The sequence below is a fragment of the Porphyrobacter sp. GA68 genome (assembly GCF_022605525.1).
Classification (GTDB): Bacteria; Pseudomonadota; Alphaproteobacteria; order Sphingomonadales; family Sphingomonadaceae; genus Qipengyuania_B.
The window spans coordinates 506717-563271 of the sequence record NZ_JAKQYJ010000001.1 but is presented as its reverse complement, the minus strand read 5'-3'; the positions used below and the strand labels follow the sequence as shown (position 1 = coordinate 563271).

53 protein-coding genes (2 of these 53 running past the window's edge) are annotated in these 56555 nt (G+C 65.7%); 24 read left to right on the top strand and 29 right to left on the bottom strand.

Annotated features, from left to right (window positions below; translation table 11 throughout):
- Positions 1-732, bottom strand: the 5' portion of a protein-coding gene (gene fumC / locus LHJ54_RS02745) for a class II fumarate hydratase (RefSeq protein WP_228242413.1). 675 nt of this gene lie to the left of the window's left edge; the window shows 732 of its 1407 coding nt (coding positions 1-732); the start codon lies at positions 730-732; the stop codon falls past the left edge of the window.
- A 137-nt stretch (positions 733-869) separates the two neighbouring features.
- Between fumC and LHJ54_RS02740 the strand changes: the two genes are divergently transcribed.
- Both LHJ54_RS02740 and LHJ54_RS02735 read left to right on the top strand, forming a co-directional pair.
- Positions 870-1889 carry a sensor histidine kinase gene (locus tag LHJ54_RS02740; protein ID WP_228242412.1) on the top strand — a complete coding sequence of 340 codons (1020 nt, stop codon included), beginning with the start codon at positions 870-872 and terminating at the stop codon, positions 1887-1889.
- Positions 1889-2272 carry a response regulator gene (locus LHJ54_RS02735; RefSeq protein ID WP_228242411.1) on the top strand — a complete coding sequence of 128 codons (384 nt, stop codon included), beginning with the start codon at positions 1889-1891 and terminating at the stop codon, positions 2270-2272. Before LHJ54_RS02740 ends, LHJ54_RS02735 begins: the two co-directional genes overlap by 1 nt.
- Before the next feature lie 181 nt (positions 2273-2453).
- On the opposite strand, the gene phbB is transcribed toward LHJ54_RS02735, so the two are convergent.
- Both phbB and LHJ54_RS02725 read right to left on the bottom strand, forming a co-directional pair.
- Positions 2454-3176 (bottom strand): acetoacetyl-CoA reductase, encoded by a 723-nt coding sequence (phbB, locus tag LHJ54_RS02730; protein ID WP_228242410.1) that lies wholly within the window; start codon positions 3174-3176, stop codon positions 2454-2456.
- Between the two features lie 98 nt (positions 3177-3274).
- Positions 3275-4069 (bottom strand): hypothetical protein, encoded by a 795-nt coding sequence (locus tag LHJ54_RS02725; protein WP_228242409.1) that lies wholly within the window; start codon positions 4067-4069, stop codon positions 3275-3277.
- A 345-nt stretch (positions 4070-4414) separates the two neighbouring features.
- Between LHJ54_RS02725 and LHJ54_RS02720 the strand changes: the two genes are divergently transcribed.
- From LHJ54_RS02720 to holA, 4 genes are read left to right on the top strand one after another with little or no spacing between them, the layout of a single operon-like run.
- A complete protein-coding gene (locus LHJ54_RS02720) occupies positions 4415-4864 on the top strand; it encodes a DUF3576 domain-containing protein (protein WP_228242408.1) in 450 nt (149 codons plus the stop codon).
- Between the two features lie 26 nt (positions 4865-4890).
- Entirely contained in the window at positions 4891-7398 is a 2508-nt protein-coding gene (gene leuS, locus LHJ54_RS02715) for a leucine--tRNA ligase (protein ID WP_228242407.1), read from the top strand.
- Positions 7395-7889, top strand: coding sequence for an LPS assembly lipoprotein LptE (lptE, locus tag LHJ54_RS02710; protein WP_228242406.1), 495 nt, complete (start codon positions 7395-7397; stop codon positions 7887-7889). The genes leuS and lptE overlap by 4 nt, the downstream gene beginning before the upstream one ends.
- Positions 7886-8944, top strand: a complete 1059-nt coding sequence (gene holA / locus LHJ54_RS02705) for a DNA polymerase III subunit delta (protein ID WP_228242405.1) — start codon at positions 7886-7888, stop codon at positions 8942-8944. The genes lptE and holA overlap by 4 nt, the downstream gene beginning before the upstream one ends.
- Before the next feature lie 20 nt (positions 8945-8964).
- Here holA and LHJ54_RS02700 read toward each other — a convergent pair whose 3' ends face one another.
- From LHJ54_RS02700 to LHJ54_RS02690, 3 genes are read right to left on the bottom strand one after another with little or no spacing between them, the layout of a single operon-like run.
- Entirely contained in the window at positions 8965-9531 is a 567-nt protein-coding gene (locus LHJ54_RS02700; RefSeq protein WP_228242404.1) for an LptA/OstA family protein, read from the bottom strand.
- A complete protein-coding gene (locus LHJ54_RS02695; RefSeq protein ID WP_228242403.1) occupies positions 9528-10190 on the bottom strand; it encodes an LPS export ABC transporter periplasmic protein LptC in 663 nt (220 codons plus the stop codon). The genes LHJ54_RS02700 and LHJ54_RS02695 overlap by 4 nt, the downstream gene beginning before the upstream one ends.
- A gap of 28 nt (positions 10191-10218) precedes the next feature.
- The gene (locus LHJ54_RS02690) at positions 10219-10836 is read right to left on the bottom strand and encodes a ribonuclease D (RefSeq protein ID WP_228242402.1); all 618 of its coding nucleotides are present in this window, start codon (positions 10834-10836) and stop codon (positions 10219-10221) included.
- Between the two features lie 58 nt (positions 10837-10894).
- Between LHJ54_RS02690 and LHJ54_RS02685 the strand changes: the two genes are divergently transcribed.
- The 7 genes from LHJ54_RS02685 to LHJ54_RS02655 all read left to right on the top strand — a co-directional run bounded on the left by LHJ54_RS02685 (position 10895) and on the right by LHJ54_RS02655 (position 17782).
- Positions 10895-11581 (top strand): uracil-DNA glycosylase, encoded by a 687-nt coding sequence (locus LHJ54_RS02685; protein WP_228242401.1) that lies wholly within the window; start codon positions 10895-10897, stop codon positions 11579-11581.
- A gap of 321 nt (positions 11582-11902) precedes the next feature.
- A complete protein-coding gene (locus LHJ54_RS02680) occupies positions 11903-12562 on the top strand; it encodes a PEPxxWA-CTERM sorting domain-containing protein (protein ID WP_228242400.1) in 660 nt (219 codons plus the stop codon).
- A 164-nt stretch (positions 12563-12726) separates the two neighbouring features.
- On the top strand, positions 12727-14079 hold the full coding sequence (locus LHJ54_RS02675) for an HD-GYP domain-containing protein (protein ID WP_228242399.1): 1353 nt from the start codon (positions 12727-12729) through the stop codon (positions 14077-14079).
- A 162-nt stretch (positions 14080-14241) separates the two neighbouring features.
- Positions 14242-14691 (top strand): MaoC family dehydratase, encoded by a 450-nt coding sequence (locus tag LHJ54_RS02670; protein ID WP_228242398.1) that lies wholly within the window; start codon positions 14242-14244, stop codon positions 14689-14691.
- Between the two features lie 15 nt (positions 14692-14706).
- Positions 14707-15888: an acetyl-CoA C-acyltransferase gene (locus LHJ54_RS02665; protein WP_228242397.1), complete on the top strand. Its 1182-nt coding sequence runs from the start codon at positions 14707-14709 to the stop codon at positions 15886-15888.
- Positions 15888-16829 carry a DUF5996 family protein gene (locus LHJ54_RS02660; protein ID WP_228242396.1) on the top strand — a complete coding sequence of 314 codons (942 nt, stop codon included), beginning with the start codon at positions 15888-15890 and terminating at the stop codon, positions 16827-16829. Before LHJ54_RS02665 ends, LHJ54_RS02660 begins: the two co-directional genes overlap by 1 nt.
- 11 nt (positions 16830-16840) lie before the next feature.
- On the top strand, positions 16841-17782 hold the full coding sequence (locus LHJ54_RS02655; RefSeq protein ID WP_228242395.1) for a hypothetical protein: 942 nt from the start codon (positions 16841-16843) through the stop codon (positions 17780-17782).
- Here the strand turns inward: LHJ54_RS02655 and LHJ54_RS02650 are convergent.
- Positions 17779-19146 carry an NAD-dependent succinate-semialdehyde dehydrogenase gene (locus LHJ54_RS02650; protein ID WP_228242394.1) on the bottom strand — a complete coding sequence of 456 codons (1368 nt, stop codon included), beginning with the start codon at positions 19144-19146 and terminating at the stop codon, positions 17779-17781. The genes LHJ54_RS02655 and LHJ54_RS02650 overlap by 4 nt on opposite strands.
- Before the next feature lie 124 nt (positions 19147-19270).
- Positions 19271-20503, bottom strand: a complete 1233-nt coding sequence (locus tag LHJ54_RS02645) for a polyhydroxyalkanoate depolymerase (protein WP_228242393.1) — start codon at positions 20501-20503, stop codon at positions 19271-19273.
- Positions 20504-20789: 286 nt separating this feature from the next.
- Here LHJ54_RS02645 and LHJ54_RS02640 point away from each other — a divergent pair, with 286 nt between their 5' ends.
- The 4 genes from LHJ54_RS02640 (at position 20790) to LHJ54_RS02625 (ending at position 24105) form a co-directional block, all read left to right on the top strand.
- Positions 20790-22517, top strand: a complete 1728-nt coding sequence (locus LHJ54_RS02640) for an ABC transporter transmembrane domain-containing protein (RefSeq protein ID WP_228244272.1) — start codon at positions 20790-20792, stop codon at positions 22515-22517.
- 43 nt (positions 22518-22560) lie between these two features.
- On the top strand, positions 22561-23370 hold the full coding sequence (locus tag LHJ54_RS02635) for an undecaprenyl-diphosphate phosphatase (protein ID WP_228242392.1): 810 nt from the start codon (positions 22561-22563) through the stop codon (positions 23368-23370).
- Between the two features lie 123 nt (positions 23371-23493).
- Complete coding sequence (locus tag LHJ54_RS02630) at positions 23494-23742, top strand: hypothetical protein (RefSeq protein ID WP_228242391.1); 249 nt, start codon at positions 23494-23496, stop codon at positions 23740-23742.
- Between the two features lie 99 nt (positions 23743-23841).
- Positions 23842-24105, top strand: coding sequence for a hypothetical protein (locus tag LHJ54_RS02625; RefSeq protein WP_228242390.1), 264 nt, complete (start codon positions 23842-23844; stop codon positions 24103-24105).
- 65 nt (positions 24106-24170) lie between these two features.
- Here the strand turns inward: LHJ54_RS02625 and phhA are convergent, their stop codons facing one another.
- The 3 genes from phhA to LHJ54_RS02610 form a co-directional block, all read right to left on the bottom strand.
- Positions 24171-25109: a phenylalanine 4-monooxygenase gene (gene phhA, locus LHJ54_RS02620; RefSeq protein ID WP_228242389.1), complete on the bottom strand. Its 939-nt coding sequence runs from the start codon at positions 25107-25109 to the stop codon at positions 24171-24173.
- A 120-nt stretch (positions 25110-25229) separates the two neighbouring features.
- The gene (locus LHJ54_RS02615; protein ID WP_241721417.1) at positions 25230-25976 is read right to left on the bottom strand and encodes a MaoC family dehydratase N-terminal domain-containing protein; all 747 of its coding nucleotides are present in this window, start codon (positions 25974-25976) and stop codon (positions 25230-25232) included.
- A 181-nt stretch (positions 25977-26157) separates the two neighbouring features.
- Positions 26158-26487: a hypothetical protein gene (locus LHJ54_RS02610; RefSeq protein ID WP_228242388.1), complete on the bottom strand. Its 330-nt coding sequence runs from the start codon at positions 26485-26487 to the stop codon at positions 26158-26160.
- A 289-nt stretch (positions 26488-26776) separates the two neighbouring features.
- Here LHJ54_RS02610 and asd point away from each other — a divergent pair, with 289 nt between their 5' ends.
- Positions 26777-27631: an archaetidylserine decarboxylase gene (gene asd / locus LHJ54_RS02605; RefSeq protein ID WP_228242387.1), complete on the top strand. Its 855-nt coding sequence runs from the start codon at positions 26777-26779 to the stop codon at positions 27629-27631.
- Here the strand turns inward: asd and ribA are convergent.
- The 7 genes from ribA to pabB form a co-directional block, all read right to left on the bottom strand.
- On the bottom strand, positions 27628-28653 hold the full coding sequence (gene ribA, locus LHJ54_RS02600) for a GTP cyclohydrolase II (RefSeq protein WP_228244270.1): 1026 nt from the start codon (positions 28651-28653) through the stop codon (positions 27628-27630). The genes asd and ribA overlap by 4 nt on opposite strands.
- Positions 28654-28694: 41 nt before the next feature.
- Entirely contained in the window at positions 28695-29483 is a 789-nt protein-coding gene (locus LHJ54_RS02595; protein WP_228242386.1) for an exodeoxyribonuclease III, read from the bottom strand.
- Between the two features lie 271 nt (positions 29484-29754).
- The gene (locus LHJ54_RS02590) at positions 29755-30408 is read right to left on the bottom strand and encodes an outer membrane lipoprotein carrier protein LolA (protein ID WP_228242385.1); all 654 of its coding nucleotides are present in this window, start codon (positions 30406-30408) and stop codon (positions 29755-29757) included.
- Between the two features lie 69 nt (positions 30409-30477).
- Entirely contained in the window at positions 30478-30645 is a 168-nt protein-coding gene (rpmG, locus tag LHJ54_RS02585; RefSeq protein WP_034961594.1) for a 50S ribosomal protein L33, read from the bottom strand.
- A 118-nt stretch (positions 30646-30763) separates the two neighbouring features.
- Positions 30764-31171 (bottom strand): alternative ribosome rescue aminoacyl-tRNA hydrolase ArfB, encoded by a 408-nt coding sequence (gene arfB / locus LHJ54_RS02580; protein WP_228242384.1) that lies wholly within the window; start codon positions 31169-31171, stop codon positions 30764-30766.
- On the bottom strand, positions 31156-31833 hold the full coding sequence (locus LHJ54_RS02575) for an RluA family pseudouridine synthase (protein ID WP_228242383.1): 678 nt from the start codon (positions 31831-31833) through the stop codon (positions 31156-31158). The genes arfB and LHJ54_RS02575 overlap by 16 nt, the downstream gene beginning before the upstream one ends.
- The gene (gene pabB / locus LHJ54_RS02570) at positions 31830-33668 is read right to left on the bottom strand and encodes an aminodeoxychorismate synthase component I (protein ID WP_228242382.1); all 1839 of its coding nucleotides are present in this window, start codon (positions 33666-33668) and stop codon (positions 31830-31832) included. The genes LHJ54_RS02575 and pabB overlap by 4 nt, the downstream gene beginning before the upstream one ends.
- Before the next feature lie 102 nt (positions 33669-33770).
- Between pabB and LHJ54_RS02565 the strand changes: the two genes are divergently transcribed.
- A complete protein-coding gene (locus LHJ54_RS02565) occupies positions 33771-35345 on the top strand; it encodes a helicase HerA-like domain-containing protein (protein WP_228242381.1) in 1575 nt (524 codons plus the stop codon).
- 84 nt (positions 35346-35429) lie between these two features.
- On the opposite strand, the gene LHJ54_RS02560 is transcribed toward LHJ54_RS02565, so the two are convergent.
- Both LHJ54_RS02560 and LHJ54_RS02555 read right to left on the bottom strand, forming a co-directional pair.
- Positions 35430-35921 (bottom strand): EF-hand domain-containing protein, encoded by a 492-nt coding sequence (locus LHJ54_RS02560; protein ID WP_228242380.1) that lies wholly within the window; start codon positions 35919-35921, stop codon positions 35430-35432.
- A 151-nt stretch (positions 35922-36072) separates the two neighbouring features.
- Positions 36073-37932 (bottom strand): aminopeptidase P family protein, encoded by a 1860-nt coding sequence (locus tag LHJ54_RS02555; RefSeq protein ID WP_228242379.1) that lies wholly within the window; start codon positions 37930-37932, stop codon positions 36073-36075.
- 127 nt (positions 37933-38059) lie between these two features.
- Here LHJ54_RS02555 and LHJ54_RS02550 point away from each other — a divergent pair, with 127 nt between their 5' ends.
- Both LHJ54_RS02550 and LHJ54_RS02545 read left to right on the top strand, forming a co-directional pair.
- Positions 38060-40231: a S9 family peptidase gene (locus LHJ54_RS02550; protein ID WP_228242378.1), complete on the top strand. Its 2172-nt coding sequence runs from the start codon at positions 38060-38062 to the stop codon at positions 40229-40231.
- Between the two features lie 225 nt (positions 40232-40456).
- A complete protein-coding gene (locus LHJ54_RS02545) occupies positions 40457-40855 on the top strand; it encodes a thioesterase family protein (RefSeq protein WP_228242377.1) in 399 nt (132 codons plus the stop codon).
- Positions 40856-40868: 13 nt separating this feature from the next.
- Here LHJ54_RS02545 and LHJ54_RS02540 read toward each other — a convergent pair whose 3' ends face one another.
- From LHJ54_RS02540 to LHJ54_RS02530, 3 genes are all read right to left on the bottom strand, one after another.
- Positions 40869-42617 (bottom strand): diguanylate cyclase, encoded by a 1749-nt coding sequence (locus LHJ54_RS02540; protein WP_228242376.1) that lies wholly within the window; start codon positions 42615-42617, stop codon positions 40869-40871.
- Between the two features lie 141 nt (positions 42618-42758).
- A complete protein-coding gene (gene ald, locus LHJ54_RS02535; RefSeq protein ID WP_228242375.1) occupies positions 42759-43874 on the bottom strand; it encodes an alanine dehydrogenase in 1116 nt (371 codons plus the stop codon).
- 253 nt (positions 43875-44127) lie between these two features.
- Positions 44128-45003, bottom strand: a complete 876-nt coding sequence (locus tag LHJ54_RS02530; protein ID WP_228242374.1) for a LysR family transcriptional regulator — start codon at positions 45001-45003, stop codon at positions 44128-44130.
- An 86-nt stretch (positions 45004-45089) separates the two neighbouring features.
- Between LHJ54_RS02530 and LHJ54_RS02525 the strand changes: the two genes are divergently transcribed.
- Entirely contained in the window at positions 45090-46571 is a 1482-nt protein-coding gene (locus LHJ54_RS02525; RefSeq protein WP_228242373.1) for an NADP-dependent isocitrate dehydrogenase, read from the top strand.
- Positions 46572-46583: 12 nt separating this feature from the next.
- Here the strand turns inward: LHJ54_RS02525 and LHJ54_RS02520 are convergent, their stop codons facing one another.
- The 3 genes from LHJ54_RS02520 to LHJ54_RS02510 all read right to left on the bottom strand — a co-directional run bounded on the left by LHJ54_RS02520 (position 46584) and on the right by LHJ54_RS02510 (position 51199).
- The gene (locus tag LHJ54_RS02520) at positions 46584-48152 is read right to left on the bottom strand and encodes a DUF389 domain-containing protein (RefSeq protein ID WP_228242372.1); all 1569 of its coding nucleotides are present in this window, start codon (positions 48150-48152) and stop codon (positions 46584-46586) included.
- Positions 48153-48265: 113 nt separating this feature from the next.
- Positions 48266-50611, bottom strand: coding sequence for a DNA translocase FtsK 4TM domain-containing protein (locus LHJ54_RS02515; RefSeq protein ID WP_228242371.1), 2346 nt, complete (start codon positions 50609-50611; stop codon positions 48266-48268).
- Between the two features lie 54 nt (positions 50612-50665).
- Entirely contained in the window at positions 50666-51199 is a 534-nt protein-coding gene (locus LHJ54_RS02510; RefSeq protein WP_228242370.1) for a thiamine phosphate synthase, read from the bottom strand.
- Between the two features lie 23 nt (positions 51200-51222).
- Between LHJ54_RS02510 and LHJ54_RS02505 the strand changes: the two genes are divergently transcribed.
- Entirely contained in the window at positions 51223-51885 is a 663-nt protein-coding gene (locus LHJ54_RS02505) for a YggS family pyridoxal phosphate-dependent enzyme (RefSeq protein WP_228242369.1), read from the top strand.
- Positions 51882-52553 carry an HAD family phosphatase gene (locus tag LHJ54_RS02500; protein WP_228242368.1) on the top strand — a complete coding sequence of 224 codons (672 nt, stop codon included), beginning with the start codon at positions 51882-51884 and terminating at the stop codon, positions 52551-52553. The genes LHJ54_RS02505 and LHJ54_RS02500 overlap by 4 nt, the downstream gene beginning before the upstream one ends.
- Positions 52554-52603: 50 nt before the next feature.
- Here LHJ54_RS02500 and LHJ54_RS02495 read toward each other — a convergent pair whose 3' ends face one another.
- The 3 genes from LHJ54_RS02495 to LHJ54_RS02485 form a co-directional block, all read right to left on the bottom strand.
- Complete coding sequence (locus LHJ54_RS02495; protein WP_228242367.1) at positions 52604-52975, bottom strand: PilZ domain-containing protein; 372 nt, start codon at positions 52973-52975, stop codon at positions 52604-52606.
- A gap of 223 nt (positions 52976-53198) precedes the next feature.
- Positions 53199-55961: a TonB-dependent receptor gene (locus LHJ54_RS02490; protein WP_228242366.1), complete on the bottom strand. Its 2763-nt coding sequence runs from the start codon at positions 55959-55961 to the stop codon at positions 53199-53201.
- 106 nt (positions 55962-56067) lie between these two features.
- Positions 56068-56555: the end of a [protein-PII] uridylyltransferase gene (locus tag LHJ54_RS02485; protein ID WP_228242365.1), read on the bottom strand. The gene runs 2272 nt beyond the window's last position; 488 of the gene's 2760 nt are visible here — the last part of the coding sequence; its start codon lies off the right edge, out of view; its stop codon occupies positions 56068-56070.

Sequence of the window (56555 nt, the reverse complement as noted above, 5' to 3'; positions counted from 1 at the left end):
TCCTTCCGGTGCGTTCAATCCGGTGCCGACCGCCGTACCGCCTTGCGCCAGTTCGTACAGCCCCGGCAGCGTCATCTCGACCCGCTCGATCCCGGCCGCCACCTGACGGGCATAACCGCCGAATTCCTGACCCAGCGTGAGCGGCGTGGCGTCTTGCGTGTGCGTCCGTCCGATCTTGACGATATGGCTCCACTGCCGCGCCTTGCCGGCAAGGTCCGCTTGCAAAGCCTTGAGGGCGGGAAGAAGTCTCTGATTGATGAGCAGGGCGCAGGCGATGTGGATGGCAGTTGGGAAGGTGTCGTTGGACGACTGGCTCATGTTCACATGATCGTTGGGGTGAACCGGCTTTTTCTCGCCGCGCTTCCCGCCCAGCGCTTCAGACGCGGCGGCTGCGATCACCTCGTTGGCGTTCATGTTCGACTGGGTGCCGGAACCGGTCTGCCAGACCACCAGCGGGAACTCGTCGTCAAGCGCGCCGTCGGCGACTCGCTTCGCAGCGTCGGCGATCGCGTTCGCAAGCGTGTCATCAAGCAGGCCAAGAGTGTGGTTGGCCCGTGCTGCCGCGCCTTTGATCTGTCCCAGCGCGTGAACGATCTCGAGCGGGATGCGTTCGCCGCCGATGCGGAAGTTCTCGAGGCTTCGCTGGGTTTGCGCTCCCCACAGCCGTTCCGAGGGGACGGCGATGGCACCAATGGTGTCTGTTTCGGTACGGGTGTCGTGCTTGTCGGTCATCCCCAAGCCGTTAGCGGGAGTTGTGCGGCGAGGGAATGGCGGTCGGCGCAATTTGTGAATGGGATCACAGATGTACATGGCGCCCGCACGCGCAAGTGGCGCTTGCGCGTGCGGGCAGCCCCGGTTAGGCCGGCCGCATGAAGGATGAAAACGGAGAAGCTTTGCCCGAAGCGCCGCAGAAATCCGAGGCCGAGTTTCGCGAGCTGGCAGATTACGCGCCGGTGATGATCTGGCGCTCGAACACGGACAAGCTGTGCGACTGGTTCAACCAGCCGTGGCTTGAGTTCACCGGCCGGTCAATGGATCAGGAGCTGGGGTACGGCTGGGCCGAAGGTGTTCATCCGGACGATTTCGACCGCTGCGTTGCCCATTACAACGAAGCCTTCGACGCGCGGCGGCCATTCACGATGGAATACCGGCTGCGCCGGCACGACGGGGAGTACCGCTGGCTGCTGGACAACGGCGCCCCGTTTGAACGGGACGGCGAATTCGCGGGCTACTTCGGCAGCTGCATCGACATCGAAGCGCAAAAGCAGCTTGAGAGCCGCCAGCGGCTGATGATCGATGAACTCAATCACCGGGTAAAGAATACCCTAGCCATCGTGCAGAGCGTGGCGGCCCAAACCTTCAAGAATCACGGCGATCGGAACGAGTCGCTCCTGGCGTTTGAAGGCCGGCTCAGGGCGCTGGCTGCGGCTCATGGCCTGCTTACTGAGAACAGCTGGTCGGCGGTCAGCCTCAAGCAGTTGCTGGCTGACGCTTTCGCGGTCTGCCAGGACGCGCAGGGGCGGATCGTGGCCGATGGACCGGAATTGCTCCTAAGCCCGCAGACTGCCGTGTCCCTCGCCATGGGAATGCACGAACTGTGCACCAATGCACTGAAGTACGGGGCTCTTTCCACCGCCGAGGGAAGAGTCACTGTCGATTGGACGCTTCGGCCGGAGGCACCCACAGGAGGCTCGATCCTGCACCTGGTCTGGCAAGAACGCGACGGACCGTCCGTCGAGCTACCGAAAACCCGGGGCTTTGGGACAGTCATGCTGCAACGCGCTCTTGTAGCCGAACTGGACGGAACCGTGGAACTGCAATTCCTTGAGGACGGCCTGCGCTGCACGATTTCAGCCCCCTTCCCCCAAGGTGAGGGGGAGCGTGCGTAGTGGAGGAGGCCGCGCACTCTGGAAGCCGGCGCCCGGCGAACCTGCGGGTGCTGGTGGTGGAAGACGAGGGGCTGGTTGCCCTGCTGCTGGAGGACATGTTGCATGACCTCGGGATGTTGGTTGCAGGTATTGCCAACCGGGTCGATCAGGCGCTTGGACTGATCGAGAAAGGCGGAATCGATGCCGCCATACTGGACGTGAACCTCAGCGGGGAACGAAGCTATCCCGTGGCAGACGCGCTTCGGGTAAAGGGCGTGCCGTATGTCTTTGCCACCGGATACGGAGCCGCGGCTCTCGAGGAAAACTATGCATCCGACCGAGTCATTCCGAAACCCTATAGCTCCAGCGACATCGCGGCAGCATTGGCTGACATGACGACCTGAACGGACCGGGTGGGCAGAAGCCTTTCTCTGAGCGGGCGGTAAAACTCGCGCGCGGCCGCTCAACTGGCCGCACGGTCAGCCCTCGGCTGCAGCGATACGAGGCGGCATCACCGCCATGTCTTTGACCCACAGCCAGTTGGCCGTTCCAGTCCAGCCCGTCGCCCGCCGCCCGCACACTTCCTCAATACATGTGCTGTCCGCCATTAATGCTCAGCGTGGATCCGGTGATGAACCCGGCATCTTCGCTGACCAGAAACGACACCCCCCGCGCAATTTCGTGGGCCTGACCCAATCGGCCGACCGGAATGCCGGCGACGATCTTTTCCAGTACGGTTTCCGGCACGGCTGCAACCATGTCGGTATCGATGTATCCCGGAGCGATTGCATTCACCGTGACGCCGACCCGCGCCCCTTCCTGCGCCAGCGCCTTGGTGAAGCCGTGGATGCCGGATTTGGCGGCGGCGTAATTCACTTGCCCGTACTGTCCGGCCTGTCCGTTGATCGAGCCAATGTTGACGATTCGGCCCCAGCGTCGCTCCCGCATGCCGGGAAAGCACGCCTTGGCCATGTTGAAGCAACCGCCAAGGTTGATCCGCATGACTTCGTTCCAGTCGTCGAAGGTCATCTTGTGCAGGGTTGCGTCCCGGGTGATGCCGGCATTGTTGACGACGATCTCGACCGGGCCGATCTCGCGTGTGACCCGTTCGCACCCGTCAAGGCAAGCCTCGTGATCGCCTACGTCCCATTTGTACGCGCGGCAGCCGGTTTCTTCCGAAAAAAGCCGCGCCGCTTCCTCGTTGCCGGCAAAATTGGCAACAACGGTCAGGCCGTCGGCGGTCAACGCTTCGCAGATGGCGCGGCCGATGCCGCGCGTGCCACCGGTAACAATCGCTACCCGAGCCATGGTTCTCTCCCCTGTTCGGCCGCCCGATGACGTGCCACCGTCATACTAGCGGGAGGAGAACGGGGAACAAGCGGGTAGTTGACTGGCCGACGGGAGGATCAGAACTTGAACTGCGTGCCCACATAGACCGCCTTGTCGTCTTCCACCCCGTCGGTCAGCGGAGCCAGCCGGTCACGGTCCTGCGACAGGCGGACACCGGCGGTGACGTTCAGGTTCTTGAGTACGCGATAGGAACCGGACACGTCCACGCTCTGCTCGCCCAGCGCTTCCAGCGTACGGGGCGGCCGGCCAGGGGCGCCCTCCTCCGTTTCAAAGACGACTCGCGACGAGAAGCGCGACGGCTTGCCCCCGCGATCGGCCACGGGGCGGCCATACGACGCTAGGTCAGCCATCGGGACGTTTTCGAGCACGGGCGTTCGCGTGCCCAGCCCCAATTGCGCAGGAACGCTGGGAGCCGACTGGGCGAAGCTCTGGTAACCGCGGGCGATGCCAAGATCGAAACGGGACGGCGTTATGGCCAGCGGCATGCGGGCGGTTGACGACGAACCCGCAGCGGCAAGGGCTGCGGACCGGCGAATGGTCACGGCGCGGGCGACTTCGTCATCGATGCGAACGGCTACGGTGATGGGCCTGCTTCTCAGGCCAACGTTGCCCGCCGGCGTAAAGGTCAGGCCACGTTCCTCGGCGATGGCTTCGGCCCGCCGCGCCAGTTCGGTGTCCATGCCAGCCGGCGTGAATCTGGCGAATGACGGCAGCAGGCGATCCGTTGCGGCCTCTGCCCGGTTGTTACCCAGCGCCACCACGGCCGCAGGCATCGCCAGCGTCAGGCAGACGCCGCCGACCGCCAGCGCAATGCGCCTGCCAACTCCAGAAAAGACAGAACGGTGTGCCATAGGTAACCGCTTGTGTAAGCGTATCCTCCTTGCCGTCGGTTCTTAAGGCGCCGGAACGGTTAATGGTTCCTGAAACGCGCCCCTGTCTGACGAAGCTAGGGCTCAGCGCGCCGATGTGCGAGTCAATCCTCGTCCATTATGGCCCGATTGCCCGCAGGGTGTGACCTGCTGCCCACACTTTGTTAAGACGCGGGATTAAGCAGGGGTTCACGGCCTGATCGCGTAACTTCGTCCTGCCTGCCGAAGCCTTCATGCCATAGCTTGCCCGCAAGGGTGCGACGGGTATAGAGCGGCTGCCAAGAGTGGGCATGTGTTCACCGATTTCAGCCGCAGGAACCTTTTTTCGTGATCCAGCCAGTTTTTCAGCTCCTCCCCGTCCGCTCCGCCGCTGCGCTGGCCATTGTGGCCACACTGGCTGCCTGCGGAGGACCCTCGCGCCCGCGGGCCGATGCGGCCGCCGCCCAGGTGACGACGATCGGCGTAAATTCCTTCCTGTGGCGCGCGACGCTTGAGGCGGTCAGCTTCGCGCCGCTGCTGCAGGCCGACGCGAACAGCGGGGTAGTGATCACCGACTGGTACACCGACCCGCAGAACCCGGCCGAGCGGGTCAAGATCACCGTCTCCATCCTCGACCAGGACCTGCGGGCAGATGCGCTGCGGGTCGCAGCGAGTCGCCAGATTGCGCAGAACGGCAACTGGGTCGATGCGCCGGTGCAGGCGGCGACCGTGCAGAAGCTGGAAGACATCATCCTGACCCGCGCCCGCGATCTGCGGCGCGAGGCACTCGCCTCCTGACCGCCTGAACGTTCGGCGGGGGCGACATGAGCGAACGGCGGTTCAATCCGGGGGCTGTTGATGGCCGCTGGCAGGCCAGGTGGGAGGCGGAGAACACCTTCACCGCCGACAGCGGGTCGCCCAAGCCCAAATCCTATGTGCTGGAGATGTTCCCCTATCCATCGGGGCGCATCCACATGGGCCATGTGCGCAATTACACCATGGGTGACGTGCTGGCCCGCTACAAGCGGATGCGGGGGCACGAGGTGCTGCACCCGATGGGCTGGGACGCGTTCGGCATGCCCGCTGAAAATGCCGCGATGGAAAAGGGCGTGCATCCCGGCGGCTGGACGCGCGACAACATCGCCCACATGAAAGCTCAGCTCAAGCGCATCGGCTTTGCGCTCGACTGGACCCGCGAGTTCGCGACCTGCGACCCCGAATACTATGGCCATGAACAGGCGCTGTTTCTCGACCTGCACAATGCGGGGCTGGTTTACCGGCGGGAAGCGGAGGTCAATTGGGATCCGGTGGACCAGACCGTGCTTGCCAATGAACAGGTGATCGACGGCAAAGGCTGGCGCAGCGGCGCGCCAGTGGAAAAGCGCAAGCTGAACCAGTGGTTCCTGAAGATCACCGACTTCGCCGATGACCTGCTGGAAGGGCTGGAAAGTCTGGACAGATGGCCGGACAAGGTCCGCCTGATGCAGGAAAACTGGATTGGTCGGTCGCGGGGGCTGGAATTCAGCTTTTCTCTTTCCGACGGCACGAGGCTGCCGGTTTACTCGACCCGCCCGGATACGATCTTCGGCGCCAGCTTCGTCGCGGTTGCCGCCGATCACCCGGTCGCGCAGGCGGTCGCGCAACGCAACGCGGCGGCGCAAGGCTTCATTGCCGAATGCAAGCGCGGCGGTACCACCGCGGCCGAAGTCGAAACAGCCGAAAAGCTGGGCTTCGACACAGGGCTGACCGCGCGGCACCCGTTCACCGACACGCAGTTGCCGGTCTTCATCGCCAATTTCGTACTGATGGATTACGGCACCGGCGCCGTCATGGGCGTGCCGGGGCATGACAGCCGGGATTTCGAATTCGCGACCAAGTACGGCCTGCCGATCCCGCGCGTCGTCGGGCGTAGCACGGCCGACGCGGATGCGCCGCTGGCCGAGGCTGACACCGATGACGGCCTGATCGTCAACTCCGGCTTCCTTGACGGCATGAGCGTGGATGAAGCCAAGGCCGAGGTCATCCGCCGCGCCGAGGCAGGCGGCTGGGGGCAGGGCAGGACCGTCTGGCGCCTGCGCGACTGGGGTGTGTCGCGTCAGCGTTATTGGGGGACGCCGATCCCCTTCATCCATTGTGCCGCATGCGGCGTGGTCGCCGTACCCAGGGATCAGCTGCCGGTTGTCCTGCCCGAAGATGTCAGCTTCGACGCACCGGGCAATCCGCTGGAACGCCACCCGACCTGGGCGCAGGTCGGCTGTCCGCAGTGCAGCGGTCCGGCACGGCGGGAAACCGACACTCTCGACACATTTGTCGATTCCTCGTGGTATTTCCTGCGCTTCGCCAGCCAGCCGGCGGACAAGCCGTTCGATGCCGCGGAAGTCGCGCAGTGGCTGCCGGTGGAGCAGTATATCGGCGGCGTCGAGCACGCGATTCTCCACCTTCTCTACGCCCGCTTCTGGACGCGGGCGCTGCAGCGGGCGGGAAGGCTGGAGGTCGCGGAACCGTTTGCCTCCCTGTTCACGCAGGGGATGGTGACCCACGAAACCTATCAACTGGGCGACGGCAGCTGGCTGTCGCCCGATCAGGTGCGCCGCGACGGGGCCGATTGGGTCAGGATCAGTGACGGTCTGCCAGTGACGGCCGGCCGCGTGGTCAAGATGTCCAAATCGAAGAAGAACGTCGTCGATCCGGATGCGATCGTCGATCGTTACGGCGCGGACGCGGTGCGCTGGTTCATGCTGTCCGATTCGCCGCCCGAACGTGACCTGCCCTGGTCGGATGCGGGCATCGAGGGGTGCTGGCGCTTTGTGCAGCGTGCTTGGCGGCTGTTCGGCCAGTACGACGCCGTCGCCACGGGCGAGGACAAGGCACTGCTGCGCAAGGCGCATCAGGCGACTGCCGCTGTCGCGCAGGATATCGAGGCGCTCGGCTTCAACAAGGCGGTGGCCCGGCTCTATGATCTGGCGAACGCGATCGAAAAGGCTGCTCCATCCGCCAGCCGCAGCGAGGCGATCAGAACGCTGCTGCTGCTGCTAAGCCCCATGATGCCCCATCTGGCGGAAGAGGCGTGGGCGGAACTGGGCGAGAACGGCCTGATCGCCGATGCGCCTTGGCCCAGCGTAGATCCTGCCTTGCTGGCGGAAGACGAGGTGACTGTCGCGGTGCAAGTCAAGGGCAAGCTGCGCGACACGCTCACCGTGGCCAAGGGCGCGGATACGGCGCACCTTCAGGAACTGGCGCTGGCGAGTGAAAAGGTGCAGCGGTCCATCGACGGCGCCGCTATTCGCAAGATCATCGTTGTGCCGGACCGACTGGTGAACATCGTGGTATGAGGAAGACGGCGCTCCTGGTCGCCGCAGCGCTCGTCCTTCCGGGCTGCGGGCTACAGCCGCTTTATGGCGGCGGCGGGAGCGGCTATGTCGCGTCCAGCCTGGCGCAGGTCGATGTTGCGCCAATCCCGGGCCGGGCCGGGTGGCTGATGCGGGCAGCGCTGAGGGATCGGTTGAACGCGGCTGGGACGGGCGCAGCTGCTCGCTACCGCCTGGATGTCCGGCTGGACGATCAGCTGGAATCGCTCGGTATCCTCAGCGACGACACAATCAGCCGGGAAAGGCGGATCCTGCGCGCCCGTTACCAGCTGGTCGATATCGCGACAGGAGAGATCCTGCTGGATGCGACCACCGGATCGGACGCGGGGATCGATGTCGTGTCCAGCGACTATGCCACGATCGTGGCCGAGCAGCGGGCGCTGGAAAACCTGGCGGAAGAGGTTGCCGAGCGTATGGTGACGCAGCTTGCCCTGACGCTTCGCCAGCAGCCATGAAGCTGACCCAGCGGGAGTTTCCGGCCCGCGCGGCTCAGCTGGCGCGGGAAGCCGCCGTGTTCTTCTTCTGCGGTCCGGACGAAGCGGGCGCTCTCGCCGCGGCGGGCTCGCTGGTGGGTCATCTGCCCGATGCGGGTGAACGAATCGACCTGTCGGGCGCGGACCTCAGGAACGATCCGGCCCGGCTTGGGGACGAAGCGCGGTCCCGATCGCTGTTCGGCGGCGCGCGGCACATTCTGGCGCGGGTGCAGGGCGATGATGCGCTGGAAGCGATCAAGATCCTGATTGAAACCGGCGATGCGGGCGCGGGCGCCGCCTGTCCCGTTCTCGTCCATGCCAGCGGAGCGACCGACAAGGCGCGCACTGCCAAGCTGCTGGAGGGGCGGCCGGACGCGGCGGTGGTCATGTTCTGGCCGCCCGATCTGCGCACGATGACGCAGACGGTGCGCCAGCTTGGCGATGCCGCCGGGGTTCGCCTGGGGAGTGAGTTGGCGGAGCAGATCGCGCGTGCCTGTTCGCTTGACGTGCGGCTGGCGCAATCCGAGGTCGAGAAGCTGGCGCTGTATCTCGATGCATCCGCGCAAAGTCCTCGCACGGCCAGCGCCGACGACCTGCGCAGCATCGGCGCCGCTGTAGAGGAGGAAGGGTTTCTACCTCTGGTCAACGCCGTGCTGTCGGGCGATCTGGCGAAGCTGCCGGGGGAGATGGACCGCCTGCGAGCACTGCAACTGAACCCTGTCGGTGTGTGTCTCGCGTTCGAGCGGCGAGTCGCGCAATTGTTCCAGCTGGCTGGCCGCATCGGACCGCATGGCAATGTGGCGCAGATGCTGGAGGCCGAGCAGAAGGCCCGGCGCATCTTCTGGCGCGACCGGCCCGATCTCGAAATCCAGCTCCGACGCTGGCAGGGCACGGACCTCCTTCGCCTGATTGAACGGATCGCGCTTCTTCACCGCGCCCTGATGCGCGACAACCGGGCAGCCGACGTGCTGCTGGCGCAGGAGTTGACGATGATTGCCAAGGCTGCCTGTCGCCGGCGTCAGCCTGTGCCAGGCTGACAAGGCAGCTGGGGGAGAGGTCAGTTCTGCGGGACGGTGAACGACCCGGTGACCCGACCCGGTCCCGCCGAAGTCCCCGGGCCTCCCGCGCTTCCGTCAACTGTCGCCACTCCGCTGCGCAGATCGATGACCAGCCGCCCGCCACGCAGGTTGTCCGTCCCGCGCGCGACCCGCACATCGCCGGACATGGTGATCAGTCGCCGGTCGAAATCGTAAACCGCTACCTGGCCGCGCACGGTTTCATTGTTGCGGGTCACGGTCACGCCCCCGGTGGCGGTGAGGCGGTCGATCTGCAGTCCGCCCGTATCCGTGTAGTTGATAAGGGCCCGTTCCGCCCTGAGGGTAAGTGCTGCCTGACGAATCACGACGCCTCCGGTCAGAACGACGCGGTTCTCCCGATCCTGCAACTGGATGCGGTCGGCAGCGAAGTCGACTGGGGCGTTGGTGTCCTGCCCCGCAAATGCCTGCGCATTCACCCCGTAAGCCGCAGCCACAGCAAGCGTGCCGGCAAAGCCGAGGGCGAACGAGCGAAACGACAGCGCCGACAGCGACCGGGTAGCTAGTGACAGGGCAGATAAACTCATCATGGCATCCTCAATTCGCCGGGCACCAGGCGTCCGCGCGCATTGCCTTCAAGAGTGATCGTGCGCGCCGACAGGCTGGCTTCCAGCCGGTCGGCGCGAAACGTTCCGGCGGGCACAACCGCACTGACGCCGCCGGAGCCGGTCAGTTCCTTCTGCCGCAGATCGACGCCGACGCCGCGCACCAGCATCCGGTAGCCGTCGGCGGCGGTGAACAGCACCGGGCTGGTCGCCTGCACTTGCTGGCGCGCCGGATCGTAGATGCCGCCCTGTGCGGTCAGCCGTGCCGGCCCTTCCGTCAGGAGGATCTGCGCGGACAGGTTGTTCAGATACACCAGCCCCTCCGCTGCGGAACGCTGGACCGCCTGACCCGCAGTGAGAGAGAACGGTTTGCCTTCCACATCCTGCCCACGATACAACGCGCTCTGGACGGCGACACGGTTGTTCACCGTCTCCACCTCGTTGCGGTCGAGCAGAAAGCTGACCTCGCCGCGTGGGCCAAGCGGAACAACGACGATCAGCGCGGCGACGATGCCGATCCCCATCGGCAGGATAACCGCGAGCAGGCGCACCAGGCGGTCGTGCGAACCCCCGGGGGCGGCGAACCGCTGTCGCCGGCTGCGCAGCGCCTTGGCTTCGGCTGTCTCGATGCGTTTTGCTGCCATGCTGTGGTGCCGGTTACGTCGCTCCCGCTTACTCGTGACTGAAGATGTCGTGGTCTGGCCAGCCAAGCACATCGAGCCGCGCGCGCGTGGGCAGGAAGTCGAAGCACGCCTGCGCGATTTCGCGCCGCCCTTCGCGCTCCAGTCGTTGCTCGAACACGTCGCGAAGGCGGTGGAGGTAGCGCACGTCGCTCGCGGCATAATCGCGCTGCGCCTCAGACAATTCGGCACCGCCCCAGTCGCTGCTTTGCTGCGCCTTGGAAATGTCGCCGCCGAGCAGTTCGGTGACGAGGTTCTTGAGGCCATGCCGGTCGGTATAGGTGCGCGTCAGCTTGCTGGCGATCTTGGTGCAGAACACCGGCGCCGCGGTGACGCCGAGGTAGTATTCGATGGCAGCCAGATCGAAGCGGGCGAAATGGAACAGCTTCAGCCGCGCCGGATCACCCAGCACAGCCTTGAGATTGGGGGCGGCATAGTCGCTGCCGGGGGCAAACCGGACCAGATGTTCGTCGCCCCCGCCATCGCTCAGCTGGACGACGCACAGCCGGTCGCGCCGGGTGACGAGACCCATTGTTTCGGTGTCAACCGCAATGGGACCATCCGCCAGGACGCCAGCGGGAAGGTCTTCTTCGTGGAAATGCACTGCCATATCCCACGTCCCTAGGCGGGTTGCGGGATGAGGGGAAGGGGCGCTAGCGCCTGACGCCATGATCGACGAGACGGTGCCGGAAAGCTGGCGGAACGTGCTGGAGCCGGTGCTGACCTCCACCGATGGGCGACGTCTTGCGCAATGGCTGCACGAGGAAGAGGCGAAGGGCGAAGTCATCTATCCGCCACCAGGCACGCGGCTGCGCGCGCTGGAACTGACCGCGCTGGAGCAGGTCAAGGTGGTGATCCTTGGTCAGGACCCTTATCATGGAGCCGGACAGGCGACGGGGCTTGCGTTTTCGGTCCCGCCGGGCGTGCGCCTGCCCCCTTCGCTGCGCAACATCTTCAAGGAACTGCACACCGACCTGGGTTTGCCCATGCCAGCATCAGGGGACCTGACGCCGTGGGCACAGCAGGGTGTCCTGCTGCTTAACACAGTTCTGACGGTGGCGGAGGCAAGGGCGGGTAGCCACGCAGGCATAGGCTGGGAGGCGGTGACGCACGCTTGTCTCCAGGCGGTGGCAGCGCGCCAGCTGCCCAGCGTTTTTGTCCTTTGGGGCGCGCATGCGCAGGCCAGGGCCAGCGGATTACCCGCCCTCACCACCGGCCGCCACCTGGTCATCCGCAGCGCCCATCCCAGCCCCTTGTCCGCCAGCCGCGGCTTCTTCGGCAGCCGCCCGTTCAGCCGCGCCAATCTGTTCCTGAAGTCGAACGGCCGCGCCGAGGTCGACTGGCGCCTGACCTGAACAGTTGCGCGCCCGAGGACGTTGGAGGGCGCGCAGTAGACCCCGGCTGTTAACCATAAATTCCGGGACATTTTCACCGCGTAAGCAGTAACCGCAAGTAATCTGGGCCAAATTGTGCCGCTTCGGTACAACCTTTCGAAAGATGGCTTTTCCGATGCTGCGGCCTATTGGTTTACGACCCGTTTACGATTAGAGACTGCATCAGGAAGAGACATCAGGCGAACGCGTGATTCGCCATCCTCTCTTCAGTCCGGGGTCGCAAAGCTCGGCGCATTCATCAGGGCGTGCGCTTGTCAAGTAATGTGCATGGGAGTTCAACATATGCGACGTTCTTTACTGGCTGCGGCAGCGGCCCTCGCGTTCACCGGATTGGCAGGAACGGCGAATGCCGCCATCGTTCTGGTCAATACCCAGCCAGGCTCCGTTCCCTACAACGGTCCGGCACCTACTTTCGACTTTGACGTGAACACGCCGCCGGTCACCGGAGGCCTGATCAAGACCGGCTCGAGCAGCAATGGGGCGCAGCCGCCCGCCAGCACCGGCTTCTACTACACGGTCGGCCCGAGCACTGGTACGGTTGGGACAGTCGACATTTCCAGCTTCACCGCGCCAATCGGTCAGATCTCGCTGATCTGGGGGTCGGTTGACACCTACAACACGCTCGAGTTTCTAGACTCGGTTGGCAACGTCCTGGCCCAGTTCACCGGCTCGCAGATCATTGCCAGCAATTTCGGCAACCAGGTACTGCCCGGCAGCAACCCGATCGTCTATTTCAGCGTTGACGGATCGGACAGCTTCAACCTTGCCGGACTGCGGCTGACCTCGACCTCCGAAGCGTTCGAAATCGACAACATCGCCCTTCAGGCCGCCGTGCCCGAACCGGCTACCTGGGCGCTGATGCTCCTGGGCTTCGGCTTCGTCGGGGCGTCCCTACGGTCGCGCAAGAACCGCGACACTGTGCGGGTTCGTTACTCCATCTGAGGCAACGAACTCCGTTTGTAAGGAAAATTGGGGCCGGTCGGCGTTCTGCCGACCGGCCTTTCTTTTGTTTTCGAACACCTGTGCTGATCCCGCAGGTTCAGCAAAGCCAATCTTAAGCAAGCTTCCACACGCTTCCGTCATGCGCGATAGCTATACGCCATGCGGTGTTCCACCAGAGCCTCACGCGCGATGCAGCAACCGTCTCCTTCAGCGACATAGCCGGGGCGTTCAGCTACGCGCTTGACCTTACCGAAGGGCAGCCGCCCGGTCACTCCATTCGCTGTTGCTACATCGCTGGCCGCGTCGCTGAACGGATGGGGGTGACGGGCGCTCGACTGGGTCACGTCCACTATACCGCTCTGCTGAAGGATCTGGGCTGTTCTTCCAATGCCGCGCGTATCGCGGAACTGTACCTGGCGGACGATCGCGCTTTCAAACAGCGCTGGAAAACGGTGCCTGCGCGCCTGCCTTCCACCCTGCGCTTCGTCTTTCGGGAGACGGGCCGCGCCGCAACGCTGGGGCGGCGGATCGGCGCGGTGGCCCATATCCTGCGCCACGGCGACGCCGTTGCCCAGGAAATGATCGTGGCGCGCTGCACCCGCGGCTCAGCCATTGCCCGCACCCTGCGCCGGGACGAGGAGGTCGCCCACGGTATCTACCATCTCGATGAACACTGGAACGGTTCCGGGCGGCCTGACGGTCTGACGGGCGAGGCTGTTCCGCTGGAAAGCAGGCTGGCTCTGCTCGCGCAGGTTGCTGACGTCTTCCATCAGGCCGGAGGGCGCGACGCGGCGGCCGCCGAGGTGGAGAGACGGGCAGGCCAATGGCTCGACCCCGCGGCGGCTGCGGTGTTCGCAACCCTTGCGCGGGAGGTTGGGTTCTGGCGCGATCTCGAATCGCCCCTCATCGATGCACTCGTCGCGGCCCGCGCCCCAGCCGAAGAGCAGGTGGTGGACGAGGATTGCCTCGACGCGATTACCGCCGCGTTCGGACAGGTTATCGACGCGAAAAGCCCATACACCGCCGGCCACTCCGTTCGCGTCGCCGACTACGCTGAGGGCATCGGCCAGCGGCTCGACCTCACCGCCGCTCGCCTGCGGCAGCTGCGGCGCGCGGCGGCGTTGCACGATATCGGCAAGCTGGGCGTCTCCAGCGCGGTGCTGGAAAAGCCCGGCAGTCTGGATGAGGCCGAATGGGTGCAGATGCGCGAGCACGCCGCCCATACGGCGCGCATTCTGGGACGGGTAGGCGTGCTGGGCGATCTGGCCGACCTGGCCGCAGCGCATCACGAGAAGCTGGACGGAACCGGGTACCCCCTGGGCCTCGATGATCGGACCATCCGGCGGGAGACGCGGATCATCACCGTGTGCGATTTCTACGACGCGCTGACCGCCGATCGGCCCTATCGCGCGGCTCTGCCGGTCGAACAGGCGCTAGCGATCATGGCGGGCGAGATCGGCCGCGCGGTCGATGCCGACTGCTTCGCCGCGCTGCGCGCGCATGTCCAGACTGCTTGACCGCAAACCGCACAGCAACCGGGCAGATCGCTCCTCGACACACGTCAGGCAGGCTGTTCGCAAGCGGGGTCGGTGCAGCGCGATCGCGGCCGTTCTAGCATTTGCCTCCGCCGCCCCCATAAGGCATGGGGGTCGGCACAAGAGAGGCAAGCAGAGGACGCCATGACACCGCAGGAAATCAGCGAAAAGACAGGCCAGCACATCGGCACCAGTGAATGGGCCGAGATGAGTCAGGAGCGGATCAACCAGTTCGCTGAGGCGACGGGCGATCATCAGTTCATCCATGTGAACGAGGAAGCGGCCAAGATGACGCCGTTCGGCGGCACCATTGCCCACGGCTTCCTCACCCTGTCGATGATCCCTTACCTGTCGGACAATTCGGACCTGCCAAGGCCGACCGGCGTCAAGATGGGCATCAATTATGGCGGCAACAAAACCCGCTTCATCTCTCCCGTGCGTTCGGGCAAGCGCATCCGCGGTCACTGGAAGCTACTGGAGATGGTGGAAAAGCGTCCCGGCCAGTGGCAGCAGACCTGCGAAATCACCATCGAGATCGAGGGCGAGGAAAAGCCCGCCCTGATCTGCGAATGGATCACCATGTTGTTTGTTTGACGGAGACAAGAAACCATGACCCGCGACGCAGTTATCGTATCCACCGCCCGCACCGCCATTGGCCGCGCCTATAAGGGCGCCTTCAATGCCACTCCCGGCGCCACGCTGGGCGCCCATTCGCTGAGGCCCGCCATTGAACGCGCCGGCATTGAACCGGGTGAGTTGCAGGATGTCCTCTGGGGCGCTGCTCTCCAGCAAGGAGCGCAGGCGGGCAATCTGGGGCGGCAGGTCGCACTCAGGGCCGGGGCACCCGTCACCGTCAGCGGCATGACGATCGACCGGCAGTGTTCCAGCGGGCTGATGACCATTGCTACGGCCGCCAAGCAGATCATCGTCGACCGCATGGACGTGGTCGCGGCAGGTGGCCAGGAATCCATCAGCCTGGTGCAGACCAAGGACATGCGGGTTATGCCCGACCCTGAGTTGCTGGCGATGCATAGCGCCATCTATATGCCCATGCTCCAGACCGCGGAGACAGTGGCGCAGCGGTACGGCATCACGCGTGAGCAGCAGGACGAATATGCCCTGCAATCGCAGCAACGCGTCGCGCAGGCGCAGGCCGATGGCCGCTTCGACCAGGAAATCGTGCCCGTCACCACCACCATGAAGGTGCAGAACAAGGAGACAGGCGAGATTTCCGACCGAGAAGTGACGATCGCCAAGGATGAAGGCAATCGTCCTGAAACGACACTGGAAGGCTTGTCGAGCCTCAAGCCCGTCATGGGAGAAGGCACCACGATCACGGCTGGCAATGCGTCGCAACTGTCCGACGGATCGAGCGCCTGTATCCTCATGGAAGCAACTGTGGCGGAGAAGCGCGGCCTTGAGCCGCTCGGCCGCTATGTCGGGATGGCGGTCGCGGGAACGGAGCCGGACGAGATGGGGATCGGCCCGGTTTTCGCGATCCCGGTGCTCCTGGACCGCTTTGGCCTGAAGGTCGATGATATCGGCCTGTGGGAGTTGAACGAGGCGTTTGCGGTGCAGGTCATCTATTGCCGCGACAAGCTGGGCATCGACAATGACCGGCTCAACGTGTCCGGCGGATCGATCTCCATCGGCCACCCGTATGGGATGACCGGCGCACGCTGCACCGGCCACGCCCTCATCGAAGGCAAGCGCCGGGGCGCCAAATATGTCGTCGTCACCATGTGTGTGGGTGGCGGCATGGGTGCGGCAGGGCTGTTCGAGGTGTTCTGATGCGCTGGCCGCGTCTCGACTACGCCGCCGACCGGCGGGTAGTCGAGACGCTCCATGCGTACCTGCAGGTGGTTGGCAAGCTGCCGACAAGAACGCTGCCGTGGCTTAACCACGGGTGGCATGTGGCGCTGCAGGTCGTTCCACGAGGGTTCCGCACCTATCCGGTCCCCGTTGGCGAGCATCAGGCGGAACTGCTGGTGGATTGCATGGGCAGCCGCGTCGTGCTGGAAAGCAGCAGCGGCTTTGCGGATGAGCTCACGCTATCAGGTCAGACCGTGGCCGATTTCCACCGGGCTCTTGGCGAATTGCTGCAGCGCGGCGGGGTCGAAGTCTCACTGGCGGGCGGGCCGAACGAGGTGGACCCCGCAGTGCCGTTCGCACAGGACCGGCGGGAACGGATTTGGGATGCCGGGACTGTTCGCCGTCTCCATGCGGCATTTTCGACAGCCAACAGGGTATTCGAACGGTTCCGCACGGGCTTCGTCGGCAAGTCCAGTCCGTCGCATCTGTTTTGGGGCAGTCTGGATCTTGCCGTGACCCGATTTTCCGGAAGGAAGGCGCCGCTTCATCCGGGCGGCATTCCCAACCTGCCCGATGCCGTAACGCGCGAGGCGTACAGCCACGAGGTCGCCAGCTTCGGCTTCTGGCTTGGCGGCGGCGGGATGGAGGAGGCTGCGTTCTATGCCTATGGCTATCCGGTGCCGACCGGTTTGCCGCACGCGCGCCTTCAGCCCGAGGCCGCCCGCTGGCACGACGGGTTGCGTGAATTCGTGCTCCCCTATGCTCGCGTGCGAGACGCTGTTGACCCCGACGCGACCTTGTTGCAATTCCTGGAGTCAAGCTATGCGGCCATAGCAGAGCTGGCTGGCTGGGACCGCCGAGCGCTGGAGGTGCCAACCGGTCGCGTGGGCGCACCGCGAGAATTGCCGTCAGAGCTGTGAGGACAAAGATCATGCAACGTTGGATGAGCGCGGCAACAGCGGCGCTGGTGGTCGCGTCCTGCGCTTCGGTGCCTTCTGCTCCTCAACCGCAAACGTCCCTGCAATACACTGACCTGACAGATGAATTCGCGGCCGCTTACGACCGGGGGGCCGGTCTTTCGGATACCGATCGGGCCGCTGCCATCCGTCACGAGATGGAGCCCATGCTTCCCGGCTTTTACGATCCTGCCCGGTTCGGTCAGGGTGCGGCGGAATACGAAGGACGCATGGCGAACTACATGGCTGAATACCCCGCGCGGCGCGATGCTACCGCCGCGGTGGCGCGACGCTTCGCCGCAATGTTCGACCCCGCCGTGGCCGACTTTGAGCGCCGTATCGGCCCGCTGCCGACCTATACGCCGGTACTCCTGGTGGTTTCGATGGGTGAATTCGACGGAGCCACCCGCGATCTGGGCGGGCGCAGTCATCTGCTGTTCGGCGCGGACATGATCGCGCAATATCACGGCGGCGAAGCCCGCGCGTTCGTGCAACATGAATTGTTCCACATCTATCATGGCGGGCGCTTCGCCGGATGCGCGGAAGTGTGGTGCGCGCTGTGGAGCGAAGGGCTGGCAACTTATGCCGCGCAGCAACTCAATCCCGGCGCGAGCGATGCCGAACTGCTGCTGACTATCCCAAACCCCATCCGGCCCGCCCTGGAAACCCACCGCGCAGAAGCGGTATGCGCGGTGCTGGCCCGGCTCAATTTTCGCGACCTGGCAGCCCGCAACGCGCTATTTTCCGGTGCTCGGCTGTCGTCCAACCTGCCGCCGCGCTTCGGCTATCTCGTCGGCCTTTGGGTCGCTGCCGATCTTGGCAGCACACGCAGCCTCAACGCTTTGGCTGAATGGAACGGGCCGGAACTACGCGCCGCCATCGAACGATCGCTCGGCAACATGGCGGACTGCACCTAGGCAGGCAGCATCACCGTTTTCAGGTTCATGAACTCGTGCAGACCATGCCGCGACAATTCGCGACCATGCCCCGACCGCTTGATCCCGCCGAACGGCGCGCGAACGTCGGAGGCGAGCACCTGGTTCACCGCCGTCATCCCAGCCTCGATTTCGCAGATGAAGCGGTCCTGCTCTCCGTTGTCCTGGGTCCACACCGACGAGCCGAGGCCGAAGGGAATAGCGTTAGCCAGTCGTATCGCGTCCGCGATGTCCGCTGCGCGGTACACTTGCGCGACCGGGCCGAAGATTTCTTCCCGCGCGGTTTCACTGTCCGGCGGCACGTCGGTCAGCACGCCCGCGGTGAGAAAGGCGCCTGGGCCTTCCGGCTGCTGCGGGACAAGCGCCACGCGCGCACCTTCCTGCTGCGCCCTGGCGACCTGTTCCAGCACGGTTTCGCGCTGCTCGAACGAGGAGAGCGGCCCCATATCGGTCGCCTCGTCGAATGGATCGCCCGCCCGCACCTGTGCCATCGCTTCCACGAAGCGCGCAAGGAAGTCGTCGTAGATCTCGGCATGAACGATCATCCGCTTGCCGCAGATGCACGATTGCCCGGTGTTCTGGATGCGCGCCTTGACCGCCGACTGCACTGCTTCATCAAGGTTGGCGGAGGGCATGACGATGAACGGGTCCGACCCGCCGAGTTCAAGCACGACCTTCTTGAGGTGCCTGCCCGCAGTCTCCGCCACCGCCGCGCCCGCCTCCTCGCTCCCGGTCAGAGTTACGGCGACCACGCGGCTGTCGGCGATGATCCGCGCCACCGGGCCTGATCGGATAGGCAGGTTCTGGAACAGGCCGTCAGGCGCGCCCGCCTCTTGCATCATATCCTCGATCAGCGCCGCGACGCCCGCAACGCTGCTGGCGTGTTTCAGAAGCCCCGTGTTGCCTGCCAGAACGGTCGGCGCGAGAAAGCGGACGACCTGCCAATACGGGAAGTTCCACGGCATGACGGCCAGCACCGGGCCAAGCGGCAGCCAGCGTCCTTCCGCCACCCGCCCGCCCTCCAGATCCCAGCGTTCGGGAACGAGAAGGGCCGGACCTTCTTCAGCGAGGTAGCGGAAGAGTGCGGTGCATTTTGCCACCTCAGCCTTGGCCGACGCGAACGTCTTGCCCATTTCGAGGGTAGCCTGCCGGGCAAGCCGATCGCTGTTCGCCTCGTACACTTCGGCCAGACGCGCCAGCAGCGCGGTACGTTCTTTCAGCGGCGACGAGCGCCACGAGGCGAAAGTATCCTGCGCGGCTGCCAGCGCGCCCTCGATCCCTGCCTCGCTCAGTTCCTCGTAGTCGGCGAGCTTCTCGCCAGTGGCGGGGTTGGTGGTGGTGATCATACCGGACTGCCCTCACGATGCTGTTGCAGCTTTCCCCAGCGGTGCCGGGCAACCCCGGCACTGTCAATCGGGGGTCTCGCCGGTCGCCAGCGAGTGGCCGCGTGCCGGCGCTGGGGCGACAAAATCAGCTGTGCGCCGCGATGAATTCTTCCACCACCGGCGCGATCTTGCCGCGCCATTTGCTGCCGTTGAATATGCCGTAATGGCCCGCGCCCTCGGCCATGTAGTAACGCTTGCTGGCATCGGGGAGGTTGGGCGTAAGCTTCAGCGCCGCCCTGGTCTGCCCCAGGCCCGATATGTCATCCCGCTCTCCCTCAATGGCAAGCAGTGCGGTTCGGGTGATATCGCCCAGGTCGATGCGCTTGCCGCGATGCACGAACGTTCCGTTGGGCAGCGAATGCTTCTGAAACACCTCCTCGACCGTCTGGAGGTAGAATTCCGCCGTCATGTCGCAGACGCTGCGGTATTCCTCGTAGAAGTCCTTGGTCGCCTGCGCGCTTTCATGATCGCCGACGGTCAGATGCTTGAACATCTCGTAATGGCTCATGAGGTGGTTGCCCAGATTCATGGTCATGAAGCCCGCCAGCTGCATGAAGCCGGGATAGACCCGCCGGCCGGCACCTTCATAACGCAACGGTACTGCGGCGATGACGTTGTTGCGGAACCAGCTGATCGGGCGGTTCATGGCGAGGTCGTTGACCGATGTGGGGGACTCGCGCGTGTCGATCGGGCCGCCCATCATGGTCAGCGTCAGAGGTGTCGCGGGATGCTGCTGCGCGTTCATCAGCGCGGTGGCGGCCAGGGCGGGCACCGACGGCTGGCACACCGCCATCATGTGCGCGCGCGCCTCTCCCTGGGAGCCGAGGTGATCGAGAAAATCGACCAGGTAGTCGATGTAGTCGTCCAGATCGAACCTTCCGGCTGCCAGCGGCACTTCGCGGGCATCGGCCCAGTCGGTGATGAAGACATGTGCGCCTTCCACCATGCGCTCCACCGTGCCGCGCAGCAGGGTCGCGTAATGCCCGCTCATCGGCGCGACGATCAGCAGGCGCGGCGCGTCGGCGGGCAGGCCATCACGGCGGAAGGAGAGGAGGTCGCCGAAAGGTTTTCTGAGGACAACGGACTGGGTGATCGGCCAGCTTGTCCCGCCCACCTCGACCGCTTCGATCCCGAACTCCGGCTTGCCTCGCGGGGCGGTAGCATGGGCAAACACCTCAAGCGCAGAAGCGGCGATCGGGCCCAGGCCGCCATAGGCAAGGGGATTTGCGGGATTGCTCAGCATTTCCGCCCCGACCCCGGCCCAGGCACTCGCCCCGTCCAGCCAGGAACGCTGCAATTCGTGGGCATGGTAAAGCATTGGCAATCCCTGTTTTGCTGTGACCCGGAAGCCGGGAACAGCTGAAGTGGCGCTTTTGCCGCCAAGTTGCAATGCAGCATCTGTTCTGCAGCACCGCGTCGCCGGTGGTTGCTCCGTGTGGCTTTTGCCCGCGTGCTGCTCTAAACAGCCGTCCATGGCGACCGACCCGACGCAGCGCGATCCTGCCGATACCCACACGGTGCGCAATGACGCGGATGATGGGCTGGGGGGTGTCACGGAGCTGTTGGCGCAGCCGCAGCGTGCGCGCTCGCTCGGCCCGCTGCGGATGATCTGGGAGGCTGCCCGGAACTATCCGGACAAGGTGGCGCTGGCGCTGGTGGCATTGACCATCACCGCCTTGGCAACCCTCGCCATACCGGCTGGCTTCAAGCTCATCATCGACCGGGGCTTTTCCGCCGGCGGCGATCCGGCCGATATCGGGCGCTGGTTCCGTTATCTGCTGGGCATCGTCGTCGTCCTGGGGATCGGGACGGCCATGCGCTTCTACTTCGTGAGCTGGCTGGGCGAACGCGTGGTGGCCGATATCCGCCTTCGGGTGCAGGAGAACCTCTTGCGGCTCGCCCCTTCCTTTTACGAGGAGAACAGCCCGCGCGAGATTTCCAGCCGCATGACGTCCGATACCGCGATCATCGAACAGGTGGTGGGCACCACGGTGTCGGTGGCGCTGCGCAACACGTTGATGGGCGTGGGTGGGACGATCTACCTGTTCTACCTGATGCCGCGCCTCACGCTGGGGCTGCTGCTGGGCTTGTCGCTGCTCCTGCCCGTGGTGGTGTTCGCCGGACGCCGGCTGCGCAACGTGTCCCGCTCCAGCCAGGACAAGGTGGCAACCATCGGCGCGCTGGTGGCGGAGACACTCGGCGCGATGAAGGTGGTGCAGGCATTCAACCAGGAGGTGCGGGAGACCGGCCGCTTCCGCGACGCGGTCGAGGCGACGTTTGCCACGGCCAAGCGGCGCATCCTGATCCGCGCCGCGCTGACCTCGCTGATCATCATTGCCGTATTCGGCGCGATCACGCTCATCATGTGGCGCGGCGCGCTGGCCGTCGCCAGCGGAGAGGTCACGGGCGGCACCATTGCGGCATTCGTCATAACCGGCGGGCTGGTCGCCGGCTCGTTCAGTGCGCTGACCGAAGTGTTCGGCGACCTGCTGCGCGGCGCAGGCGCGGCCAGCCGCCTGTCCGAACTGCTCGCCGAACAACCGGCCATCGCGCCGCCCCGACGCCCGCAGGCGCTGCCCGAACCGCCGCGCGGCAGCCTGTCCTTCCGCCAGGTGACGTTCCGTTACCCCACTCGTCCCGACGTGGCGGCGCTCAAGGATTTCACCCTGGAGGTGCAGCCGGGCGAGACGGTGGCCATCGTTGGCCCGTCTGGAGCAGGCAAATCCACCATTTTCCAGCTGGCCGAGCGGTTCTACGATCCCCAGGCGGGCTCGGTGCGGCTGGACGGGGTTCCGCTAACCGAAGCCGACCCCGCGCAGATTCGCCGCCGCATCGCGCTGGTGCCTCAGGACGGCGTGCTGTTTTCCGCCAATGCCCGCGACAATCTGCGTTACGGCAACTGGGAAGCTGATGACGCGCAGATATGGGAAGCGGCGCGGGCGGCCAATGCGGACGCATTCCTGCGCGCGCTGCCCGATGGGCTGGACACCTATCTGGGGGAGGATGGCACGCGGCTTTCGGGTGGTCAGCAGCAGCGGATCGCCATCGCCCGCGCGATCCTGCGCGACGCGCCCATTCTGTTGCTGGACGAGGCGACCAGCGCGCTTGACGCTGAGTCCGAACAACTGGTGCAGCAGGCGCTCGACCGGCTGATGCAGGGCCGCACCACACTCGTTATTGCCCACCGCCTGTCCACCGTACGCGCGGCGGACCGGATTGTTGTCATGGACGATGGCCAGATAGTGGAGCAGGGCACGCACCGCGTGCTGACGGAACGAGGCGGGCTGTATGCCCGGCTCGCGGCGCTGCAATTCGGCCGGGAAGCGGCGTAAACCATTTGACTTGCTGGTCCGGGGCTGTCTTGTCGCGCGCGACATGGACACCACCATCACCGCAATCCTGCTCGGCATTCTGGAAGGGCTGACGGAATTCCTGCCAGTCTCCTCGACCGGGCATTTGATCCTCGCATCCGAATTCCTGGGCTACAACCCGGCGCAATGGGCGCAGTTCAACGTCGTGATCCAGCTGGGCGCCATCATGGCCGTCGTCGTGACCTACTGGCGCACCTTCTGGAACATGGGCACGGGGTTCGTGCGGCGACAGCCAGAGGCGTTGCGGTTCGTGCGCAACATTCTGGTCGGTTTCCTGCCCGCGGCGGTGATCGGGATATTCGCCAAGGACACGATCAACATCATGCTGGAGACGCCCCTTGTAGTCGCCATCGCGCTGATCGTCGGGGGTGTGGCCATTCTCGTTATCGAACGGCTTGTCACGCCAGGCGAGGAAACGGGGGTCGGCAACATGCCGTGGCGAACGGCTGTGGCGATTGGCGTCGTGCAATGCCTGGCGATGATTCCGGGCACCAGCCGGTCGGCCGCCAGCATCCTTGGTGCTCTGGCCATGGGAGTGGGGCGAAAGACTGCGGCCGAGTTCTCCTTCTTCCTGGCAGTCCCCACCATGCTCGGCGCCGCGACGGTCAAGATCGTGTCAGAGCCGGACAAGCTGCTCGCCGGCGGGGGGCTGGTCGGCTGGAACGAGATAGCCATCGGCCTGGTTACGGCTTTCCTGGTCGCGCTGGTAATCATCCGTGCCTTTGTGGCGTTCGTGTCGAAGCGCGGGTTCAGCCCCTTTGCCTGGTATCGCATAGCGCTGGGCAGCTTTGCGCTGATCTGGCTGCTGGGGTGAACCAGCGCCGCCGGTGATGCGAACAGGCCACGAACTGTTCTGCTTTGAAGCATTGGCCAGAAACGCCGGAACCAAGAGGGTCAGGGTCCTGTTCTTCGGGTCAGTCATAAGGAATATTGCACCGTGGGCCTGATCCTTCTTGTCACAGTGGGCGCGACGTTCGGCTTGCTGGTGGCGCTGCTTCTGGAAGTGAGGAGCTTTGGCGACCTGTCGGCCAACGTGGCGGCGGGGGCCGGCGGTGCGGTAACGATCGGCGGGGTTGCAAACCCTGTGTCCCTGCTGGAAGGTCTCGCGGCCAACGCACTGCTGGTGGCGGGGCTGGGGGCGCTCGTGTTCATCGCCGTCGCCAACTTCGTGCGATCGAGAGCCTGACCGTCTTGCCAGCAGGCACATCCGTTTGACAATTCGCTGGTCCGGCAGGCTCGGACTGCGCTAAGTGACCGGCTCCAAACAAACAGAAGGGGATCCAACATGAAGACACGTTTCACGACAGGAATGGTTGCCGCCGTGGCGGTGCTGGGCCTGGCGGGCTGCAACAGCCCGGCTGAAAATGCCGCAGAGCAGCGCGCCGATGCCGTGGAGGATTCGGCCGAAGCGCGCGCTGACGCACTCGAAGATCAGGCAGACAGGGTCGATGGCCCCGCCGCAGATCGCCTCGAAGCGCAGGCCGATGCGGTTGAAGATGCCGGCGAAGCGCGCGCCGATCAGATCGAACGGTCTGCCGAAGGCATGTAAACATCTGCCGCATGGCGGCGTAAGGCGCGGCCCCGGAGCGATCCGGGGCCGTTTTCCTGTGTGGCTCAGACCGGCTGCGCACCGCTGCCGCGGCCACCGCGCAGATGATATTCCTGGGTTCCGCGATGCAATACGTCGTCGAGGTCAATTACCGCCGTGTTGGCATAGGTGAAGCCGGGCGACAGGCTGCGGTAAAGGCGGTCGAAATCCCGCTCTACGGTCTGATGATACAGATCTTCGAAACTTTCGACGACGAAATACGTCGGTTGCAGATCGCTGATGACGTAGTCGGTGCGCATCACCCGGTCCACGTTCAGCATGATGCGGTTGGGACTTTGCGCCTGCGTGGCGAAGACCACCTCCGCCGGGCCTGACAGGATGCCGGCACCATACGCCTTTATCCCGTCGCCCTCCTGGATCAGGCCGAATTCCACCGTGTACCAGTACAGCGCCCCCAGCGCCTTGAGGCGGTTGAAGCGCATGGCCTTCCATCCGGCCCGACCATATTCCTGCATGTAGTCGGCAAATGTCGGGTCGGTCAGCATCGGGACATGGCCGAACACGTCATGGAACACGTCCGGCTCCTGGATGTAGTCGAACGTCTCGCGGGTGCGGATGAAATTGCCCGCCGGAAAACGCCGGTTCGCCAGATGCCAGAAGAATACGTGGTCGGGAATCAGCATGGGCACGGGCACCACGCTCCATCCGGTGAGGCGGCCTAGCTCCTCGCTCAGAACCTCGAAATCCGGAACCCCGCCGCGCCCAAGGTCCAGCTTCTCCAGCCCTTGCATAAAGGCGGTTGCGGCCCGGCCGGGCAAAATCTCCATCTGGCGCGAGAACAGGTCATCCCAAACCCGATCGTCTTCGGCTGAATAGTCGGTCTGGCGCGGCTCCAGCCAGTCGTCCCCTACGTGAGCCGGCTTCTGCAGCGGCGCGGTGTAAACCGTTTCCGCCAGGTCCGGCAGGCGTTCGAACTCGCCGATTCGTTCCATGACGGTGGCCATGCGCTCGCTCCTGTTCCTGTTTCGTCGATGCTGGCGCTAGCGTAACACGCCTGGGATGCAGATGGTATCAGCGCGCTGTCCCGCAAGGTTTCTGTGGCACCAATCTCGACGGGCAAGATCTCAGCGCAGCGTTGCAGCTGCCCGCGTAATTTGGCGCCCGTCGCCAGCGAGGGCCGCGAGTTCCAATTCCCCCTCCACCGCCGCCTGACGCAGAACCAGATGCAGCGGTTCGCCCGCAATCGCCGGGCTGAGACCCCGAAAGCTGAACTCGCGCAGAGCGTTTTCGCCGTACCGCGCAGCCGCCAGTTGCAGCAGCAGGCTGGCGAGCAGCGGGCCGTGCACCACAAGCCCGCGATACCGTTCCACCTCCCGCGCGTACGGCAGGTCGTAGTGGATCCGATGCGCGTTGAACGTCAGCGCCGAATACCGCATCAGCAGCGCAGGAGCGGGTGTGATTACGCGGTGCGTCTCCCATGGGGCAGGATCGAACGTTTCCGCAGCCGGGACCGGCAGCGCGAGCGGCGTATCGGACGCCGCTGCCTCGCGGAAGACGATTGTCTGAACCTCGCGCAGTGCCGGCACCGCGTCTGCGGTCAGTATCTCATGCTCCACCTCGACAAACACCAGCCGTCCGCTGGTGCCCGCCTTCTCCGTGATAGAAAGAATGCGGCTGTTACGCTCTACGTCCTGACCAATCACAAGCGGCGCCTGAAAGACGATGCTGCTCCCTGCCCACATGCGGCGGGGTAGCGGGATTGGCGGCAGGAAGCCGGGTGCTTGCGTATCACGGCGCGGATGCCCGTCCGCGCCCAGCCGGGCTGTTGGCGCGGCGGGATTGGCAAGGCAGAAGTGGATGCCCTGCGGCATCGTATCATTGTCTGCGCGGGGGAGGTCGAAGGTGGCCAACCACCGCCCTGCCAGCGGGTCGGACAGCTGCTCGGACTGGCTAAGTCTAGGCCCTATCCAGTTCTTCCATTGCGAGGCGATCACTCCGCATCATTTTCCTGCAAGGCGGTGACCGCGCGCGACCGCGCTGATGAGGCCCGCCTCACTGCGGTGTCGTCGATTGCGGCGACACTGCGGGTGTTGGCGAGGCTGCCGGAGTTGCCGGGGTAGCGGCAGGTGCGCCGGTCGCAGGAGTGCCAGCTGCGGGCGCGCCGGTTGCGTCCACACCGCCTTCAACGGGCGGCTCATCCACTGGAACATCAGTGTTGGCGTTCGGATCGGCGACCGGCACGGCCGTTACGTTGGTGAGCGGCTCGTTGGCGGGGATTTCAACCGTGTCGGCCTGCGCCTCCACCGACGCGTCCTCGTAGTTTCCGCAGGCGGTCAGTGCCAGGGCGGGCAGGAGAACGAATGCAGCGGTTCTGATGGTCATGGGCGAAATCTTTCCGGTGAAACGACGCGCGTGGAATAGCGGGTGGTCCAGGTCCGCGCAATCGGCTTGCGCGCGTGTCCGGAACTGCCGCCGCACAGTCACCGTTCGCTGAACATGCGGGTTTCAACGATCGATCGCCGAACAAGGCCGCAGCGCCCGCAACCGGGGCGCAAACACCGCTTCTGCCCCGATTGCGGGGAACTGATCGAGCAAGGCCGTGCCGCCAAGCCGTGGCAACGATCCTGCCCCGCTTGCCAAACGCGGCCGTCCGCGGTCTAGCGTCTGCCTCATGCCACGCTCTCCCTTCATCTGGTTGCAGCACGCGCTGCCCCAGCATGGCCTGTCGAAACTGGCCGGCCGTTTCGCTGCGAGCGAGAACCCGCTGGTGCGCGACCTCCTGATCCGCCGGTTCGTACGCGCCTACGGTGTCGATATGGCGGAAGCGGAGCGGGAGGAGGGCAAATATGCATCGTTCAACGACTTCTTTACCCGCTCGCTCAGGCCGGGCGCACGGCCGCTGGCCGATCCTGACCGGTTCATCCTGAGTCCGGCGGATGGCGCGGTCAGTCAGCTTGGCCGGATCACTGGCGGGAGCATCCTCCAGGCGAAGGGGCACGAATACAGCGCGGCCGAACTGCTGGCGGGCGATCACGTGCTCGCGGAGCGGTTCGCAGATGGTAGCTTTGTCACCGTCTATCTCAGTCCGCGCGATTACCATCGGGTTCACATGCCTGTTGCCGGGACATTGCGGCAGACGCGCTATGTCCCCGGCAAGCTGTTTTCCGTCAACACGGCCACTGCCGGCGGGGTGCGCAAGCTGTTCGCCCGCAACGAACGGCTGGTCAGCCTGTTCGACACGCAACTGGGGCAAGTGGCAGTCGTAATGGTCGGCGCCATGATCGTCGCCGCCATCGAAACGGTCTGGGGCGGACGGGTGCAGCCCCATGGCCGCGCGGTGGTCGAGCACAGCTTCCCCGCGAACGGGGCAGGCGCCGTGCAGCTTGCTGCCGGGGCCGAAATGGGGCGGTTCCTCCTCGGCTCTACCGTGGTGCTGCTGTTCGAGCCGAAACGGGTAGAATGGCTGGAAGAACTGGGCGAACTTTCCGTGCTGAAAATGGGTGAAGCGATCGGGCGGCGGGTCTAGCCCAGCAAGTGTCCCGCCCGGTCGCGCTTGGTCGCCAGATACCGCGCGTTGTGCCGGTTGCCGCCTTGTTCATGCGGCACCCGCTCAACCACGCTGATCCCCGCATGCTCCAGCGCCGCCACTTTCGCGGGATTGTTGGTCAGCAGCCGCACGTGATCCACATGGATCAGCCGCAACATCGCCGCCGCGGTGGGGAAATCGCGCGCCTCGTCCGGCAGGCCAAGCCGCTCGTTTGCGTCCACGGTATCGAAACCCTGATCCTGCAGGCGGTAGGCTCTGAGCTTGTTCACCAGACCGATACCCCGCCCCTCCTGCCGCAGATACAGCAGTGCCCCCCAGCCGCCGCCCGCTGCCTCCGTTGCCATCCGGGCGAGAGCCCCATCGAGCTGCGGGCCGCAATCGCATTTGAGGCTGCCGAACACATCTCCGGTCAGGCATTCGGAATGCACGCGGACCAGCGGCACCCGTTCGGCCCGCCGTTTGCCGATCACGAGGGCGGCGTGTTCGCGCAGATCGTCAGGTTTGCGGAACACGAGGATTTCGGCATCCTCTGCGGCATGTGTGGGCAGCTGCGCACGCGTGGCGATGAACAGGCGGGCGGGGTCGGTCCACGCCGAAAGATCTGCGGGGGAGACGGTAACAGGCTCGCCTGCCGCGTGCGGCGCGACGAGGAAGGCGGGCAGGATGCCGGCCAGCCTCGCCAGTTCCAAAGCGGTTTCGGCGGACCGCGTCCATTCCATGCCCATGGCGACGAACGGCCCCTTCAGCGGGTTCGCCAGATCGAGCGCGGGGTCGGCCACAGCAGTCGCACTGCCCAGACCGAATGGCTCAGCCCCTCGGATCAACACCGGCGAACGGGGGTCCGCCGCTTCCCTCTGATTGGCAAGCTTGAGGGTGGCGGCGCGCGCCGCTGAAAGCAGCATGGTCTGGGCCTGCGCCGCCGGAGCCGCTGCCGTTTCGACCGGGAGCAGAACTGGTCCGCCCGCCACTTCGATCGGCCATCCATGCCGCAAGGCGTCGATCGCCTGTGCCGCCCGGCGCGCTGGAGACGGGCCGTTGCCGTTCAGAGCACGAACTCCGTGATGAGCGGGACATGATCGGACGGCTGCGGCCAGTCGCGCGCTTCTTCCACCACCCGGTGCCCTGTCGCCTGAGCGGCGAGCTGTGGGCTGGCCCACATGTGGTCGAGCCGCCGGCCGCGGTCGCCCTTGCGCCAGTCCGCCGCCCGGTAGCTCCACCAGCTGTAATACCGTTCCGGAGCGCGGATATGTTCGCGGCCGATATCGGACCAGCCATGCGCGTCCATGAAGCGGGTCAGCGCAGCGACCTCGATCGGCGTATGGCTGACGACCTTGAGAAGTTGCCGGTGGTTCCAGACATCGCTTTCCAGCGGCGCTACGTTGAAGTCGCCCACGATCAGCGTGGGCCGCTCTACCGTGTCAGCCCAGCGGGTCATTCGCTCCAGAAAATCGAGTTTCTGTCCGAACTTGGGGTTCAGATCGCGGTCGGGCAGATCGCCGCCGGCGGGAACATAGACATTCTCCACCAGCACGTCATGGCCGAGCAGTTCCACCCCGACATGCCGTGCCTCGCCATTGTCCTGCCAGTCGTTGCGGCTGATCTCGCGCAGCGGCAGGCGGCTGACGGTGGCGACGCCGTGATAGCCTTTCTGGCCGTGGACCGCGACGTGCGGATAGCCGGCGGCGGCGAATGCTTCGTAAGGAAACTGATCCGCTTGGCACTTGATCTCCTGCAGACAGAGTACGTCGGGCGCGTACCCGTTCAGGAACCGCTCGACCAGCGGCAGGCGCAGGCGGACGGAGTTGATGTTCCAGGTGGCGATGCTGACCATGGCCTCATGCTCTAGGTAGCGGGCAGTGACGCCGCAAGGTGTGACGGAGATACGAAAAACCCCCGTCCCGGGGGCGGTGGGACGAGGGTTCGTTTTCAGCGTTCGTCACGCCTGTGGCGCCGGTCTGGCGCGGGGCGGTTAACAGGGGGGAACACCGACTCCCGCAACCGGCTCACAAACATGGTTTACGCCGGATCTGCTTGCTGAGATGTGAATGGGGCCCGGCGGTTCAGCGGCCAGGCTCTTCCACTCGTCTGCCAGCCGTTCTCGGTCAGCGACCGGCTGCCCGGCGCGGGTCGCGGAAGGTGAACGCGCTGTCTGCGATAGGCATGCCGAACCGCTGATTCGCCAGCCGAACGGTGGTGCGGTTATTCTGTGCATCGAGTGCGACCCAGTGGGTCAGCTTCAACCCGCCAGGCGCGTTTGCATCGCGCACGAAGATCAACGTGATCACGCCGAACTCGGGCCTTTGCGGGTCGCGCACCTCGATGGACAGCACGTCCGGGTTGCCGGTCTGCACCGCGCGGCCATAGCGGGAGATATCCCGGTTCGGATCGAGCAGGGCGCCCAGCGGCGAATTGCTGATCGGCCAGCGCTGCACTTGGTTCACGTCATAGTCGACGAGGTAGAGCGAGCGACCGTTGGACACCACCAGCATGTTGGTGCCGCGCCCGTATTCAAAGCGGATCTTGCCCGGCCGTTTCAACGACAGGACACCGCGCACGGTCTGGCCGGCGCGGTCGGTCTGCGTGAAATCCGCCTGCATGGTGCTGATCGCGCGCAATGCGGCAGCGGCGCGGTTCACGTCGCTGGTCGCCTGCGCGGCAACGGGTGCTGCGGGCAGCATCGTGGCCACCGGCACGGTGAAGGCAAGCCCCGCCACAACAAGTGACAAGGTCAGTTTGCGGGTGAATGGCAATGTCATGCTCCGATCGTTAGGTCCGGAGCGTTGAACAGCGAGTGAACTTGCGTGGTTCCCGCCGTTCAGCAGCGATCACTTGATCTTGGCTTCCTTGAACTCGACATGCTTTCGCACGACGGGATCGTATTTGCGGAAGGTCATCTTCTCGGTGATGTTGCGCGGGTTCTTCTTGGTGACATAGAAGAAACCCGTATCGGCCGTGGAGACGAGACGGATCTTGACGGTTGCGGGCTTCGCCATGGTGTATTCCTGAGGTCCGAGACGGGGCGTTCACCCCAAACAAACAGGCGACGCAAAAGCGCCGCCCTGGGTTGCCGGCGCTTTGATGGATTTGCGCGGGCGAGTCAAGCAGAGGGGTTTACCACTCCACCTTTCCCCGTCCCGCCTTTACCTCGCTCCGCGCCTTCTTGCCCGCCAGCCGCTTCACCTTGCCCACGCGGTTCAACCGTGTCTTGGCACGGGGCTTGGGACGGCGCTGCGCCTCTTCCAGCAGGGCGACCAACTTTTGCCGCGCATCCGCCCGGTTCGCCTCTTGCGTGCGGTGTTCACCCGCAGTGATGAGGATGTCGCCCGAGGGGGTCAGGCGATGGCCGGCCACCTCGCGCAGGCGGGCGAACACCTCCGGTGTCAGGCGGAGGCGGAAGGCGTTGACCCGCAACTGCACGTTGGTGGCGACCTTGTTTGCGTTCTGCCCGCCGGGACCGCTTCCGGCGAGGAAGCTTTCCTCGGCCAGAGCATTGGCCCGGGCGATCAGGTCGTCGTCCACTCCAGGTCTTCCGTGATTCCCAGCCGCCGGAAATCGGCAGGCAGCGGGGCTGTCGCCGCAATATCTTCCTTACCGTCGCGCGGCAGGACGAGCCGTTCGGCGTGCAGCATGGTACGACCTGCCCGCCGGTCGCGTCGACCATAGACCGGATCGCCAAGCAAGGCCGCGCCGAGGCCGGCGGCGGCGTGGATGCGGATCTGATGGGTGCGCCCGGTCACGGGGCGGAACCGGACAAGAGTGAGGCCGCCGGCCTGCGCCAGCCTGTCCCAGTGGGTGACGGACGGCTTGCCCTTTCTGGCTGCGATCATCCGCCAGCCGCTCTCAGCGCTGCTGATCTTGGCCAAAGCCAGTTCGATGGTGCCGGTTGGCGCGTCGACCACGCCGTTCAGGATCCCGAGATAGGATTTCTCGACCGTCCGCTCCTCAAACGCTCGGGCGAAGCGTTTGAGTGCCTTGGGATTGCGAGCGAGCAGCAGGCAACCCGAAGTGTCGGTGTCGAGCCGGTGGACGGCCGCGGGACGCCGCTGGAAACCAAACCTCAGTTCGCCTAGGTAATCCTCGAGCGACTCTGTTCCGGATCGCGGGCGATCCACCGGCAGGCCGGCCGGCTTGTCGATGACCAGCGCCTCGGCATCTTCGAACAGGATCGGCGGGTGGGTCATGTGTCCGCCAAGGCTGCGGGGCAAAGGCCGCGCACAGCGTTTCCGATAAGGAATCCGCCTGCAAGATCGGCCGGCGTCACCGACCCCTCCCGAGCGCGACCGGCGTCGACCAGCGATCGGCGCAGGACGCCGGGCAGCAGGCCGCAGGCCAACGGCGGGGTGACGAGCATGCCATTTTCAGCCGGTACGAACACATTGGTGATTGACCCTTCGCTAATCTCCCCAGCCGGGGTCAGCAGCAGCGCTTCGTCCGCGCCAGCGGCCTGCGCCGCTGCCAGCGCATCCTCGTAAAAGCCCCGGTCAGAGCTTTTGTGCCTGAGGCGCCAGTCCCCATCGTCGACCGGCCGCGGCAGGATGATGCAGCGGGCCGGGTCGGGCCATGGGTCAGGGACGGGCTGCACCGTCATGGCGACCCGGCCGCTGCGGACCAGCCTGATCCGAATGACGCTTCGCCGGTCCACCCGGAACAGCGCCGCCTGGATCAGATTGCGCGTATCGTGCGCGTCGAAGGCAAATCCCAGGGTTCTGGCGCTTCGATCCAGCCGTTCCAGATGCAACTGAAGGAGGTCGATGCCGCGGTCTTCATGGAACAGCATGGTTTCCACAAGATCGAAGTCGGCGGCGCGCCATTCAGGACTGCTCGCGCGGACGAAGGCGCCCTTGACCAGGCATTCGCGCCATTCCGCCAGCGGGTCGCTGTCGGCAAGGATGGCCGAACCCACGCCCATCCGGGCAATCCCGCGCCAGTTTTCGACCGGGGTGAGGCGCAGCGTGCGGATCGCCACGTTCCACGCCATGTCGCCGCCTGCCTCCCACCGCCCGATTGCGCCGCAATACGGTCCGCGTGGTGCTCCTTCGGCCTCTCGGAGCAGTTCCATCGCCCTCAGCTTGGGCGCGCCTGTGATCGAGCCGCAGGGAAACAGCGCGCGAAGCACATCCAGCCGCGCGGTGCCAGGCCGCAGGCGAGCGTCCACCTCGCTGACCATCTGGTGCACGGTCGGATAGGTCTCCACCGCAAACGGCCGTTCGACGCGCACGCTGCCGTCCTGCGCCACACGGGAAAGATCGTTGCGCATCAGATCGACGATCATGAGGTTTTCCGCCCGCTCCTTTGCGGATGCGGCCAGCTCGTCGCGCAGCGCGGCATCCGTGGAGGGGTCAGCTGAGCGCGGCCGCGTTCCCTTCATCGGCCTGGCGCGGATCTGCTCCCCCCGCACCGACACGAACAGTTCCGGCGAGAAGGACAGCACCCAGTGCGTTCCATCGAAGATCAGCGCACCGTAGCCCGCCTCTGCGACCGGGCGCAGTCCGGCATACAGCGCCACCGGATCGCCGCGATAGCTGCCTGCCAGCTGAAAGGTGTAGTTGGCCTGGTAAATGTCGCCCGCGGCGATCGCCTCCTTCAGCCGGGCGACCTGCGCGGCATAGGTGCCGAGGCCGATCTGCGGGTCCAGCGGCCCGATCGCTGCGGGCAGCGCCTCGCTGTCGATCCGGCTGGCGAGAAAATCCGGCACATCGGCAGCCGGGATCGTCCGGCAATCCTTGAACAGGCCGAGCCACACAAGCGGGCCGTCGGCGCCGATGTGGCCTTCCGCGAGGCGCAAGGTGCTCTCATCCAGCGCATAGCCGGCTTCATAGCCGATCATCCCCGCCAACGTCCCGCCGCGTTCGGCGAGCGCGGCCTGCGCCTGTTCCAGCATGGGGAGCACCTGCTCAACCTGGCGCGCCACGAAAACCGCAGCCGGATTTTCAAACAACCGCGCGTCCGCCGGATCCCCGCCGCGCGCGTCATCAAGGAGGACAAAGGGGGTTCTCGCCGTCACTGTCCCAGCCATAAAGCTGGCGGAGCGAATTGGAAGAGGCGACGCAGGCTGCTCACCGCTTGACCCGCACCGCGTCGCGCGCGCAACGTGCGGAGCAAGCGGAGGGAGCGGCACATGCGGGATATCTTCATCGGATTGGCGGACAATGGCGACCGGCAGGTGCTGCACCTCGGCCGTGCCAATCGGCACGGGCTGATTACCGGCGCGACGGGAACAGGCAAGACGGTGACGCTGCAAACGCTGGCCGAGCAGTTTTCCGCTGCCGGAGTGCCGGTGTTTCTGGCCGATGTGAAAGGCGACCTAGCCGGCGTCGCGCTGCCCGGCTCTGCGAGCGCCAAGAACGCCGACAGCCTGCAGGCACGGGCACGGGAGGTGGGGCTTTCCAATTACACCTACAGCGACAACCCGGTGGTGTTCTGGGATCTGTACGGCGAACAGGGGCACCCGGTGCGCACCACCATTACGGAAATGGGGCCGCTGCTGCTCGCCCGGCTGCTGGACCTCAACGAAACGCAGGAGGGCGTGCTGCAGATCGTTTTCCGCTACGCCGACGATAACGCCCTGCTGCTGCTCGACCTCGGCGATCTCCAGGCGCTGCTGGCAATGGCTGCCACTCAGCCGAACATGTTCACCGGCAAATACGGGAACGTCACCAAGGCCAGCGTCGGCGCGATCCAGCGGCAGCTGCTGTCGTTCGAAGCGCAGGGCGCGGACCGTTTCTTCGGCGAACCGGCGCTGGAGATCGACGATTTCCTGCTGACGGACGAGAAGGGCCGCGGGTTCATCAACGTCCTCGCCGCCGAGCGGCTGATGCGCAGCCCCAAGCTCTACGCCACTTTCCTGCTCTGGCTGCTGGCGGAACTGTTCGAAAGCCTGCCCGAAGTCGGCGACCCGGACAAGCCGACCCTGGTGTTCTTTTTCGACGAGGCGCATCTGCTGTTCACCGATGCGCCGCGCGCCCTGCTGGAAAAGGTGGAGCAGGTGGTGCGGCTGGTCCGGTCAAAAGGTGTCGGTGTCTATTTTGTGACGCAGAACCCGCTCGACGTTCCAGAGCGGGTCGCGGGCCAGCTGGGCAACCGCATCAGCCACGCCCTGCGCGCCTTCACCCCGCGCGATGCCAAGGCGGTCAAGGCGGCGGCGGAGACGTTCCGCTCGAACCCGGAACTGGACGTGCGGACGGCGATCACCGAACTCAGGGTTGGCGAGGCGCTGGTTTCCACCCTGCTTCCGGATGGCGCCCCGTCGGTGGTGCAGCGCACGCTGGTGGCGCCGCCGCGCAGCCGGTTGGGGCCGCTCAGTCCCGGCGAACGGGCGGCAATCCAGGGCGCCAGCCCGCACGCCGGCAAGTACGAGGTGGCGGTGGACCGGGAAAGCGCGGAGGAGGTGTTGAACGCCAAGGCCGCCGATGCTGCAGCCACAGCCGAGGAGGTTGACGCCCGGGGCGAGCAAGCAGCTGCGGCTCGCCCGCGGCGAACCAGAACCATGTGGGAAAGGGCGGGCAGCGCTGCCGCAGGGGCCGCGGCCAGTTCGGCTGCCACCGTGCTGGCGGCCAAGGTGATGGGACGTACTACCCGCTCAGACCCGGTGCGCAACGCGACCACCGCCGCTGCGGGGGCCATCGCCACGGGGCTGGGCGGGGCGATCGCAGGACGTTTTGTGCGCAACCTGCTCGGCGGCCTGATGCGATAATGTCAGGCGGACCCCAATGGCAGACGGCGCGGAAGGGTTCACCCCTCCAACGCGCCGCCTAACGTCGCGGTTGTCCTAAGCCGATTACTCGCCCGACCGGCGCGATCCGCGCAGGGTTTCGCGGGCGGCCTGCCGCTCCTCCGCGCTGACGGTGCCGTCCCGATTGGTGTCCAGCCGATCGAAGCGTGCGGTGGCGGCAGCCACGAAGTCAGCCCTGCTGATCGTGCGTTCAGCACCGGAATTGGCCCGGCTCCAGGCTCCGCGGCGTTCGCCGCCTTCCGCGTTTCCGCGACGTCCCTGACGCATGGTGCGCTGTTCAGCGGCAGCGTTCCATTCGGCCCGGCTGATCTGCCCATCGCCATTGGTGTCGAGACGTTCGAACATCTGCTGGCGGCGCGCTTCGCGATCGCGCGCATCCAGCACACCATCATTGTTGGCGTCCATCCGCGCGAACGCCTGCTCGGCGCGCTCGGCGGCACTGGCGCGTGTCTGCTGTTGCGCATCCACCGCTTGTGCCATCGCCGCCGTGCTCGCCAGCAGGCCGGCCGCCGCAAGTGTGAAGGTCAGTTTTTTCATTATTCGCTCCTTGAATTGGCGTCATGAAGCATGGCCCGACGTATCTTTCAGCGGGCGGGCAGCGCGGTCTGCCGGGATGATTGTGGTGAACCGCAGGCTTCGTTGCGCCATTGATGCCAGCGACGGTATGACCTGTCAGTGAACGTCCGCGTTATTGCCCCGCAAGGTCGGCTATCGGCGCGCATTGCGTCAACAGCCAGTCGCGTGCCTCCCCGCTCAACTGGGGCGCCAGGACTTCTGCCACCCTGGCGTGATAGCTGTCGAGCCAGCTTCGCTCCGTTTGGGTCAGCAGTCCGGGTGTGATCAAGCGCCGGTCGATGGGTGCCAGGGTCAGCGTCTCAAAACCCAGGAAGCGTCCCTCCGCGCCTTCGATCTGCCGTTCCTCCACCAGCACCAGATTTTCGATGCGGATGCCGTATGCGCCTGCCTTGTAGTAACCCGGTTCGTTCGACAGGATCATGCCGGCGTAGAGCGGTTGGCCGGTACCCGCCTGGCCGCCGCTCGGCTTGGCGATCCGCTGCGGTCCCTCGTGAACGCTGAGGTAGCTGCCCACCCCGTGCCCCGTGCCATGGGCATAATCCAGGCCGGCGTCCCACAGGAACTGCCGCGCAAGCACGTCGAGCTGCCCGCCGCTGGTGCCTTCGGGGAAAACTGCACGGGCAAGGGCAATGTGTCCCTTCAGCACGCGGGTGAACCGGTCGCGCATTTCCGCCGTCGGGTTGCTCCCGTGCGGTTCATCGATCCACACGGTGCGGGTGATGTCGGTGGTGCCGTCGAGATACTGCCCGCCCGAATCGACGAGATAGATGCTGCCCGGCTCCAGCGTCCGGTTTGTTTCCGGTGTGACGCGGTAATGCACCACTGCCCCGTTGGGGCCGGCGCCGGATATGGTGTCGAAGGAGATATCCTTGAGCGCGCCGCTTTCCTCGCGCAATGCGCGCAGCTTGGCCGCGGCGGCAAGTTCGTCCACGCCCCCAACAGGCGCCTCCACGCTCAACCAGTGGAGGAAACGGACGATAGCGGCGCCGTCGCGCGCCTGCGCGGCCCGATGACCCGCTTGTTCGACGACGTTCTTGATCGCCTTGGGCAGCACAGTGGGATCGGTCGCGGTAACGATGGTGGCTCCCGCCTGCTCAAGCGCCTGCGTGATTGCCGCAACGCTGCGTTCCGGATCCACCCGCACTTTCTTGCCTGCAAGGGCACCCAGTGCCCCGGCGAAGGCGTCCCGGTCATGCACCCGCACCGCATTGCCCAGATGGTGGATGAGTTCCGGCGATTGCTTGGCCTTGGCAACGAACAGGTCGGCCGTGCCATCGGCATGAGCCAGCGCGAAGGAGAGCGCCAGAGGCGAGTTGGCCACGTCGCTGCCCCGGATGTTGAGCAGCCAGGCAACCGAATCGAGTGCGGAAATGACCGCCGTGTCCTCGCCCGCTGCCACCAGTTCGTCGGCCACGCGCGCCCGTTTGGCCGCGCTGTCCTCGCCCGCGTACTGGGCGGAGTGCACGGCGACCTTGGCATCGGACATGGCGGGCTGATCGGTCCAGACTGCATCCACGGGGTTGCGCTCCACGGCGACCGCATGCGCATCTTTCCCGGCCAGCGCCAGTTCCAGCTGGCGCACGAACGAAGCCGTGTGGAGCCACGCGTCGTACCCGATCCGCGCTCCTTGCGGAGCGTTGTCGTGCAGCCATTTCACGGGCGAAGAGGCAGGAACGCCGACGTAATCATACAGCTCGCCCGGAACCTGATCGCGCACCTGCAGCGTGTAGCGCCCGTCGATGAACACCGCCGCTCCCTTGCCTTGGGCAGGGTCGGTCAGGACCACCGCCGTTCCCGCAGAGCCGCCAAAGGCCGTCAGCCACTCGAGCCGCTGTGCATAGGCGCCGACATACTCGCTCATGTGCTCGTCACTGATGGGGATGATGAAGCCGTCGAGTTTCTGCCGCCGCAGTTCCTCGCGAAGTGCGGCGAGCCTGCCCGAGGCGGTTTCGCGTTGAGCCTGCATCAGCATCGGCGGGTTCCTCTTTCTTGCGCAACTGGCGGGACAAGTCATTGCCGCTTGCCCGATGGGAGCGGGTAAGTCTAATCACCGCCGGTAAGCTAGTCACGCTGCTGGCCCGAGAAAAGGAACCTTGCGTATGCGCCATCTGCCGCTTCTTGCCACGATGGCCCTTGCCGCTGGTCTCCCGGCCGCGGCGGTGGCGCAACCCGTTCAGCAGGAACCCGTCTTGAGCCAAGCCACACCTCCGGTCGCCGAGCAGCGGCCGCACGAGTTTACCCGTCACGGGGTCACGATCAGCGACCCTTATAATTGGCTGCGCGATCAGTCCTATCCCACCGTCGATGACGCCGATGTGCTGGCCTACCTCAACGCAGAGAACGCCTATTTCGAAGCAGCCATGGCCCCGCACCAGGCGCTGGTGGAGACACTGTTCACCGAAATGCGCGGGCGGATCAAGGAAGACGACAGCACGGTTCCGCAAAAGGATGGCGACTGGCTGTACTGGTCCAAGTTCGAGGAAGGCGACGAATACCGCAAGCATTATCGCCGCCGCGTCGGCGCCCCGGATACGGCGGAAAACAATATCCTGCTGCTGGACGAAACCGTGCTGGCCGAAGGCAAGGAATATTTCCGTCTCGCCGCCTTTTCCGTCAGCAAGAACGGGCGTTTCCTCGCCTACTCCTACGATGACAACGGGTCCGAGCGGTTCACCGCACGGGTAAAGGATCTGGATACGGGAGATCTGTTGCCCGACGTGATCCCCGAAACGCTGTCCGGCCTGACATGGGTCATGAACGACACCGCGCTGGTGTACGGCAAGGCGACGCCGGAATGGCGGGTCGACAATGCCCGCCTGCACCGGCTCGGCACACCGCTCGAACAGGATGTCGAGCTGTACCACGAGGAGGACGAGGGCTTTCGCGTGGGCACCGGGCTGTCGGCGCAGGAAGACTGGTTGATCATCGCCACCGGCGACAACGAAACGAGCGAGGTACGTCTTGTTCGCGCCGACGATCCAACAGGTGCGCAGATCCTGGTGCGGCCCCGACAGCGGGGTGTGGAATACAGCGTCGATGTGCGCGAGGGAACGCTGTTCGTGCACACGAACGACGACCACGTGAACTTCCGCCTCGCGACCGCTTCGCTGGAGGCGCCCGGCGAATGGAGCACGCTGATCCCCGGCTCCGACGAGTTCTACCTGACCGACTTCGACCTGTTCAGGGATTTCTACGTCACCGAAGGCCGTCGCAAGGGTCTGGATCAGGTGGAGTTGCGCGACTACGCCGATGCCCGGTCTGTCACACCCATCACCTTTCCTGAAGCGAGCTACGTCACCGGATTGTCCAACAATCCGGAATACGACACCGACCGCCTGCGCCTGTCTTATCAATCAATGGTGACGCCGGGTTCCGTCTATGACTACCACGTCGCGGATCGCCGGCTTGAACTCTTGAAGCAGCAGGAGATACCAAGCGGATACGATCCGGCCCTCTACACCACCGACCGGGTGGAGATCGCCGCACGCGATGGAACGATGGTGCCGGTTTCGATCGTCTATCGGCGCGACCGGGACCAACTGAACGGGGGCACGGGCGGGCCGCTCCACCTCTACGCCTACGGCTCCTACGGCATTGCCATTCCCCCTGGCTTCTCGACCAGCCGCCTCAGCCTGCTCGACCGCGGGATGGCGTTCGCCATTGCCCACGTGCGGGGCGGCGACGATCTGGGCCGCAACTGGTATTTGCAGGGCAAGACGACGCAGCGGTTGAAAACCTTCAACGATTTCGTCGACGCGGCGAAAGGCCTGGCGGCACTGGGCTATACCACCGAGGGGCGGATCAGCGCGAGCGGCGGATCGGCCGGCGGCACGGTGATGGGCGCGGTGGTCAATTCCGATCCGCAGCTTTGGGGGGCGGTGGCCGCGCATGTGCCGTTCGTCGATGTGCTGAACACAATGCTGGACGGAACCCTGCCGCTGACGCCCGGCGAGTGGCCGGAATGGGGCGACCCGATCAACGACAGGGCCGCCTTTGAGCTGATCCGCAGCTATTCGCCCTACGACAATGTCACGGCGCAAGCCTATCCGCCGCTGCTCATCACAGCCGGGCTGAACGATCCGCGCGTCACCTATTGGGAACCGGCGAAGTGGGCCGCACGGCTGCGCAGCGTCAAGACGGACGACAATATCCTGCTCCTCAAGACCAACATGGGTGCCGGCCACGGCGGCAAGTCGGGCCGGTTCACATCGCTGCGTGAGACGGCGGAGGAATACGCCTTCATCCTGTGGCAGCTGGGGGTGGAACCATAGCGGCAGCTGGGGGCGGGAAAGAGATTTCGTAGCGACCTGTCAACGCGGCGCGCGGGATGATGACCTGTGTCAGCCAGGGCAATGGGTGCTCCAGCGCCAGGTGACGGCACGGACAGACACGATCTATGCTTCGCCAGACAGCGTCATGGCACACAGTCGCACGTGCGACCTGGCAATGCCTCGCGCATCTCGACCCGGTAGGTGCTAGCTGGCAAGGTGCGGCGCATGTCCCGTTTTACCATGCACTTCACCGCTCAGGCGGCGGATATCGACGAGCTTGGCCATGTGAACAACACGGTCTGGGTCCGCTGGGTGCAGGATATTGCCACGGCGCACTGGCGCGCCGTTGCTCCGGCACAGCACCAGCTTGATTACGTCTGGCTCGTGACGCGGCACGAAATCGATTATCGCGGCAACATCGCCCTGGGTGACGCAGTCGAGGCCGTGACCTTCATCCCCGACCCGCCGCGCGGCGCACGTTTCGACCGCGTGGTGGAGTTTCGGCGCGCTGCCGCAGCGCCGGTGGTCGTGACGGCGCGCAGCACATGGGCGCTGATCGAGCGCGCGAGCGGCCGGCTCGTGCGCGTAAGGGCAGAGGTGGCTGCACCCTTCTTCGCAGGCTAGCGCGGCGGGGTGGTCAGGCGACCACCGGCCGCTCCTGCGCTGCGGGGCTGTCCCTCCACCCGTCATCGTTGTCGCATTGTGCATAGAAGCCGATCTGCGCCGCCTTGGTCCGGTTGCGCCCTTCGCGCTTGGCTTCGTACAACAACAGGTCGGCACGCGAATAGACGCTGGCAAAGTTCATCGCTTCGGGACAGTCGGCAGGCAGTGTCAGGAGCCCCATGCTGGCGGTGACGATCTGTTCAAGCCCGTCGATCTCGCGCGCGACGCGTACCGACAGCATCCGCCGCAGCTTCTCTGCGCGCGCGGCCTGCCCGGCGCCCCGCAACAGGAGCAGAAACTCCTCGCCTCCAAGGCGAACCGCAATGTTGTCGGGGTCGCTGGCGAGGACGCGGGCGGACACCTCCAGCACCTGATCACCGACGGCGTGTCCGCTGACATCGTTGATGGCCTTGAAGTGGTCGAGGTCGATCAAGGCAAAGGTGTCATAACCCTTGGCCCGCAGCGCACCGAAACGGTTGTCGATTGCGCGGCGGTTGAGCAGACCGGTCAGGTGGTCGCGCTCGGCAAGGCCGCCCATCACCTCGGCCCGGGCCACTGCCACATCGCGTTCCCGGCGCATATCAGCGAAGCGGACAATGACGCCGATGGCGCTCAGCACCGACAGGATCAGAACACCCAGGTAAAGGAGCGGCAGCGCGCCGCGCGGCAGTTGCAGCGCGAAGAGGTTGGCGGCGAACCGGGCGACAAAGAACAGGAGCAGCGGTGTCCAGCCGATCAATTGCAGCCGAAGCAGCCAGTTGCCGTTCTTGACCACCAGAACAAGGTTTGCCGTCAGCAGCGCGAGCACCGGTAGAAGCGCCGTGGAGTAGGCGCTCGCCGCCCGTGCCGAACCGTCGAATACGCCGCCCGCGTACAACACGCCCAGCAGCAGGCTGTAGGCGGCGCCCACCGCAAGCGCGCGGTCGAACAGCTTACGTTTATAGCCGCTGATGTAATACGAACGGTTGAAGAGGCATGCCACCGCCCCGTTCAGAGCCAGCGATACCATCAGCAATCGGTGCCACTGCGGCATGGAAATGCCGGACATGACGACGATCAACCCGGACCAGCACAGCAGCAGCAGGATGAAATTGGCGATGAGCAGGCCGTGCCACGCGAACAGCTTGTCGCGCACCGCCGCATAAATGCCCAGATCGAGCAGCAGGGGAATCGCCAGCATGCCGATGAGGACCGCCATCATCAAGGCTTCGAACGTGTCGACACTGACCACGGCCATGTCGGCGGCAAAGGTGTCCACTTCCTGCAGGATGTAGGTGTTGCCCGGGCGGTCGAAGACGGCGTGGAGCACGACGGGTTGCGCGACTGACGGCACAGCGACCGCGAAGTGCGGGCGGCCCGCGATCGGCGTAACATCTTCCGGCGTGTAGGTGTGGGCGATGGATGTTCCGTCGGCACCGGCTGCCATGACTGTCAGCCGGTCGAACTGGCCGATGCCTGCCTGCATCGACCGGACCGGCGCACCTTTTTCGGTGAGCGGGGCGAGACGAACCGCGACGCGGCTGGCGGAGAGCAGGTCGCTGTCGGGGTGGCAGTCCCACGTCTCGACCCGGGCCAGCGCCTGGGCCGGCGTTCCCGCGTCGCTCAGCGCGGCGAAGCACACCCCGCTCCCGGCGCCTGTCGCGGCCTGCGCCGATGCCGTCAGCATCCATGCTCCGATCAGCGAGAGGAGTGCGGTGAGCAATTGCCGGACGTGTCGCGCCATCGGCGGACCTTAGCCGCCAATCCGTTAGGCTGGAGTAAACCTGCCGCTAAGGGAATGGCAACCTTGTGTCGGCCGTCCCGTCGGCGCAGCGATCATGCCCGGCCCGGCGCACATGCGTCGCGGCCCTGCTAGCCGCGCGCCTTACCCCAGTACCTCGCCCACCGGACGGAATACATAGCCAAGTTCCTGCGCCACGGCTTCGTACACGACCTCGCCCGCGTGGACGTTGAGGCCGGCGGCCAGGTGCGGGTTTGCGCGCAGTGCTTCGCGCCAGCCCAGATCCGCGATGCGCAGCGCGTGCGGCAGGGTCACGTTGTTCAGCGCATAGGTGCTGGTCCGGGCCACCGCGCCCGGCATGTTGGCCACGCAGTAATGCACCACGCCGTCCACCACATAGGTGGGATCGGCGTGGGTGGTCGCCCGGCTCGTCTCGAAGCACCCGCCCTGGTCGATGGCGACATCGACCAGCACGGCGCCCTTTTGCATGTCGCCCAGCATCTCGCGCGTTACCAGCTTGGGCGCGGCCGCGCCGGGGATCAGCACCGCGCCGATCACCAGATCGGCCCCGCATACCGCGTCTTGCAGGTTGGCGACGTTGGAAAAGCGGGTCTTGGCCCGGCTTTCGAAGTGGATGCCAAGGCGTTCGAGCACTTCGGGATCGCGGTCGAGGATGGTGACGTCCGCACCCAGCCCCACCGCCATCTGCGCCGCGTTGAAGCCGACCACGCCGCCGCCGATCACAACCACCCGGCCCGGCAGCACGCCCGGCACCCCGCCGAGCAGCACACCGCGTCCGCCCTGCGCCTTTTCCAGCGCGGTGGCGCCGGCCTGCACGCTCATGCGGCCGGCGACCTGGCTCATCGGTTTGAGGAGCGGCAGCGAGCCACCCGGACCGGTCACCGTTTCATAAGCGATGGCCGTCACGCCGCTGTCGACCAGATCGCGCGTCTGGTCCGGGTCGGGCGCGAGGTGGAGGTAGGTGTAGAGGATCTGCCCCTCGCGCAGCATTGCGCGTTCGCCCGCCTGCGGTTCCTTGACCTTCACCACCATCTCGCATTCGGCAAAGATCGCCTCCGGCCCCTCGACGATCCGCGCACCCGCTGTGCGATACTGTTGATCGGTGGCGTCGATGCCAGACCCGGCGCCCGCTTCGATCCATACCTCGTGCCCGTGCTGCACCAGTTCGCGCGCGCTTTCGGGCGTCAGGCCGACACGATACTCGTGGTTCTTGATTTCCTTGGGACAACCGATGCGCATGGGGAGGACTCCGTTTCTGGCCGGCCGTTACCTGTGAAACCGCCGCACGGCAACACGCGGCTGAGCTGCTCCGTTCATCGCTGCGGCAGAACACTTGGACCGCATGTTACACGGTCCAGGGACATAAAACCGGTGTAGAAGCAAGAGGGCTTCGACCAATCCGGAGGCGAGGTCATGAGGCGATGTTCCATGCCAGCGACATAGCCGACACCGCCGATGTAGGACACTTGCGACCAAGGTCGGAGCAGCGCGCTCAGCGGCCTGAACCCAGCTCCAGCTCATGCACGATATACTCCTTCAGCCGCGCCATCGGCGGCGTCAGGCCCGCCTTCGCGACCAGTGCGATTTCGGTGTCCGCCAGCATGGGCAGCCGGTGCGCCGCATTGTCCAGCAGCATGAGGTCGCCCGGCACCATGTCCTTGGGCAGGACCGTCACACCCAGCCCGGCGCGCACGGCGGCGTGATTGCCCGCCAGCGAACCGCAGCTGTAGCTGACCCGCCAGGCGCGGCCTGCCTCGTCCAGTGCGCCGATCGCCCGCGCCCGGTACACGCAAGGTATGGGCGAGCAGACGAGCGGCAGCACTTCCTCGTCGCGGGGCAAGGCGTCGCCGCCCACCCACACCAGCTGTTCGCGCCAGACGCGTGTGCCATCAAGCGTCACGGAGGGTTCCCGCTTCAGGAGCGCGATGTCGAGTTCCCCTGCCTCGAAGCGGCGTTGCAGGTCCAGCGTCAGTTCGCAAACCACTTCCAGCGCAACCTGCGGGTGCGAGCGGCTAAAATCGGCGAGCAGGCGCGGCAGGCGGCTGGTGGCGAAATCCTCCGGCGCGCCTACCCGGACCAGTCCGGCGAGTTCGGGTTCCTGCACCCGGCCGAGCAGCTGTTCATTGAGGGCGATGAGCTGCCGGGCCGAGCCTAGCACCATTTCCCCTTCCGCCGTCAGCGCGACACGCCGGCTGCTGCGGTCGAGCAGGCGCGTGCCCAGCTGTTCCTCCAGCCGCTTGATCTGCAGCGAGACTGCGGATTGTCCGCGGTAGAGCCGCTGCGCCGCCGCGCTGAAGCTGCCGTGATCGACCACGGTGACGAACGCGCGCAGCAGTTCCGGATCGATCGTGCGAGACGTAGCCATCATTACCTTTTGCAATAGATGACCCGAGAACTATCAATTTCCCTTGATTTGAGCAATGCCTTAGATGCGGCGCGAAAGGAATTGAACCAATGCTCGACTTCGCCACCAAGCCCGCCGTTGAAGTTTCCGCCAGTACCGGACCCCGCGTCAGCGTGGCCGCCGGAGACGGGATCGGACCCGCGATCATGGCGGCCGCGCTGCGCGTGCTGGAGGCGGGCGGCGCCCGGTTACGACTGGAGCCGGTCGAACTTGGCGAACAGGTCTATCTGGCAGGTCACACCGCTGGGATCAGCGATGCGGCGATGGATAGCCTCAGGGAAACCGGCCTCATCTTCAAAGGTCCGATCACCACGCCGCAAGGCGGGGGCTACAAGAGCCTGAACGTCACCATCCGCAAGACCTTCGGCCTGTTCGCCAATGTGCGCCCCTGCGCCGCCTATGCCCCCGCCATTCCGACCCGCCACCCCGACATGGACGTGGTGATCGTGCGGGAGAACGAGGAAGATCTCTACGCCGGGATCGAGCATCGGCAGACCAACGAGGTGTATCAGTGCCTGAAGCTGATCACCCGGCCCGGGTGCGAGCGGATCGTGCGCTATGCCTTCGACTATGCCCGCGCCCAAGGACGCCGCAAGGTGACCTGCTTCACCAAGGACAACATCATGAAGCTGACCGATGGGCTGTTCCATCGGGTGTTCGACGAGATCGGAGCACAGTATCCCGACATCTCCAAAGAGCACATGATCGTGGACATCGGCGCCGCCCGCCTGGCGGACAGCCCGGAACGCTTTGACGTGATCGTCATGCCGAACCTCTACGGCGACATCCTGTCGGACGTGGCGGCGCAGATCACCGGCTCGGTGGGGCTGGGCGCGTCGGCCAACATCGGCCCTCGCTGCGCCATGTTCGAGGCGATCCATGGCAGCGCGCCGGACATCGCGGGGCAGGGGATTGCCAACCCGTCGGGCCTCATTCTCGCAGGCGTGATGATGCTCAACCATGTGGGCCAGGGCGAAGCGGCGGCGCGGGTGCACAACGCCTGGCTGCGGACCATCGAGGACGGCGTCCACACCGGCGACATCGCGCGGGCCGGCGCGACCCGCGAAACGGTCGGCACGGAGGCGTTTGCCGACGCGGTGATTGCGCGGCTGGGCTTGACGCCGCAGCGGTTGTCCCCGGTCAGCTACGAGGGTGACACCGCCGTTCCGATCCCGCCGCTGCCCGAACGCAAGCCTGCGCTGCGCGAACTGGTCGGGGTCGACGTGTTCGCCAATCATTCCGGCACGGTCGAGGAACTGGTGTCCCGGTTGAGACAGGCCGAAAACCGGATCGCGGAGCTGAAACTCGTCACCAACCGCGGGGTCAAGGTCTGGCCGCAGGGGCACGAGGACACGTTCTGCACCGACCACTGGCGTTGCCGGTTCGAAGCGCGCACCGGAACGCAGATGAACAAGGCGGTGGTCCTGGACATTCTTCAGCGGCTGAACAAGGCCGGCGTGGACTTCATCAAGACCGAGCAGCTTTATACCTTCGACGGTGAGCCGGGGTATTCGCTGGGCCAGGGGCAGTAGGGTCCGACCGGGTCAAGGCGCGGCCGGCGTTCCCTGCTCCACAGTCCAGGTCGCGGTAATCGACTGCGCCGGCCCGCCTGCCTGTTCCACCACGGCAACCCCGCGTTCCCGCAGCCGGCCGGCCGCTTCGGCAAGTGCCTGACCGCCGCCCCTTAGCGCGACCGGCAGTCCGCTGCGCTGCGCAGCCCAGGCGATGAGATCCACCTGTCCGTCCCCGCGTTCGGTCAGCTCGCCGTTCTCCACCTCCACCAGCGGCAGGGCGGCCAGCGGCGGGCGCAGCACGATCTGCCAGCCGGGCAAGTCCGCACTTGCCCGCTGCTCCAGTTCCCGCCAACCGGCCAAGGTCAGGCCGTCCAGCGCCCGCGCAGTGACGAAGGCGCGGCGGTTTTCCCGGTCGACGGTCACCGCATCGCGGTCGGTTCCCGCAATCAGCGCGAGGCGGTCGGTCAACGCCTCGACCTGCCGCGCGCTGGTGGCGGCCTGCTCGGCCACCCGCGCGCGGTTGAGCGCCGCCTGCGCGGCCGCACCCGGCCCCGCCCCGACCTGCAGCTGTTCGATGCGCACCTCGACCGGCTGTCCAAGCACACGACTCAGCTGCGCGGCCACCTGTGCATCGACATCCGGGATGAACTCGGGGGTGAACACCGTCGCCGTCACGGTTATCGGGTCGGTGTCCCAGTCGATGCGCTGCGCGTCGACCCGCGCCCGGTCGTCAAACGCCTCATCCACGGCGGCAGCGACCAGCCGCTGGGCGTTGGCTTCCAGCGCGATCTGCCGCAGGGCCAGGCCCAGCGGGACCGCCAGCAGGGCGAGCGCCAGAATGATGCCCAGCGTCTGCAGCATGGTCTGGCGGGGCGAAAGGCTTCTGCTGAAACCGTACAGGCGCGCCATCAGCGCCGCCATCAGCGCGATGGTCACGAGGTTGGTCACGAACAGCAGGAGCGAGCCGCTGAACACCGGCCAGTTGAACGTGGCAAGGCCGAAGCCGACCACCGCGAGCGGCGGCATCAGGGCGGTGGCGATGGCGACGCCCACGATTGTTCCTTCCCGCCCGCGAATCATGGCGTAGGCGCCCGCCAGCGCGGAGAACAGCGCGACCAGCAGATCGAACAGGTTGGGCCGCGTCCGCGCGGCGATCTCGCCCGTCACCGTCTGCAGCGGCGAGAAGAGGACAATGGCACCGGTGAAGGCGACCGCGACCAGAGAGCCGACGAGCAGCGCCCAAGCGGACGCGCGTAGCCATGGAAAATCACCGATCGCAAGCGCGAAGCCGGCACCAAGAATCGGCCCCATCAACGGCGAGAGCAGCATGGCACCGATCACCACCGCCGGCGATGACAGCAGCAGGCCCAGCACCGCGATGCCGGCCGACATGCAGGTCATGAAGATGTAGCGCCAGGTCAGCCCGCTTTCGTCCTGCACCTTGCGAACGACCGCTTCGTAATCGACGCCCTTCAGCGCATGGTCGCGCCAGTAACGCCGCGTGGAAGCGACAAGGCGGCCGATCGGGCTGTGCACCCAGCGGCGGGGCGGCTGGGTGCTGTTCCTGTTTGGGAAGGTAGAGGTTGACGGCGCGTTCATGTGTCCTGCGTGGTATGCACTGCACGGCGTGGCCCGTCCCCCGGGCGCCGCGCAGGTGAACGAACATTGCGATAAGCGCAAGGCGTCATCAGGCGCGGGGTTCCGGCTGCGGCCTACAGCGGATTGCCGTCGCGGTCGCGGAAAATCTCGCGCCGGCCGACATGGTCCGCCGCCCCGACCAGTCCTTCGCCTTCCATCCGCTCGATCCATTTGGCGGCCGTGTTGTAGCCGACGCCCATCTGTCTCTGGAGCCAGGATCCCGACGCCTTCTGGTTTTCCCACACGATCTGGCAGGCCTGCCGGTACTTGCGTTCTTCCGGATCGTCGGAAGCGGTAAACTCGTCCTCGAAATTGAAGCCGCCGTCGGCTGGTTCCTCCGTGACGGCATCGACATAGGCCGGCTTGCCCTGTGCGCGCCAGTAATCGGCTACGCGTTCCACCTCCTCGTCAGAGACGAACGGGCCGTGCACGCGGACCATCGCGCCCGTGTTGGGCTTGTAGAGCATGTCGCCCCGGCCCAGCAGCTGCTCGGCCCCCTGCTCGCCCAGGATGGTGCGGCTGTCGATCCGGCTCGTCACCTTGAAGCTGATGCGGGTCGGCAGGTTGGCCTTGATGACGCCGGTGATGACATCGACGGACGGACGCTGCGTCGCCATGATGAGGTGGATGCCCGCCGCCCGGCTTTTCTGCGACAGGCGCTGGATCAGCACCTCGATCTCCTTGCCCACCGTCACCATCAGGTCGGCCAGTTCATCGACGATCAGCACGATGAGCGGCAGCGGCTGGTAATCGAGCTGCTCCTCCTCGTACATCTCCTCGCCCGTTTCCGGGTCGAAGCCGGTCTGCACCCGCCGGCCCAGCGGCTTGCCGCGGGCCTGCGCCGCGCGGACTTTCTCGTTGAAGCCGCCGATGTTGCGCGAATTCACCGACGACATCTGCCGGTAACGCCGCTCCATCTCCTCCACCGCCCATTTCAGCGCGCGCACCGACTTGTGCGGTTCGGTCACGACCGGGGACAGGAGGTGCGGGATATCGTCGTAGATCTTCAGCTCCAGCACCTTGGGGTCGATCAGTATCAGGCGGCATTCCGCTGGCGTGAACCGGTAGAGGAGCGACAGGAGGATGGCGTTCAGCCCGACCGACTTGCCCGACCCGGTGGTACCCGCGACCAGCAGGTGCGGCATCGCGGCAAGGTCCGCGATGATCGGCTCGCCCGCGATGTCCTTGCCAAGGATGATCGGCAAACCGCCGCGCGCCTCGGCAAAGTCGGCGGATGCGACCAGTTCCTTGTAACTGATCGTCTGCCGGTGGTGATTGGGCAGTTCGATGCCCATCACCGTCTTGCCGGGGATGGTGGACACGCGGGCCGACACCGCGCTCATGTTGCGGGCGATGTCCTCGGCCAGTCCGACGACGCGGCTGGCCTTGATGCCGGGCGCCGGTTCCAGTTCGTACATCGTCACCACCGGGCCGGTGTTGACCTTCACGATCTCGCCCTTGACGTTGAAGTCGTCGAGCACGGTTTCCAGCAGCCGCGCATTGCGTTCCAGCGCGACCTTGTCGAGCGGCTGGACCTGCACTTCTCCCGCGTCGGCCAGCAGGTCGAGCGGGGGGAGGGCGTATTGCGCGAACATGTCGCGCTGTTCCGCCCTGGCCGGCGCCTTGCGGGGGGCAGCACTGGGGTCGGTGATCTCGGGCGCCCGGCGCGGCTGTTCCGGTGCCGCATCCAGCATGACTGCCGGGGCCGGCGCGGAGTCGATGGTCGCCGGGCGGGCCAGCGCGGACGGTGGCGCGCCCGCCTGTTCCGGCGCGCGGTCCCGCGCAGCGCGCAGCCGCGGCAGGGTCATGTACCGCCGCCAGTCGATCGCAAAGACATGGACCAGCAGCGCCGTCGCCGCGATCAGTGCCGCCAGAGCGAGGGCAAGAGTGATCCAGCCGGCCAGGCTCGCCCCCGCCAGTGCGGCCACCCCGCTGAGCAGACGTGCGCCAAGCACGCCGGCGAGGCCGCCGACCCCGGCGGGCAGTGCGGCGCCGGCCCCTTCCAGCATCAGGTGGAGAACCGTGCCCGTCAGCACCATCGCCAGCAGCAGGAGCGCCAACGGGCGCCAGCCGCGCCGGTGCGTCGCCTCTGCCTCGTGTGTCAGGCGTTCCGGCTGCCACAGGCGGACGGCCGCGCCATACACCATCGGCAGCAGCAGAAATGCCGTCACGCCGAAAGCCAGATACAGCCGTTCCGCCGCCCACGCACCGGTGGTGCCCATCCAGTTGCGCACATCTGCGCCGCTGGCGGCGGTGGAGGGGCTGGGATCGGTCTGGGTGTAGGTCAGCAGCGCAATGGCGAGGAACGCCAGCAGCAGCAGCAGCGCCGCCGCTCCGGCAATTTCCAGCGCCCGGGCGGCGGAGCGGCGAAATGCCGCACGCCAGTCCGGTGCCTGCCTGGTGATCGCCCTTGTCGCCATGTTCACCCGTTCCCTCTGTCCACCGCGCATAATGCGCCGCAGCGGCGGGCGGGGTCAAGGAATTGCTGGCGCCGCAAGTCCGTCGATCGCGCCCCAGCGGGCGATCCCCAGCATTCGGGCCCGGTCATGCGTCATGCCGCCCAGCGCGATCACGGGCATCCGTGCCAATGCGGCCAGACGCTGGAATCGCGCTGGGCCGAGCGAGGCTGCTCCCGGGTGGGAGCGGGTCGGAAACACGGGCGAGACGAACACCCCATCCGCCGAGGCGGCCTTGGCGGCGGCGATTTCCGCTGCATCGTGCGCTGTGGCGAGACGCAGGCCAGGCTGCGCGGCAATGAAGTTCGCCGGGCCATAGGTGCCGTCCTCGCCCCATCCCCAGGCGCGGGAGAGAACCACCAGATGTCCGCGCCGCCGCGCCGCCGCCGCCAGCGCGTCGAAACGGTCCCGCCGCGCCGCAGGGGTGAGGTGATAGTGACGGAACACGAACCCGCTGCCTGGCGGCAGGGTGGCTAGCGTAGGTTCCAGCACCGCGTCGTTACGCCGGTCCGACAGCAGCCACAAGGACGGCAAGGTCTGGTCTTCGGGCACACCGCCGCTATAGCTCCGCCGCCATGAATGAACCAGCCAGCCCGCTCGACCTCGTGCGCGACAGGATTGCCGCCGCCTGCCGCGTCGCCCGGCGCAAGCCGGGGGAGGTGACGCTGATCGCGGTCAGCAAGACCCGCGATGCCGACGATATCCGCCCGCTGCTGCGGCAGGGACAGCGCCACTTCGGCGAAAACCGGGTGCAGGAGGCAGCCGCCAAATGGCCTGCCTTGCGCGAAGAGTTTCCGGACACGCAGCTGCACCTCGTCGGGCAGCTGCAATCCAACAAGGCGGACGACGCTGCCAGGCTGTTCGACTGCATCCACTCGCTCGACCGCCCCAGCCTGCTGAACAGCCTGGCGCGGGCCTTCGACAAGACAGGGCGGCAGGTTCCCTGTTTCGTGCAGGTGGATGTGGGCAGCGAACCGCAGAAGGGCGGCTGCGCGCTGGCCGACCTGCCCCGACTGCTGGCCGAGGCCCAGCGCGCGCAGATCCCGCTTGCCGGGTTGATGTGCCTGCCGCCCGTTGGCGTCGAGCCAGCGCCTTTTTTCGCCTTGCTGGACCGGCTGGCCACGGATCACGGCTTGCCGGGACGCAGCATGGGGATGAGCGATGATTACCAGACGGCGATAATGCTGGGCGCAACCCACGTCCGGGTCGGAACGGCGCTGTTTGGCGAGCGGCGGTGAAGCCAGCTGCCGGCCCCATCGCGGCGGTACTGTTCGACATGGACGGGCTGCTGTTCGATACGGAACGCCTGTTCTTCCGGGCGATGCAGGCGGCAGGGCGACAGCAGGGAGTGAATGTCCCCCGCGCGCTGTTCAACAGCCTGATCGGCCACACGCGCGAGCGCAACTTCGCCCTGCTGCGGGAGCATTACGGTACGGCCTTTCCGGCTGAGGAGTTTCATGCGCTGTGCCACAGCCATCTCGACCATCTGCTGCCCGGCGAGTTGCGGCTGAAGCCGGGTGCCGCCGAACTGCTGGACCGGCTGGACGCGCTGAACCTTCGCCGGGCGCTCGTCACCTCATCCACCCGGGACAGCGCCTGCCGCAACCTTGCCGCCTTTGGCCTGACGGACCGCTTCCACCAGATCGTCGCGCACGGCGATTACCGTCGCGGCAAGCCGGACCCCGAACCCTATCTGCTTGCCGCGAGCCGCCTGCAGGTCGATCCCGCCCACTGCCTTGCGCTGGAAGATTCGTTCAACGGCGTGCGCTCGGCTGCCGGGGCGGGTATGCGGACCGTGATGGTGCCGGACCTGTTGAGGCCGACGGCGGAGATGCAGCGCCTGTGCGCGTTGATCGCGCCCGATCTCCACGCAGTGCAGACCGTTTTCGAAGGGGCGGGCTGGTAGCCGTTGGGGCAGAACGTCACGGGCGCTGCACGGGACCAATCCCGGCAGACCTAGCGGTCCTCCGACGAGTCTTCCCCCAGCGCGAAAGTCCTTGCGTGCCGCCGGAGGCGTTCGGCAGGCTGCTTCAGCAAGGCGGGCGCGGCTTGGCGAGTGGCGTGCAGCACATCTTCCGGCAGGAGTTCGTCAAACGCGATGCCGCACCAGCGACCCTTGCGCCAGGTAACGTCGCCGAATGCCTCGAAGTCCATCCATCGCAGCACGCCCTGCGAAATGTGTTCGGCCCGTTCCAGCAACAGCTTCGCCCCCGTACAGGACAGGTCCTGCAGGATCACGTCCTGGGTTCCGTCGAGCCCGATCAGCCGGGCTTCGACGCCCAGCCGCAGTCGCGGATGCGCGCGGCGGTGAAGAATGTCCTGCATCATGTTGTCAGAACCCGCCAGGAATGAAGCAGTTCCCAAAAAACCGTGCTATAACAGCGTTGTAGGTTAACGTTGAGTGAACTGCCACACGCTGTCGCTGCGGCCCGACACGGCTCCGGGTTCTTTGCGCGCCGCGGACAGCGAGACGTATGCTTTCGATACGTAAAAAAGGCGCCCCGGCGAGGGGCGCCTTTCAAGTCTGTTGGTCAAGCGACTTGCCCGCGGATCAGAAGTCCGCCCGCACGGTGATCCCGTAGGTGCGCGGTTCGGCCAGATAGGCCGAGAACGTCTGCTGCGGTGCCACGAAGGGGGTGTTGAAGGCGACTTGCGTGTAGTCCTCGTTGAAGAGGTTCTGCACCCAGCCTTCGATCGCGAAACGGCCGGCTATGTTGGTGATGCCGATCCGCCCGTTCACCACAACATAACCGTCCTGTTCCTTGCCGAACAGCAGATCCGACCCGGTGTTGTAGTCGCTGGTCATACGCGCGTTGAGGAAGAACAGCCCGCGCGCACCGCCAGGAACGAGTTCCGGCGTGAAGGTTACGGACGAGGTCGCCGTGATTTCCGGAGCGTTCGACAGGTTGTCGCCGGGCAACAGGCGCAGTGCCGGATCAAGCGGCGCGCCCGACGAATTGCCGATCAGATCGTTGCGATAGCTGGTGTCCGAGTAGGTGAAGCCCAGCGCCACAGACAGGTCGCGCACCGGATTGAGAGCGACTTCGGCTTCGACACCCTGGGCGATCACGCCGGCGCGCACGTCGTCCGGAGAACAGGCACCCGTCGCCGGGCTGGCGTCACGGTCGGCACCGCCGAGGTCGGTGCCGCACGCATTGATGTTCTGAACCAGAAATACGGAGCCGTTGAAGGTGTTCAGCTGGAAATCGGAGAACTCCTGCCGGAACGCGGCCAGGCTGACGCTGAACGCGCGCGTGGCATATTTCATGCCGATTTCGTATGCGTTCACCGTTTCCTGATCGAACTGCAATGCTCCGACGTTGATCGCGGCCGGGTTGAAGAACGGCGGATTGGCGAGAGCCGAGCGGTCGAGGTTGAAGCCCCCGGCCTTGTACCCGCGCGAGTAGGAGGCGTAGGCGAGCAGGTCGGGCGTCGGCTTCCATGACAGAATGGCGGTGCCGGTGAACTCGTCCTCGCTGCGGCTGTCGTCGAGCGTCCGGTTGTTCAACTCTGACGTAGAATTGCCTTGGCAGGTCAGGCCGAGAATCCCCTGCGTAAGCGCACCGAGAGCAGGGTTGGTCAGCAGGGGGCCGAGCAGCGCCCGGTTGGCGGGGCAGAAGGTGTTGTCGTTGGTGATCAGCGCGTCGAGATCTTTCGTCTCGTTGGTATAGCGCAGGCCCAGCGTCAGATCGACCGTGTCGGTGATCGCAAAGATGTTGTGGGTGAAGAGGGCGAAGTTTTCCGACCGCTGGTTGTAGATGTCACCATTCGACCCCCGGTCGTTCACCTGCGCGAGGTTGTTGATCCCCGCGATGATCAGCGGCGTGGCCGGGCCGAAGGCACCGGCGCCCCCGTTTGCGGCGGTCAGCGCGGCGACATTGGCGCCAAGGCAATTGGGCGCCGCCGGATTGACCAGCGCTGGATTGATGGCGAGCGCGATCCGGCAGGACGCAAACCTGCCGTACTGCGTGCCAAACCGCAGGTTGTCGCGGACCTGAAGCCGTTCGTTCGCGTAATAGCCGCCGACCAGCCAGTCGACCCGGTCATCGAAGAGCGAGCCCGACAGGCGCAGTTCCTGCGTAAAGGTCTTGAACTGCCGCGCGCCGCCGAAGCTGGTGGGCGCACGATACAGCAGGTCGACGGTGGTGTAATCCGTGTCAGAGCCCTGGAAGTTGTCGTATTCGCGGTAGCCGGTGATCGACGTCAGCGTGGCTCCGCCAAAGCTCCAGTTCAGCTCGCCCGAGACGCCGTAATCCTTGGTTTCCCCTTCATAGCTGCGCCCGGGGGTGACATACAGGTTGCGGTTGAAGGTGGATTGGGTCAGCGCGCGCGGATCCTGTCCCAGCGCGAGCAGCACGGGCACGATCGGGTTCGCCGTGCTGGTCAGCGGCTGCCCGCCTTCCGGCCGCACAAAGCTGTTCAGGCCCGGCGCCACGCGCGCCAGCGGTGCGAAGTCGGGTTGCACGAAAGTGGCCGCGCAGCACGCTTCGTCACGCTTGGCATAGTCGCCGATCAGGCGGAAGCTGATGTCGTCGGTCGGTTCGAACAGCAGTTGACCCCGCACGAAGATGCGGTCGCGGTTGTTGATGTCGGTGTTGTTGACGACGTCGGTGTAGAACCCGTCGCGCTTGAAATAAACGCCGTCCACCCGTGCTGCAAAGGTTTCGCCGAGCGGGGCGTTGACGCCCGCCTCCACCCGGATCGCGTCATAATTGCCGTAGGTGAAGGCGCCGTAGCCGTTGAAATCAAATGTCGGCGGCGCGGTGTAGATGCTGATCAGGCCGGCCGAGGAGTTGCGTCCGCCAAGCGTGCCCTGCGGGCCGCGCAGGATTTCGATGCGGTCGAGCGGACCCAGTTCCGACAGCGCGCTGCCCGACCGCGAACGATATACGCCGTCGATGAACACTGCGACCGAGCTTTCGAGGCCGGGGTTGTCCCCGACCGTGCCGATCCCGCGGATACGGGCGGACCCGTTGGCTTCGTTGCCGGTAGAGGACACCAGCAGCGACGGCGCGACCTGGTTCAGTTCGCGGATGTCGGTGGTACCCGAATTCTGCAGGGTGGCGGAGGAGATGGCCGTCACCGCAACCGGCACGTCGGCCAGCGCCTGCGCACGGCCCTGCGCGGTGACGATGATGACGTTGTCGTTCTGCGTGACATCGGCACCGTCGAGGAGGTCGTTGCCGGTTTGCGCCGTGGGCGCCTGTTCCTGCTGCGTGCCGGTGGCGACCTGCGCCAAGGCGGCCTGCGGTGCCAGGACAAGACCCGCACCGGCCACGGCCAGCGCGTGCAAGGATACAGCTGCCAGTTTCATCAAAACTCTCCCCATCAGATGCCAAGGGCGGGTAAACCACGCCTCTTTGTTGTTAATCCCTACGCTTCCTGCCCGTAAACGCAATCGGGCAGATGTCGCACAACTGTCACGCCGCCGCCGGATGTTGTTCTTTTGCATCACCCGAGGCCGTCAGCAGCCGTTGCTCCACCGCGTCCATCCGTTCGCCGGGAAAGATTTTCTCGCCGCGCAGGTTGGTGACGTAGAAGGTGTCGGACGCCCGCTCGCCATAAGCGGTAATATGCGCCGAATGGACCACCAGGCCGCTGTCGAACAGCGCGCGGGCCAGCCGGTAAAGCAGCGCGGGCCGATCCAGCGCAACCACCTCCACCACCGTGAACCGGCCCGACGCGGCATTGTCGAACGTGACCCGCGGCGCCACCCGGAACGCGCCGGCGCGCTGGTCGGCCAGCGGTCGCCGGTCGAGGCGCTGCGCAAGATCGGCAGCGCCGCTCAGGGCATCGACGATGTTCTTCCGGATCCGGTCGAGCTGCGCCTCCTCGGCCAGGGGCAGGCCGGCGGGATTCTGCACCAGGAAGTTATCAACCGCCCAGCCGTCCGACGTGGTGTGGATGC

Coding starts and splice junctions, on each gene's coding strand:
- LHJ54_RS02565 (WP_228242381.1), top strand. CDS start 33,771: ATGCGGGATATCTTCATCGGATTGGCGGACAATGGCGACCGGCAGGTG.
- rpmG (WP_034961594.1), bottom strand. CDS start 30,645: ATGGCGAAGCCCGCAACCGTCAAGATCCGTCTCGTCTCCACGGCCGAT.
- LHJ54_RS02695 (WP_228242403.1), bottom strand. CDS start 10,190: ATGGCAGCAAAACGCATCGAGACAGCCGAAGCCAAGGCGCTGCGCAGC.
- LHJ54_RS02625 (WP_228242390.1), top strand. CDS start 23,842: ATGAAGACACGTTTCACGACAGGAATGGTTGCCGCCGTGGCGGTGCTG.
- LHJ54_RS02530 (WP_228242374.1), bottom strand. CDS start 45,003: ATGATGGCTACGTCTCGCACGATCGATCCGGAACTGCTGCGCGCGTTC.
- phhA (WP_228242389.1), bottom strand. CDS start 25,109: ATGGCCACCGTCATGGAACGAATCGGCGAGTTCGAACGCCTGCCGGAC.
- LHJ54_RS02610 (WP_228242388.1), bottom strand. CDS start 26,487: ATGACCATCAGAACCGCTGCATTCGTTCTCCTGCCCGCCCTGGCACTG.
- LHJ54_RS02525 (WP_228242373.1), top strand. CDS start 45,090: ATGCTCGACTTCGCCACCAAGCCCGCCGTTGAAGTTTCCGCCAGTACC.
- LHJ54_RS02550 (WP_228242378.1), top strand. CDS start 38,060: ATGCGCCATCTGCCGCTTCTTGCCACGATGGCCCTTGCCGCTGGTCTC.
- LHJ54_RS02495 (WP_228242367.1), bottom strand. CDS start 52,975: ATGATGCAGGACATTCTTCACCGCCGCGCGCATCCGCGACTGCGGCTG.
- LHJ54_RS02700 (WP_228242404.1), bottom strand. CDS start 9,531: ATGATGAGTTTATCTGCCCTGTCACTAGCTACCCGGTCGCTGTCGGCG.
- LHJ54_RS02645 (WP_228242393.1), bottom strand. CDS start 20,503: ATGCTTTACCATGCCCACGAATTGCAGCGTTCCTGGCTGGACGGGGCG.
- LHJ54_RS02740 (WP_228242412.1), top strand. CDS start 870: ATGAAGGATGAAAACGGAGAAGCTTTGCCCGAAGCGCCGCAGAAATCC.
- LHJ54_RS02515 (WP_228242371.1), bottom strand. CDS start 50,611: ATGGCGACAAGGGCGATCACCAGGCAGGCACCGGACTGGCGTGCGGCA.
- LHJ54_RS02640 (WP_228244272.1), top strand. CDS start 20,790: ATGATCTGGGAGGCTGCCCGGAACTATCCGGACAAGGTGGCGCTGGCG.
- LHJ54_RS02615 (WP_241721417.1), bottom strand. CDS start 25,976: ATGCCGCAGGGCATCCACTTCTGCCTTGCCAATCCCGCCGCGCCAACA.
- LHJ54_RS02595 (WP_228242386.1), bottom strand. CDS start 29,483: ATGGTCAGCATCGCCACCTGGAACATCAACTCCGTCCGCCTGCGCCTG.
- LHJ54_RS02590 (WP_228242385.1), bottom strand. CDS start 30,408: ATGACATTGCCATTCACCCGCAAACTGACCTTGTCACTTGTTGTGGCG.
- LHJ54_RS02575 (WP_228242383.1), bottom strand. CDS start 31,833: ATGACCCACCCGCCGATCCTGTTCGAAGATGCCGAGGCGCTGGTCATC.
- LHJ54_RS02670 (WP_228242398.1), top strand. CDS start 14,242: ATGACACCGCAGGAAATCAGCGAAAAGACAGGCCAGCACATCGGCACC.
- LHJ54_RS02685 (WP_228242401.1), top strand. CDS start 10,895: ATGATCGACGAGACGGTGCCGGAAAGCTGGCGGAACGTGCTGGAGCCG.
- holA (WP_228242405.1), top strand. CDS start 7,886: ATGAAGCTGACCCAGCGGGAGTTTCCGGCCCGCGCGGCTCAGCTGGCG.
- LHJ54_RS02635 (WP_228242392.1), top strand. CDS start 22,561: ATGGACACCACCATCACCGCAATCCTGCTCGGCATTCTGGAAGGGCTG.
- pabB (WP_228242382.1), bottom strand. CDS start 33,668: ATGGCTGGGACAGTGACGGCGAGAACCCCCTTTGTCCTCCTTGATGAC.
- LHJ54_RS02505 (WP_228242369.1), top strand. CDS start 51,223: ATGAATGAACCAGCCAGCCCGCTCGACCTCGTGCGCGACAGGATTGCC.
- LHJ54_RS02660 (WP_228242396.1), top strand. CDS start 15,888: ATGCGCTGGCCGCGTCTCGACTACGCCGCCGACCGGCGGGTAGTCGAG.
- LHJ54_RS02560 (WP_228242380.1), bottom strand. CDS start 35,921: ATGAAAAAACTGACCTTCACACTTGCGGCGGCCGGCCTGCTGGCGAGC.
- LHJ54_RS02545 (WP_228242377.1), top strand. CDS start 40,457: ATGTCCCGTTTTACCATGCACTTCACCGCTCAGGCGGCGGATATCGAC.
- LHJ54_RS02655 (WP_228242395.1), top strand. CDS start 16,841: ATGCAACGTTGGATGAGCGCGGCAACAGCGGCGCTGGTGGTCGCGTCC.
- LHJ54_RS02520 (WP_228242372.1), bottom strand. CDS start 48,152: ATGAACGCGCCGTCAACCTCTACCTTCCCAAACAGGAACAGCACCCAG.
- LHJ54_RS02690 (WP_228242402.1), bottom strand. CDS start 10,836: ATGGCAGTGCATTTCCACGAAGAAGACCTTCCCGCTGGCGTCCTGGCG.
- LHJ54_RS02680 (WP_228242400.1), top strand. CDS start 11,903: ATGCGACGTTCTTTACTGGCTGCGGCAGCGGCCCTCGCGTTCACCGGA.
- LHJ54_RS02490 (WP_228242366.1), bottom strand. CDS start 55,961: ATGAAACTGGCAGCTGTATCCTTGCACGCGCTGGCCGTGGCCGGTGCG.
- ald (WP_228242375.1), bottom strand. CDS start 43,874: ATGCGCATCGGTTGTCCCAAGGAAATCAAGAACCACGAGTATCGTGTC.
- LHJ54_RS02725 (WP_228242409.1), bottom strand. CDS start 4,069: ATGGCACACCGTTCTGTCTTTTCTGGAGTTGGCAGGCGCATTGCGCTG.
- phbB (WP_228242410.1), bottom strand. CDS start 3,176: ATGGCTCGGGTAGCGATTGTTACCGGTGGCACGCGCGGCATCGGCCGC.
- LHJ54_RS02665 (WP_228242397.1), top strand. CDS start 14,707: ATGACCCGCGACGCAGTTATCGTATCCACCGCCCGCACCGCCATTGGC.
- LHJ54_RS02555 (WP_228242379.1), bottom strand. CDS start 37,932: ATGCTGATGCAGGCTCAACGCGAAACCGCCTCGGGCAGGCTCGCCGCA.
- asd (WP_228242387.1), top strand. CDS start 26,777: ATGCCACGCTCTCCCTTCATCTGGTTGCAGCACGCGCTGCCCCAGCAT.
- LHJ54_RS02540 (WP_228242376.1), bottom strand. CDS start 42,617: ATGGCGCGACACGTCCGGCAATTGCTCACCGCACTCCTCTCGCTGATC.
- leuS (WP_228242407.1), top strand. CDS start 4,891: ATGAGCGAACGGCGGTTCAATCCGGGGGCTGTTGATGGCCGCTGGCAG.
- lptE (WP_228242406.1), top strand. CDS start 7,395: ATGAGGAAGACGGCGCTCCTGGTCGCCGCAGCGCTCGTCCTTCCGGGC.
- LHJ54_RS02650 (WP_228242394.1), bottom strand. CDS start 19,146: ATGATCACCACCACCAACCCCGCCACTGGCGAGAAGCTCGCCGACTAC.